This window comes from Agrobacterium sp. ST15.13.013 (assembly GCF_027956525.1).
In the GTDB taxonomy this organism is placed as follows: Bacteria; Pseudomonadota; Alphaproteobacteria; order Rhizobiales; family Rhizobiaceae; genus Agrobacterium; species Agrobacterium salinitolerans.
Map to the genome: position 1 here is coordinate 111331 of NZ_JAQKGP010000001.1, position 56183 is coordinate 167513.

Consider the following 56183-nt stretch of genomic DNA (forward strand, 5'->3'; position numbering starts at 1 on the left):
AGCGAAAAATCCAGCGTTGAATGCAGCAGGACGAGCAGCAGTGCGGCAAGGCCGAGATGAGAGGCATAACGATAATTTCTGCGTTTCAGCGCCCCGCGAATGAAAATCACCAGTTGGATGAGCACAAACAAAGCGAGATAAAACGGGAAGGCTGCACCGAGTGTCAGCAATCCCTCGGCGTAGACATTGTGGGCATGGGTGACGACGGCGTCCACCCCGCATCGCGCCACATGATAGGGCGCATAGATTTCCGTAAAGCTCGCCAGACCTGATCCTTGTGGCCAGTTGTCGGCGATGACGCGTGCGATGCCCGGCATGTAGCAAAAGCGCATATCGTCTTCCAAACGCATTTCCATGCGAAGCGCCACCCGGTTGGCGAAAAGCGCGAAGAGGGCGATGGCGACGGCAATCAGCAGCGCGGCACGACGTCTCGTCCCGCGCTGCCTGCGCCGGCTGGAGGCCCCATTGCGCCCGGTTCTGGCCGGAGAGTTGAACACAATCAGCAGGATCAGTAAAATCAGCGCTGCGAGGCTTGAGCCGATCCCCGCACGCGATCCCGTCAACATCAATGCGATGAAACAAAAGCCTGCGAGGACACCGAGAAATGCGGCCCTGCGGATGAGCTGTTTTTGCTCCACCGGCACGGTCAGGCGATTTGCCACGAGCGCCTTTACCCTGACCCAATCCGGAGCGAGGAGGCTTTTATGTAACAATGCGGCGAGCGTGATAAGGATGAGGCCGAAAAAGGTCGCGGCGGTATTGCGATTGACAAAAAGGCCGGTGAGGCTGCCGAGATAGAAACGCTTATGGATGAAGCCGAGAGCTTCGGGGAAAAGCACGAATTGCACGATGGAAAACAGCGCGAGCCAGCCACCGGCGATTGCGAACCATCGTAGCGTCTTCGCCGCGCGCTCGTCGCTATCGAAAATCACGAGGCCCGTCATGAAGACGCCGAAGGGCAGGGCGGCGCTCATGAGGCCGATCCGGTCATCCGCCGGTGTCAGGGAGATTGTGGCGGCTGGCGCATTCTGCATGAACATGGCGGCGATGGACCATGCCGGGTTGGGGCGCGCGATGCCAGGCATGGAGGAGGCTTGCAACAGCACCTGAACGATAAGCGCTCCCAATAAAAGACAGGCCGCCGTAAGTACTTTGCCTGCACCGCTCTTTGGCGGCCCGAACAGCAGGATTGCCGGCGCCAGCAGGAGATAGATCGCCATCGTGACAACGATGCGACTTTCGATTTCCGTTGCGCCGCGGTTGAGAAGCGCCAACAGAAATATTGCCCAGAACGCGATTATTGCGACCGGCCGGACATAGTCCCGAACCGCCACCGGTGGGGTCTGCAAGGAGGGGAGCGGTTCTGATCGGGATTCGGTGAGCGACATATCTTTGGGCTTTGTCGGAATTGTTTGTGGTAGCTATGCCGCGAATATCGACGAGGCTCAGCCGCTTCATCGTTTCAGATCATGACGGCGGCGCGGGGCGTCTTGTGTCCGCTGGTACTGGCTTTGGACAAACCTCCGCCAGGGTCCATCGCAGGATTTCCCCCTGTTTGCCGCAGACGACGGCCGTATCCGCCTCGCGGGCCGCCTTGGCCTCGGGCAAGGTGTTCTTCGGAAATTGCCGCCACATCACGAAACGCCCACGGATCAGATTGGCATCGGCAGGCCCGTAGAGCTGGGAGAAGTTCATCAGCACGGTGACTTCCATGGGTGAGGCGTTGCGCAGCGAGCGAACCATGGCAAGACGCAGCCAGACATCGCCATTTGCGGGAAAACAAAAGAGCGAATGGCGAATAAAGGTCTCGGCAAAACCGAGACGCGCCGCGCCGGAATCGGATGCCGGATCGACGCCATTCGCATCGAGATCGGCCAGAACGAGCCTTAGACCGGCTTTGACGATATCCGAACGGCAGATTTTTTCGGTGACGATGGGCTGAAGTTCAGGGATTGTTTCCGCAAGGAGATCAGGCGCAAGGCCATTATTGTCGTCGGCGATCCGCGCCAATGCGACAATATCGGAAAAACGCCGGCTTTGCGAAAAGGCCTGGGCGGCGACGGACAGGACAAAGATGGAAATGACGAGAACCGGTACGACCGCGAGGGCTTTCCGCAGGCGGTTCACGCCGTTACGCCTGATCATGGTAATATCGTGTATAGCGCGAATGATAATATTCGCTTGAACCATAGGCGCGGTAAAGCTTCAGCTTTTCGGTGTCCACCTTGTTGAGGATGACCCCGAGGCACTTCTTGCGGATATGAACCTCATTCTCCACCGTGTTCCGCACCGCCCGGCGGGCGGTTCTGCCCCATTCCGTGACGAAGATGAAACCGTCGATCCGGCCCGCCATGGCGCGGGCGTCGACCACCGGCCCGAGCGGCGGCAGGTCGACGATGATATAGTCGAAAGCCGTGCTCGCTTCGGCCAGCAGCTTGTGCATTTGCGCCGAGGTCAGCAGTTCGGAAGAATGAGGGACACGCTGTTTGACCACCGTGGGCAGGAAAGCGAGACGCGTCTTTTCGTCATGAAGCAGCACGTCCTGCACGCTGCGGCCTTCCAGCAGGACTTCGAGCAGGCCCTCACTCGCGTGACGCGCCATGGCGCGCGTTGCGCCGGGATTGCGAATGTCGGCGTCCAGCAAGAGGACCCGCGCACCCTGCCCGGCGAGCAGCTGCGCAAGGTTGATGGAGATCGTGGATTTCCCTTCGCTCGGTAAGGCCGAGACGACGCCGACAATCCGGGCCCCGCTTTTGGCGGGAACGCCGAGATCGATGGCAAGCCTGGTGCTGCGCAGGGTTTCGGCGAAAGAGGAGAGCGGATGGTCGACCGCATAGCGCGCAACGCTGGTGGGGCGCGTCAGGGCCGGATGGCCGCCTTCCTGATCTTCTATTATGGCGTTGTTGTTCTGGATGAGCGGGGTATTGCCGAGGAATTCCAGCCCAAGAACATCACGGACCTGTTCCCCGGTGCGGAAAAAACGATCCCGGAATTCGCGGAACACGGCAATGCCGCCGCCTGCTGCGGCGCCCATGATCATGAACAGCGCCAAAATCATGGTTTTGTTCGGCTTGCTCGGGATTCTGGGCGGCATCGCCTTGGAAATCACCCGCGCCTCCGTCACGGGGAAGGATTGCTGCTGCATCGCTTCCTGATATCGCTGCAGGAAGGTCTGGTACATGTTCTTGTAGGTTTCGGCTTCACGCTGCAATTCGCGCAGCTGAACCTGTGTCTCGCTGGCGGAGTTGCTGATGTCGGTCGCCTTGGCGACACTTTCGGCGAGCGACTTTTCCCTCGCTTCCGAGACTTCCAGATCGCTTTTGTAACTTTGCGCGATGCGGCTGATTTCCTGGAACATCAGCCGGCGGTATTCCTGCATTTCATTGCGCAGACGTACCGCCTGAATGTGGTTGCTGCCGAGCCTGCTGGTAATTTCCGCCTCAGTCTTGGAGGCTTCGAGATATTTTTTGCGCAGATCGTTGGCGACCGAGCTGTCGAGAATATCGGTAACGACCGCATCGACATCGTCGGTGGCGAGAATATGTTCGATGCGTTGCACCCGCGCCCGCGCCCTGGCCGTTTCCGACTGCGCCAGGATCAGCGCGCTGTTGGATTCCGCCAGCTGCTGATCGGAGAGCAGGCCGTTAACGCCGGTCGAGATCAGATTATGTTCGGCGCGAAACTTCTGCACGGCCAGATCGGTTTCGAGCGCCCGCTGGCGCAGCTCCGCAATACGGTCGGACAACCAGTCGCTGGCGCGTCTCGTCGCCTCGTATTTGGAATTCAGCTTGTCCAGCAGATAGGCCGAGGCCACGGCATTGACGATCTGCGCGGCGAGAACCGGCGATGTCGAATTATAGGTGAGTTCCAGCGCGTAGGTCCGGCCGATGCGCTTGACACTGAGGCCGTTGAGCAGCTGGTCCGACAGCGCTCTCTTTAGGGTTCCATCGTCAACCACCGCCTCTTTTTTCTTCGCTGGCGAGAACCATTGGGAAACATTGACGAGTGAGCGGATGGTGCCGAATATCGAGCCTAGAAGTGATGCGCGTGTTGCCCTGAATTCCTGGTTTTCGGTGAGGTTGAGACTATCGACGACGGCAAGCCCGATGGTTTCCGATTGCAGAACCTCGACCTGGCTGAGAATGGAAGCTTCATCCTCTATGACGCCGCCAATCGTCGAAAGCTGTTCGACAATCTGGCTGTTATTGCGGTCGATCAGCAGCGTCGCCGTCGCCGAATAGATCGGAACGGCCGTTGCCGCAAAAGCGAGGCCGATTGCCCCGGCGACTGCGACCGCGGCAAGCACGATGCGCCATTGTCGGCGGATCATTGCAAGAACGGCGTCGATATCGATAAACTCGGACGTCAGCCCGCCTTTATCGTAGTCAGCCATCGTCAGGGGATCGTGCCTTTGCAACAACTGTCAGCCTCGCTATTTTCGGCGGGCGCAACGCCCGCCAAGTCACGGTTGCATCACAGAACTGGCGGCAGCCTTCCCCGCGGGAAAGGCGACAAAGCCAAACTCAAACGGGACTTGTGCTGACAGGCGTGGTGGTGCTGCCGGTCGAGAAGAAATTGTTGATCGTGGTGAAAAAGGACGTGCCGGTGCTGCCTGTCGTTCCGCCACTACCGCCGCCGCCGACAGGTGCGCTTCCGCCGCCCGCCTGTGCGGTGCCATCTGCGGTGCCTGCCGTTCCCGAACCGCCGATGCTGTTGGTGCTTGCCGGCGAGGAACCGGCTCCGCCGATCGGCGATGCCGTCGCCGCGGTAGCCGCAGGGGCGGCCGGACCGGCAGCCGTTCCTTGGATATTCTCGCTAAAGGCGATCAGAAGATCGGCGGGCACGTTTGCGCCCTTTGTCTGCAACTGAATGGCGGCTGCCAGTATCGTATTGCCGTTCCTCATTGCGGTAGCATGGGCAAGCGCCAAGCCTTCGCCGACGACTTCGGAGAAGTCCTTGTTACCGACCTTTTGGGCCAGTGCGACGATGGTGGGCAGCTGGCCGGAGTCACTCAGGATGAGGCCGGAAAGCTGTTCGGAGAACTGCGCTGCGCTGGTGGACACGGCGATGATCGGAAACCCGCTCGTCACTTTTCCGGTTACATCGGCCGTTGCCGCATCCGTGCTGGAGGCGATGGTGATCAGATCACTGATCATCCCCTGCGTCGGAGACTGCTTGAACAGTTCCGCCGTAGCAATCGAAACCGTGTCCGGATTGCTGGTGTTGACGCGGTTCAGAAATGCGGCGGTGGTTTCATCGGCGGCCTTGACGGGCCCGCCTGTTGCCCCGCTCTCAACGGAGGGCGTCTGCTGCGGTGCAGTTTCCACGTTCTGTGCGTTGGCGACAACGGAAAACAGACCCATGTTGGCGATGAACATCGCACCAACGAGCATCGAGCCGTTACGAATGCGGGGCATCCAACTCTCCAAATCTTTTAAAATACGACTTTAAATACATCCAATGCCAGGCAAGTTTACCCAACATCTAAAATTTCCTTCTAAATCGCACAGCCCAAGCAAAGGATCAAGCACTAAATAAACTTGCTGCGGAAACCCTCAGCTATTGTTAACAGCCGCCCTTGCCTTGTTTCGGTTTGTTCATGACACGGCGACTTTCCGTGGTGACGTTATCAGCCGGTCACGCAGCCAGATATTGGCCGGCGTCTCGACAAGGACGTGAAAGACATGGGCTATGGCGACGGTGCTGACGACGATGACGAGATAAACGAGGTTGCCCCATTCGGGCGGGAACGTCACGCCGCCGAGCGCGATCTTGAAACCCCGGAAGATAAAGGGGTGCAGCAGGTAAAGCGCATAGGATGAATCGCCGAGTTTCGCCAGCGGCTGGGCGACACGGGGCAGGGAGATGTTTCTGGTCAAGGTCGCCGCCGACATCAGCAAAATCGCGCCGCCGCCGAAAACCAGCAGCCGCGAAAACGAATAACAGCCCGGATCGCACTTGAACCCTATCCTGTTCAGATCGGTGAGCATCCAGATCGCCATGCCGCACAGGGCCGTTGCAAGTCCGAGCAGGGGCGGCAGGCGAACGCCTCGCAGGAAGAGGACCGCGATGAACATGCCGGCGACAAATTCGAGAATGATCGGCTGGAACCAGAAGCTGAACGGCAGGCCGAGATCGAATGCGGAGCCGATCATGACGGCGGCAAACAACACGCCGGCTGTCGTGAAAACTGCGCGCTCCAGCGGCAGGAAGATGAACGCTGCGAAAACGATGTAAAAGAACATCTCGTAATTCAGCGTCCAGCCGAGATCGATCAGCGGAAACGGATAGGCGTCGCCATAACCCATGCTGTCATAGGGAATAAACAGGTAGGAGGTGAGGATCGACTGTAGTGGCGGAAAGGCCTTTGCGCTGATAATGGTCACGCTGGCGGCCATGGCGAGCCGCAGGGTCAGCACAAACCAGTAAAGCGGGACGATGCGGAGGAACCGGCGCAGCAGAAATGCGGAACGACCGCCCGTCGCGGCAAAATAGGGCCGGGATGCATAAACGATGACGAAGCCGGAAATGACAAAAAACAGGTCGACACCGCCTCCCAGCCTCAGCAGATGCAATGGAAAAAGTGTGAATGGCCAGTTCACGTCCGCGTGCAGCGCAACGACCATGGTTGCCGCAACGGCGCGCATTAGCTGAAGGACATCGAGACGCTGCGCGCCGGCAGCGGGCGCTTTCTTAAAATTTTTCATCATCGTCAATCTATAAAAATAAAGATATATTTAGTATTATATCGCACCCGATTTTGCGGGGCGGAAGTCCAGTATTCAAGCAGGCTATCATGCAATAGCGCGACGCGATACACACAATTTTGCGATGCGGCATTTCCTCCGCATCAGTCAGAAAACTTCCAGAACCGTAAGCTGGTCGCTGACGGAAAGCCGGTATTGCCCGCTTTCCTGCGTAATTGTCTGCTGGCTCACGGAGCCGTCATCGCGGAAACGGTGTGCGATAACGTGACTATGCTGGCCGGCCACCGAAAATGTGGCAACCCGTTCGGCGGGCGGGTTTTCGATGCGGGCTGGCCACTGCCAGCCGGAAATTCCAAGCCAGACAGGCACGAGCAGAGCACCGTCCGGTCTTGTAAGGTGCAGGGCCAACCTTTGGGAATCGTCGGTAAGGAAATCGAGCTGTCGTTCCGCCGGTCCGGTCTGCCGTTCCGCCCTGCAAAGGGAAAGAAGGATGCGAACGGCCTCGTAAGCGGGGGTGCGGCTTAAATCATGGCGCAGCAGGCCGAAGGAGGATTCCGGGTTTGTCTCATCGGCGGCGAAGCTTGAAACCATTTCATAGATGTAGGACCGGCGGATGCCGCTGATGAAACACCAGAGCAGCATGCGCGGCATATAGCGCGCCTTGATGCCTTCGGTGACGGGGAAATGAAATGTCCTGGTCTGCAGAGAGGTATGGTAACCCATTTCCGTGGCGAGCACCGGCCTGCCGGCCGCTATATGCGCCGAAGCGGCGACGGATTTAGAGAGCGCCCCCGGACCGGTGGTTTCGGGATGCTCCATCCCGGCATAAGGGTGGATATTGCCGTAATCGCAGGCATTTTTCAGGTCCTGCGCCAGCGCTCTGTTCGACAGGACATAACTTGGCGCCGCGACGGGCACCGTACTCAGGCGCGGAACCGAGCGGATGGTGTCGTGCAGCGCCGCCTGATGCTCCGCCGAAATGCGCGGAGCATTTTGCGGGTCCTTCGTCAGGTTGGGCTCATTGCTGCCTTCGAAAATATCGATACCCGCATCGCACCAATCGTAAAAATCCATGAGCCTGTCGAGCGGCGTGGAAACGTAAGGGTTGAGATTGTCGTAACAGATGACGGTGAGGCGAACGCCAGCCGCCACGATCCGTCGCAGCCGCCGAAAGACGGGGCTGTCGCGACTGTCTCTTGCGGCGATGAGCCCGTCGTCACGCAGATGCCGGACGCCCAGCGCTTCGAGCTCGGGCACGATCCGGTCGAACCGTTCCGGATAGACGCCCGTGGGGCGGGTGAAGTGACCGCACACCCCGACACTGTCGAGAAAGGCTTCGGTACTGGCCGAAGCAAGTCTCTGCGCCCTTGCCGAAGTAGCGCTAAGACCCGAGGCGGCGACCAATGCAAGGGGTGCTGCTGAAAGCAGGTTGCGCCGCGTCAGGCCACCCATCGTGGCTGGCGTTCTTCCATTCATCTGCGCCTCCGTGAGAAACGATAAGACAGACGCCGTCACATGGGCGTCGCCGTTTGAATGGCGGTCACGGTTGCCCGGTCTCGATATCAAAATGGTCCGGAAATCTTGGCATTTGCGGCCGCCCAAAATCCATCTCTTTGAAATAAAATGATATTATGAATTTCAGTTAAATCATTGCCTGCAACGCAACCGATTGCCGATTGCCTGCACTTTAAAGTGGCTAAACCGTAACACGAGGCCGGTTCTTTTCGCAACACCGCATGGCTTTTGCCGCGCCGCAAAAAAAATCACTTGAAATAGCGTCGATTCCCGTGCTTTTTGAAAAGTAGATTTTGGTAATTCATATTTTCAAACATTAGTTCTGCTCCGGCTCTTTATATTTTTGCAGATGTCTCACTGGTCTCCTGGAATGAAGGGAGACAAACGAGCCCGGGATGGACGCCATAGATTTTCGATGAAGGAAAACAGAGCGTATCCGCATGAGAATTCTCCATCTTAGCAGCCTTTATCCGCCGCATATCGTTGGTGGATGCGAGCGTTCGGTCGAACATCTCGCCGAGGAACTCGTCTCCATGGGACATACGGTCGGCGCCGCCTGTATCGAGCGGCAGGCCGAACCGAAAACCATGCGCAACGGCGTCTCCGTCTACCGCATGTTCCATAATAACGATTTCTGGCTTGAGGACTGGCCGCAATATTCGCCGCAGCAGCGGCGCATGCAGAAGCTCAAGCAGCAGTGGAATTTCGACGTCGAAAAACAGTTCGAGGCCGTCCTCGACGATTTCAGGCCTGACGTTCTCAACACCCATTCGCTGCTGGATGTGACGACGCTGGTGTGGCGGGCGGCGCATAAGCGCGGCATTCCGATCGTTCACACGATCTGCGAATATGATCTCCTGTGCGGCAATGCCGCCATGTTCAAGGGCGGCAAGCCCTGCGAGCACATCCATCTCGGCTGTCAGGCGGTGAATTTCACCAAGAAATTCACCCAGCGTTATATCAGCGCTGTCGCAAGCGTCGGCACTGAAATCCTCAAGACGCATGTCAATCACGGGCTTTTCCGTCACATCCCGGAAAACCTGCGCCGCGTTATCTTCTATTCCTGCACGGTTCCGGAGGGCGATCCGGTCGCCCGCCGGCAGATCGACCGCACTGGCCGGCCGCTGACCTTCGGTTATATCGGCCGTATCAATACGGAAAAAGGCGTCGGCAACATGGTCGATGCCTTCAGGGAAATCGGTCACGGGAACTGGCGCTGTCTGGTCGCCGGCCATGCGATGGACGATTCGATCGAGCGTTTCACGGCTCAGGCCGGCGATCTGCCGATCGAATTCGTCGGCTGGGCGAAACCGAAGGAGTTTCTCGAAGAGATCGATGTGCTCATCGTCCCTTCCTTCTGGGCCGAGCCTTCGCCACGCACGATCTACGAGGCTTATGCCATGGGCGTGCCGGTCATCGGCGCAGCCTCCGGCGGCATTCCAGAGCTGATCGGCGAGACCAACCATGACTGGCTGTTCGAACCGGGCAACGCCACCGACCTTGCCGCCCGTATCCGCCGCGTGCTGACGCTCTCGCGCGAAGAATTGCCGACGGAGGCGGATTTCGGAAACATCGTCGAGGAATCCACCTCGCGTCGGGTCGGCGAAAATTATGTGAAACTCTATGAGGACGTCCTGACGAGCAGCAGGCAAAGCCGAACCCTGCGTGCATCTTAACCGGCAACGGACCCGGTCCGTTGCCGCGGTTTTCTTTGAAGGAGAGGGCATATGGCGGGAAGCAATAAGGGCAGCCTCCGCTTTCACGGCCTGGGCGTCGACTGTTTTGCGGCGGTTGCGCATGGTGCGTCGACTCGGCCGGGTTTACGGATGGTGGATTGATGGCCGAAGCTACGTCGATAGGCAGCGCCGCCGTTACGGGTGTCTTCTGGTCCATCGTCCAGAACTGGGGCGGTAAGCTTTTCACCTCCATTCTCTTCATCGTTCTGGCCCGTTTCCTCAGCCCTACCGATTATGGCATGGTCGCCACCGCCGGGCTGGTGCTGATGTTGATCCAGATGGTGTCGGAGTTCGGATTCGCGGACGCGATCGTGCAGAAACGCAACCTGGAACCCGGCGACGTCAATCTGCCCTTTTATGCCTCGGTCACGGTCGCAACGCTGCTGGCTATCGCCGTCTGCGTGTTTTCACCGGAACTGGAACGCTGGTTCGAGGTCGAAGGGCTGGCGCCGGTCATCGTGGCGATCTGCATATTGCTGCCGCTGAACACGGCTTCGCTGTTTCAGGAGGTGAATTATCGCCGTGCTTTGGCTTTCAAACCGCTGGCAATCAGAACCTTCATCTCGAACATCGTCGGCGGTGGCGTGGCGATTGTTTTCGCGATCACGGGCATGGGCGTCTGGAGCCTCGTCGTTCAAACCTATGTCGCCACCCTCGTCACGCTGATCTGGCTCTGGCGAAAGCCGCATTGGCTGCCGGGCACCGCTCTCAATCCCGGCACCTTCGTCGAACTGCTTCGCTTCGGTTCGTCGGCGCTCGGGCTTCGCATTGTCGATTTCGCGGCCACGCGCCTGATCGATTTCATGATCCTGGGACGTTATGGCGTGGCCGTCTTCGGACTCTACACCGTTGGCAGCAGGCTCTATCAACTTATGATGCAATTGCTTCAGTCGGCACTTTATGACGTCTCGCTAACGGTGCTTTCGCGCGTCTCGCACGAGCGCGACCGCATGGCGGAACTTTACAAGCGGTTGATCGCAATATCCGCTATCGTCTCGACACCAGCCTTCGTGCTTTTTGCGGCATTGACGCCGGAGATTTGCCGCGTTTTGTTTGGTGCGCAGTGGCACGGGGCAGATGAGATCGCGAGACCCCTGCTGCTGCTCGGCGCTTTACAATGTGTGCAATTTCAAAACGGCCCATTTCTCTCCGCACGCGGCCGCCCGAACAAGGTATTGATTGCCGGCGCCGCCAAATCGATTGCCACAATTCTGATGATTGTCTTCATACCGACCGACGGTATCGATGAACTCGTCACTGTTTACGTATTTGGTCAACTTGCTTCAACGCCCTTTACGTTCTTTTATGTTTCGCGTGAATTGGGCGTGTCGCTCCAAAAAATAATGTCTCTGCTTCTGCCGAGTTTTGCCGCCAGCGGTCTTTGCTTTATCATCGTTCAATGGATGCGTCCTCAGATTGCCGCCCTCAGTTTAGGCGATTTCATGTCCGCAATACTGCTCGGTTCCATTTTTACATTTACTTATATTTTGCTCATAGCGCTGGTTGCCCGGACGCAGGCGCGGTCGGCCCTTGTTTTCGTCACGAGCAAGGTACTCCCACGGAAGGAAGTGAATGCGTAAGCTCATAAAAAAAATCATTCCCGCACCGCTGCATCGTGAATGGGTGAAGTACAATGAGAGCCGCAATCAGGATGTTGCTATTCGTCACTTCTTTCACACGCTGCAGGAGCAAAAGCGACGTATAAAAAACCTCGCCGCTGGGGATCATATAAGTCGGGTTCTGATTGTCGCGTGCGATCCCTATTCCGTTTTTGGCTCTATCGGCGACGATGCCATGATCACCGCGACAGTCCAGCATGCTCGTGCAAGAAATCCTGATGTCGAAGTCGATATACTGGTCGAAGGTACAGGTGCTTCGGATTTGGTTCGTCAGAGGGGATTTAATCCCGTCGATCTCTTTGGCGAAATTGATTTTTCCGGAGCACTTCTTAACCACTTTGAAGCGCGGCGATACGATTGCGTCGTGGTGGTTGGGGCAGATGTGATGGATGGATATTATCATCCACTAGTCAGCGCAAAACTCCTGGCAAGTGCTGATTTGGCTGCGGCCGCCGGGATAAAAAATGTCATCCTTGGTTTCAGCTTCAACCAAGCGCCTCATCCCGCTCTGGCTATGTTTTATAGCGCCCTTCATCCCAATGTCTCAATTAATGTACGCGATCCGGTTTCCCTCAACCGCCTGCAATCATTCGCCAGGACAAACGCGGTACTGGTTGCCGATTCGGCGTTTAGCCTTGTTGCCTCAGAACCGGATGAAGACACAGTCTCCTGGATCAAACGGAAACGTAATGAGGGATACAGGGTGATGGGCTTCAACCTGCATCCCATGTTGTTCAAAAATGCTGACAGCAGCCAGGTCGACACCATCATAAAGCGTGGAGCCGAGGCATTGCACTTTGTGGCGGATGCACGGCCGGTCTGCTGGCTGCTTATGCCGCATGATTACCGGGATGGTTTCGGTGACGAATTTTGCCTTCAGGCGATTGCCGGGCAGGTTCCAGATTCACTGTCAGATCGGGTTCGATATCTGAACGGCAGGTGGTCCGCGTCCGTTCTCAAGGGCATTGCGGCGCAACTGGATGGAATTGTCAGTGGGCGCATGCATCTCGCCATAGCAGGGCTGGGTAAAGGCGTTCCGGTCATATGTATCGCCTATCAAGGGAAATTCGAAGGGCTATACCAGCATTTCGCTCTATCTTCGTCGGAACTGCTCGCTCCCTCCGCCTTCTATAGCGATGACGGCATCAGGAACGCTTTGATGGAGTTCGTCGACAATGCTGATGACCTTCGCGAGCAGGTCCAGCGGAAATTGCCTGATGTTCTCGGCCTATCAAAAAACAATTTTCAGATTTTCGAGTCCTTTCCAAAACAGAATCAATCGGTCTCATGAAAGTTGCTTTCGTCTCAGCCATTCCCGCCGTTCCCGCGTCCGAGGGCAATCGCAGCCGGATTCTCCAGTTGACGCGCGCCGTTCGCAGCCTGGGACATGAGGTGCATTTCGTTTATGTTGATACCCCGATTGCCGCCGATTTCGATCCGGCCGTGCATGAAGCAGAATTCAGCTCCGGGCGCCTGCATTTCGTATCACGGCAGCGGAGCCGTTTTAAAACAAGGCTTATCGGGGATTGGGGGCTCGAAGCTGAAGTGATCGCGTTTCGAGCCGTCCGAAAGGTCCACCGCCTTCTCGGTCGCGACAGCGGTTTTTATAATCACCTAGACGAGTTCTATTACCCGGAAATCGGCCGGCAGGTTCGGGATATTCAGCGCCGGCTTGGCATTGATGCCGTCATTGTCGAATATGCCTTTCATTCGCGGGCGTTCCTGGGGTTGCCGAAGGGGGTGCTGCGCATTCTCGACACCCATGATTCCTTCGCCGACCGACACAAGGCTTTCGTCAATACCGCGAACAAATATGGATACTGGTTTTCCGTTCCACCGAAAATGGAAAGCAAGGCTTTCCGCCGTGCGGACGTCGTTGTCGCCATTCAGGAGGAAGAGGAGCGGACGTTCAGGCAGCGGCAGGGGGCAGAGCCGCCGGTTGTTGCGACCGTCAGCCATACTCTCGATCTCGGTGGAAGAGTGGAAGACCTCAGTTCGAGCGACTTCCTGTTTCTTGGTTCCAGCAATGACGCCAACATCATTTCCCTGACGGGCTTCATTGACAACGTCCTGCCGATCGTCAGGGCGACACGGCCGGATATTCGCCTGGTCGTGGCTGGCAGCATATGCGGCAAGATCGGGGATAGGGACGGTGTTGTCAAACTTGGCCGTGTGGACAGCCTGAAGGAAGCTTTCACCCGTGCGCCACTCTCGATCAATCCCATCACGCTTGGAACGGGCATCAACATAAAATTGCTCGACGCTCTCGCCGCAGGTGTTCCCACGATCAGCACCCGGACAGGCGCGAGGGGACTTTCGGAACGATACCGGCGCGGCGTGGTCATTGTTGGCGATGGCGATCATCAGGCTTTTGCCGACGCAATCCTGCAATTGGCCGCGAGCCAGGATCAGCGGCAGGAACTTGGAAACAAAGCCTTCGAGGACGCGATTGAGTGGAACCGCCGGCAAATGACGGTGCTGAATAATATTCTGACCGGCAGGAAGCCTGAATAAGGTATGAGTTTTCCGCTGGATGCCGTCTCCCGCCGAGGGGACCGATAATCCGTGATGTCCGTCGCTGCGCCCGTCAAAGGGTTGTTCTTGGTGGGCGGATCGATGTATTCAGGGGCCGGATCGTCACTTGAACCCGCTGGTATATGGAAACGTCGCTTTATCTGCCCGTCAAAGGCTTTCTTGAAAAGGCTGGTTACACCGTCAAGGGTGAAGTTGGTGGTTGTGACCTTGTGGGTCTGAGCGACGACGACCCGGCTGTTGTCGTGATCTGTGAGCTGAAACTGAGCTTTAATCTGGAACTTATCCTGCAGGCTGTCGATCGGGCGGCTATCGCAGATGAGGTCTGGATCGCGGCGCGGGTCTCGGCCAAGGGCAGGGGCCGTGAGGCTGACAAACGTTACCGGGATCTCTGCCGCAGGCTCGGGATCGGCATGCTCGGTATTTCCGATGCCGGCGATGTCAGCATTCTCGTCGGCTCCGTGACCCCCATGCCGCGCACCAATCCGAAACGGCGCTCCCGGCTGATGCGCGAACACCAGAGGCGGCGTGGCGATCCGGCAGTGGGTGGCAGCACACGCGCGCCGATCATGACCGCCTATCGCCAGCAGGCACTCGGCTGCGCAGAGGCGCTGGCATCAGGCCCCTTGCGCGTACGCCAGATCAGGTCCAGCGTCCCGGATGCCGGCAAAATCCTGCTCGCGAATGTCTATGGCTGGTTCGAACGGCTCGATCGGGGAGTCTATGGCCTGACCGAGGCGGGGCAGGAAGCCCTGCAGCGATGGCCGCAACCGGCAACCTGACACGAAACGGCTCGTCCCATAAACCGGAAGCCCTTCTCGGCCTTCCGGGTCCTGTTGAATGGCAGCCGCTATTCCGCCGTTGCCTGAATGTCGACCTTGTCGAGCAGAAGCATCGAATTGTCAGAAGCGGCAACGAGATCCAGAAGGCCGAGGCCATTTGCACCTGTCGATTTGACCGTGACCGTCAGGGTTCCCGGTGTGCTGATGAAGCGGCCGAGCGCCTCCACCGCATTTTGCAGTTTAGGCTGTTCAGCCGCGACCTGTTGCAGCAGGGCATTTGCCACCAATGTCAGGGTGGCGCGAATCTCTGCCTCGCTCATGTGGTTTTCCAAAGAATAAAGCTTGATCGCCTTGGCCATCAAACCTTCGTCCTCGATCGTGAGTTTCACCTCGCGGCCGGCAAGCCCGAAGAGCGCAGCCTGGGCGCGACCGATGTCGAAGGAGAAGAATTCTTCCGTAAACCCGCTCGCGAGACCGGAGAAATTGACGCTGCCAATATCCTTGCCGCTGAAGGAGATTTCCCGGATCATCAGATTGTTGTTCGGTTCGTCCCAACCCGCGGAAAGGCCATAAGACAGGGCGAGCGACTCGATGCCCAGCTTGCGCGCTTCAACAAGAACCTCCTCCGACGAGTCCGCCGGGATGGGAAGAGTCAGATCGTCCTGCCGGATCGTAATGTCGGTCGGAATGCCGTTGAAGGGTTTTCTCAGCCCCATTTCGAAATTCTTGAGTGTGAACTTGACGCGCTCCGGCGTGCCTTTCGTTTCCTCGTTTGCCTCCTCGTCCGATTTTTCGGGCGCGGCCACATCGACATTGATGCCGCCAACACGGATCGTTCCGAGTTCCGGTATCAGACGGTTGAACGGAAAGGTCTCGATCTCCGTATCATCGAGCCCGGCGAGCTCGGAAATTGCCTTGATCGACGAACTCCAGTCAAAGCCCTTGAGGCTTGCCTCATCGACCTTGATCGAGTTGTCGCCATTTTCGATCGACATGCCGTTCATGCCGAGATCGAGTTTGCGGCTGTCCATCTGCATGTCGATACGATTGATGGTGGCCTTAACCCTCTTGCCAGCTGCGCCCTCGCTTTCGTCGGGCGCATCCACCTTCATCGCTTTTGCCCAACAGCCGCCGCCGCCCGGTCCGGCGGATGGTATGGGTCGCCCCGATGCGTCGCCTCCACCACCGCCCCATCCCGGTCCGAAGGATGCCGGTCCCGGTGAAGACGGACCACGCGGCCGTATGCCGCCTCCGCCGCCATCAAAAGACGCGCATTTCCGCCTCGAGCAGGGCGATAGCAAGATCAACGAGGAGTCCGATAGGAGACCGGAAGCGGCGTAACAGCGCCGCTTCACGCCCTCTCACGGCGTCCTCATGCGCGTGTCAGAGCAGCAACGTTGCAAGCGACGCCAGCAAGGCCGGCGTCATGACGAGGGCGCCCAGTTTGAGGAAGTCCAGCGCGCGCACATGCAGGCCTTCCCGCCGGAGTGCTGACAGCCAAAGGATGGTTGCGAGCGAGCCCGTGACCGACAGGTTCGGTCCCAGATCGACCCCGATCAGAACAGCGGCAGTGACATTGTCCGGCACCTGTGCAGCCTGAACGGCACTTGCGGCGAAAAGACCAGCCGGTAGGTTGTTGACGAGGTTGGAAAAAAGCGCGACGGCGACGCCGCCGATCCCAATGGCCTGTGCCTGCGAATGTTCACTCAGCGCCTTCAATTGCTCGGCGACCACGGCGGTGATGCCCGTATGGCTAACGGCTTCGACGATGACGAACAGGCCCGCAACGAGCGGCAGCACACCCCAGCTCACATCCTTGATGATCTCCACCGGGTTCTGCCGCACGATGGCAAGAACGAGGATAGTCGTGATTACGCCAGCGAGGAACGTCGGAAGGCCGAGATCCATGTGGAATGCAGAGGCTGACAGCAGCACGGCGGCGGTTGCCAGCAGGCCGACGCCCGCCAGTTTCGCCGGCAGGCTGAGGGTCGGGCGTTCCACCCGATCCGCGACGGTGTCTTCCGCGAGAACACGGCGCTGCGACCAGTAAAGCGCAAGAAAGGTGACAAGAATTGCCGCAATCGACGGAAGCAGGAACGTGTCCAGCCAGCGGGACAGCGGCGGCATCTCGCCGCCGGCAAAAATGACGAGGTTGGCAGGGTTGGAGATCGGCAGCACGAAACTCGCCGCATTGGCAATGAAGGCGCAGATATAAAGGTAAGGAAGCGGATTCTTGACCCTGGCGGCACGGCAGGCCGCATAAACGGCAGGCGTCAGGACGACGGCGGTGGCGTCGTTGGAGAGAAGCGCGGTCACGACGACGCCGATCAGGTAGATCAGCACGAAGAGGCGCCGCGCCGACCCTCTTGCGTAAGAGATCGCAACGGCGGCGACCCAGTCGAACAGACCTTCACGCCGGGCAAGCTCAGACAGCAACATCATGCCGGTCAGGAACAGGTAAACGTCGAGACCCTTGATCACCCCTGACCAGACTTCCGCAGGAGTCAAAATGCCCAGCGCGAGGATCAGCAGCGCTCCTGCGACGGCCCATACGGCCTCGGGCCACCGGAACGGCCTGATAACCACCCCTGCCGCAGCAGCGACCGCAATGGCCGACGTATAATACGCAGCGCTCATGTGTTTCCTTGATGCTGGTTGTTGAGGTTGATCAGGTGGTGGGTTGCGTCTGGTTATTTCAGTGTTGTCTTCGCGTTCGGGAAGCCCGGCGGGAACAAAAGGGATTACCGGCATTCTATACAATGTCGGAAGCGGGCTGACCACAAGTCTGCCGACAATTACCTCAGTGAGGAGGCCAGTCCTGTTTCGTGCTTGAAGCTTTGCCGTGCATTTCCGACGCTTGCAATCGGCGAGGAGACCATGCTTGTTCACTGTTCAAGCCGCATCTACGCGTTTTCCAGCGCGCGTAAATGCCGGAATACCGCCCGCCCGCCGACGCACTGCATCGAGGAGTAAGGCATGAAGAAGCTTATCAACGATCCATCCACCGTTGTCCGGGACATGCTGGAGGGCGTCGTGGCGCTCAGCCCGCAAACCACTCTGCTTCTGGATGGGAACGTGATCATTCGATCCGGGCTGCCCGAGTCGGAGAAGCGCAGGGTGGCGGTGCTTTCGGGCGGCGGCAGCGGACATGAGCCTGCCCATGCCGGTTATGTCGGCGTGCTGGCCATCGTCAAGAACTATACCGGCGACCGGCTGAATTTCGGCTTGGCGGCGGAGCTGGCGAGGGCCGAAGGAATCCCTGTCGAGATCGTTGTCGTCGCCGACGACGTTGCCTTGAAGGATACGGTTCCCGTCGATCGCCGCCGCGGGATTGCGGGAACGGTGCTCGTCCACAAGCTCGCCGGGGCCGCAGCGGAAAAGGGGCTTGCTCTTGAAGAGGTGACCCGCATCGCCCGGGAAGCCGCCCAAGCTCTCTTTGATGGGTGTCTCGCTGGGCTCCTGCACGCCGCCGGCTGTCGGCAAGCCGGGCTTCGTGCTGGGTAAGACCGAGATTGAAGTCGGGCTCGGAATCCATGGTGAGCAGGGCGTGCAGCGGATGCCCATCGCCTCGGCTGACGCGCTCGTGAAGCTGGTGATCGAAACGATCGAGGCCGACGGCAAGCTCGCCGGCGGCGATCGCGTCGCGCTGCTGGTCAATGGCCTAGGGGCAACGCCACCGATGGAACTCGCTATCGTGGGCACGGTCGGCGGTCGTGCTGCTGGAGGCGAAAGGTGTCGTCGTGGAACGCGCCTGGGCCGGCGCCTTCCTTCGGCCCTAGATATGCCGGGTTTTTCGTTGTCGGTCTTGCAAGTCGACGATGCAGCGCTGCAAAGGCGACAGCCTCGATGAAGCCACGGCTCGGGCGCGCAAGTTACCTCGGTGAGTGGGTGGTCGGTCATCCCGATAGGGGCGCGGTCGCCGTCGGTATCTGGCTCGAAGCTATTGATGGTGCGTGAGGATCGGCCTTATCCCCGGTTAACTGATGTGGCGGTGGAGATGACTGTCCGCCGCCCGCTCCGTAAAGCGGGGATGGCCATCGCTGACACAGAGACTTACCGGCGGCCTGAAGCCGGAGTGGATTTTTCGAAGGTTGCCAGAATGTCTGTGAGCAGCTTCCGGCTCCTGGAAAGTCCGTTCATCTGTTCTTCAACCCTGCCGATCTGCATCCGCAGCTTCGATTTCAATTCGTCGCATGGCTGGAAGGCTTGCCGCTGATCAAGGGAGCAGGGCAGGAACTCCCTGACATTGGCGAGGGTCATGCCGGCATTGCCGAGCAGAAGGATGCGCTCGACGGTATCGACGTCGGCGACACTGTAGTCCCGATATCCGGCCTTCGTGCGGCCGGGCGTGAGAAGGCCTTCGGCCTCGTAATAGCGGAGCATTCTAATGCTCACACCTGTTTTCAGGGAGAGTTCGCCGATCTTCATTTCCAGCCCTTGACTCTGACAGCACTGTCAGACTGTAGGGAAGACGCTCCAAGATGTAAACACGCTTCAGGAGCTTGAAAATGACTGGAAAATCCCGCTTTCGTACCGAACTCGATGGCCGGACGGCGACCGCACAAGACTTATCACCTCTGGCCTTCGCAGGTTTTGCGCATTTCACCGCCATGCAGGTGCGGGACGGCGCCGCGCGCGGGCTGGATTTGCATCTCGCCCGACTGAAATCGGCGTCGCAAGAGTTTTTCGGCAGAGCCCTGCCGGATGATCTGGTGCGCGACCGGTTGCGGACAGCGATCCATGCAGGCCCGCCGGCCCTGTCGCTGACGGCTACCCTGTTTTCGCGCAGTGGGGAATTCACTCGGACGGGAGCAGAGAACGACCCCGCCATTCTCGTTCGCACAACGCCTGCCTTTGATGATCCGAAACAATCCCTGCGTCTGGCACTCGTCAACCATGAACGCCCCTTCGCAACGATCAAACATGTGGGTGAAGCATCAAAAACCTATTTCCTTCGCAAGGCCGTCGAGGGTGGATATGACGATGCGGCCTTTGTTGACGCGCGGGGATATCTGAGCGAAGCAACCATCTGGAATCTGGCCTTTTGGGATGGCGAGGCGGTGGTCTGGCCAAGGGCCGCCTTCCTTGCTGGTATCACGATGAGCATCATTCGCCGCCAGCTCGACGCGCTCGGCATCGCTCAGCGCGAGCAACTGATCCGTCCCGCCGATCTCGGCGATATCAAGGGCGCGGTCGTGATGAATTCCCTGACACCTGGCATTCCGGTTGAAGCTCTGGGGCCGCATCGCGTGCCCGTGGCGCCTTCTTTCGTGAAAATGCTCCACCAGGCCCATGACCGAGAGCCGCTGGTGAAAATCTGACCGAGGCTTAGCCGATCAGGTGCAGGCCCGCATCCGAGAGCCTGAGAATGGTGAGCCTGCCCGTGGTGTAAGCGCCGGTGTCGATGCCGATGCGCTGCGGGCCGGTCTCCGGTTGCTCCACCGGTGTGTGTCCATGGACGACGAGGAGGTCCAGCCCGGCTCCCTGTGAGAGGAAAGGCTCACGGATCCAGAGCATGTCCTCATCGGTCTGCGCATCAAGCGGCAATCCCGGTCTCAAGCCGGCATGCACGAAGATATAGGAGCCGATGCGGGCATAGACGGGCAGGCTGGATAAAAGCTGGCGATGCGGCTGCGGGATCGCGCCTAGCAGCGCATCCCTGAAAGGCTGTAGCCTGAGACGGCCTTTATTCATGAAATAGTCGATATCGACCCCGTAGGACAGAAGTGTCTGGCGGCCGCCGAAGTCCAGCCAGTGCATATTCTGCTGCGGATTTTCGAGAAAATCATGGAAGAGCTGCTCATGGTTGCCGCAAAGCGCAATACGGCGCAGCGGCGCGGGCGGGGGCTGCAGCAAATGTTCGAGAACGCCACGGGAGTCCCGTCCGCGATCGACATAGTCACCGAGGAGAACGACCAGCGCGGGTGCGGGCTCGGGTCCCAGATCGGCGAGGATTTTCCGCTCCGCCTGCAAAAGCAGATCGAGGCAGCCGTGCACGTCGCCAATGGCGTAAATAGGGAAGGTGGCCGGCTTGTCGCCAAGGTCTATTCTACGCCGCCTCCGGTCGTCGCGGGGGGCTGGTTGCTTACGACCGCGAATCCAGTTGAATACCTTGGGCATAGCTGCCGATACTGTCTCTGCCGCACAAGGTCAAGGGCGTTGGAAACGGCTGTCGCATCCTGCGTCAAAGCCCGTGTCGAAGCCCCCACGAATGAAGCCCACGAGTGCAGGACTGACGGTCTAGAGTTTCAGCCAGATGCGCGGGTTCTCATGCGACTGGATCTTGATCCATTTCAGATCGACGGCTTTCCAAGGCTTGACGACATTGGTGCGGTTATCAAGCACCAGATCGCCCTGGCTGGTGCTGACGACCAGGACGGCATGGCCAATGCCATCCGTCGTGCGCGCCGTTGCGATGCGCAACGCGCCTGAGGGCCAGCCGGCGCGCAGGAGGCGTTGCCGCTTGGTCACCGCGAAATCTTCACAGTCGCCGCTTGCCGGGTTCAGTTTCCAGTCGTCTTCGCCGTCCTGTTCGCTGGCATAGATTATCGACGTGTTGATCTCGGCGTTGATGCGCTGGAGTTCCGCGCGCTTCTGTTTGCTCAGTTCCACCATATCGCGGTCGCCGATCCGGAGGCACTGGTCGGCGGCGCTCTCGCAGAATTTCGCAAAGGCAATGGGCGCGATGGTCGGGCGGCTCGTGGTCATGAACTGGCCAGGCCGCGATGCGCCGGGTTTCTGGGTGAGGCCGCCGAGCTGGACGGCCGATGCCGTTGTCGCAATACTTGCCGCCACGCTGGCAGCGACGGCAAAGATCTTTGCCAGACGGATTGTTTTCTTCGCCATGTCCTTGCCCCTGCACAATTGTCGTCTCTTATGCCTGGCACCATAGCGACCCATTCTTGCGGGCCGTTTAAGTCGATAGATTGCATTTTAACGAAATCTAATTTTGTTGCAGCGTGCTAGAAACAGTCGGAAAATTGGGCTCGCGCTCACCTGCAGCGGGTTCTACCCTCGGTGTCGATGATACAGGTTTGCTGCGGGACAGCGCGCCTGAGTTCACGCCGTGTATCGGGGGAGGCGCGGTTTACCGGCGGCCGGTCGTAATTTCGGTAAATTTCGAAATTGCGCCCGCCGATCGTTCCCTGCGCTCCGCCGCGGCCATCCGGCGTCACTTCGTAATTCTGGTACTGCTGGGCATGGGCGCACGCGAAGAGACCGATCACGGCGACGAGCACGCCGGCCGCGAGGCTGCCCCGCAATGCTGCCGCTTGCCGCCTGCCCAACCTCATGACCGTTCCTCCATTGACGAAATGACGGACGCCGCCGCACATTTGCCATGCCGGGCGCGCATTGATGTTCCATTGGTCCGTCGGGGGTAATCATATCACCGATAGTGCGTCCGGTGTGAGAAGGATTTGTGTCTGGCAAAGGCCCGAATCGCCTCCCTGCCGCATCGGCCCGCGGTGTCCCTGGCCAGGAGGCTCCACCGTGCCGCTTGATCGTCAGGAATGCGAAAAACGCCATTTCAGGGCTCAAAAATTAAGCTCTTCGCCGCTGCATTTATAGGCTTCACAATCCTGTAACAACGGACCTAATATACAAGTGCAGATGCCGAATCGCTCAGGAGAAGCCCTTGACGATTGCAGTTTCACCACAGGCCCTGCCGGCGCTCGTTCTGAACGCAGACTACAGGCCACTGAGTTATTATCCCTTGTCGTTATGGTCCTGGCAGGACGCGATCAAGGCCGTCTTTCTAGACCGTGTGAACATCATTGCAGAATATGATCATGCGGTGTCGTCCCCCAGCTTTTCCATGCGGCTGCCGAGCGTCGTCAGCCTCAAGACCTATGTGCAGCCCACCCGCAACCCCGCTTTTACACGCTTCAATGTTTTCCTTCGGGACAAGTTCGAATGCCAGTATTGCGGCACGCGGGACGAATTGACCTTCGACCACGTCATTCCCCGCGCGCATGGCGGTGAAACGACGTGGCACAATGTCGTGGCGGCGTGCTCTCCCTGCAACCTTAAAAAAGGCAGCAAGCTTCCCAAGCAGGCGGGCATGTTCCCGGCGCAGAAGCCTTTCCAGCCCACGGTTCAGGATTTGCACAATAACGGGCGGCTGTTCCCGCCCAATTATCTGCACGAAAGCTGGATGGACTATCTTTACTGGGATACCGAGCTGCAGCCCTGATCTTTTAAGGACTGCAACGCGGTTTTCCGTTTACCGGCTTTTACGGCTCGCGCCAAAAAAGGCGACTGCCGCAAGTGCAACGCTTGCGATGACATTCCAGCCCGCAAAAGAAAGGCCGAGCACCCGCAAGGCGGCGTCGTTGCAGGAAGGCGCCTTGATGGCGTTCAGATTACCCAGCAAATCGCCGGCATTGGTGGTGATGGAAGGCGCCCCGGTGGCGCAGGTGATCGGTCCTTCCCAGAAACCCCATTCCACACCGGCGTGATAAACGCCGAGCCCGGCGCCGATCAGCATCGCCACACCGATAAGGGCAAGCAGCAACCGGGTGATCTGAACCGGCAATTTGAAGATGCTGGTCGCAATGGCCAAGATACCCAGCGGAATGGCGTAATAATAGGGATCGCGCTGCAGCAGGCACAGGGCGCAGGGCGTATAACCGCCAATATGCTGAAAACCGAGGGCGGAGCCGACGGTGAAGATCATTCCCGCCGTGACGCCGAGAGCGGCGAGCGTGCGGCTGTTGTCGGCGGTGGTCGCATTGGCCATGTTGTTTTCCTCGAACTTCGAAAAGAAGCAGATATCCCGGACGGGCTTTCAAAAAGGCGGGCGTGATGGCGAAATTAAGTCGCCGGTTTCCACGGTGTAACGGGATTCGTCTAATCCAGTCCGCTGCGTCTGGCAAATGAAAGCCCGGCACTATTGGCGGGATGAACAAGCAAAGTTTTGTGAGGGTTGCGATCGCGGCTGTCATGACAGCGCCTTTTCAAGGGCTTCGTAAAGCGATCGAGGTCCGCGTCGTTACACAAAGCGGGCGCGCACCGCAGCCGCCCACCTCCGGGGGCTGAAACACAGGGCCGACCGTAAGTCTTCGGCGAAGCGTCTATGCCGTGAGGAGGCCGGCCTCGCTCTCCTGCGGATGGTGAATGTGTGCCATGATGTGCTGGCTCATATCGGCATAGATGCCATTGTTTTCGACGATGCCCTTCACCCTGTAACGGTCCATCACGACGATGCGATCCGCCAGTGCCACCATTTCCGGCATGTCGCTGGTAATGATGAGAATGGCGGTGCCGCTATCTGCCAGCTCGCGCAGCAGATCATGCAGATAGGCCTTGGTCTTGATGTCGATACCAACGGAGGGTTCATCGACGATCAGCAGTTTGACATCGGCGGCGAGCCATTTGGCGACACTGATTTTTTGCTGGTTGCCGCCCGATAGATTGCCGACCGTCTGGCTGAGGCTTGGGGTCTTTACTTCGAGCTTTTTAAGGAAAGGCGTCACCGCCGCGCGGATGCGCCCATCCGAAAGCACGCCGAACGCATTCGCGAGCTTGCGCCAGATGGGAACGCCCGCATTGGCAAGAACGGAGTGCTGGAGAATGAGGCCATCGCCCTTGCGGTCTTCGCTGACATAACCGACGCCATAGTCGTGGATCGCTTCGGCAACGGAGCGGATGCGTGCCGACCGGCCCGAAAGACGCAAGTCGCCGGCCGTGACCGCGAACTTACCCATGATCGATTTTGCAAGTTCGGTGCGACCGGCGCCGACCAGCCCGTAAAGGCCGACGATCTCGCCCTTGCGCACGGACAGGCTGACATCGCGGTGACCGATCGCAGTCGATACGTCTTCAAGTTCCAGCACCATCGGATTGTGTTCGACCGTACGTGTGCGCCAGCCGCCGCCGCTTTCGGCGCGTCCGATCATCAGTCGCACGAGATCCTGACGTCCAAGCCCTTCCATCGAACGGCTTTCGCAGGCGTTTTCACCATCCCGCAGCACCGTCACCCGGTCGCAGATGTCGAGAACCTCCTCCAGCTTGTGGCTGACGAAGACAAGGCTCGCACCATCGTCGCGCAGGCGGCGCAGAATGCGGAAGAGATTGTCCGTCTCGCTCGGCGTCAACGAGGTCGTCGGTTCATCGAGGAGCAGTACACGGCTTTGCAGTGAAAGCGCCTTGGCGATTTCCACGAGCTGCATCTGCGCGACGGAAAGCTCCGATACCGGCGTTGCCGGATCGGTTTCCAGATTGAGCGCCTCAAGCCAGCGGCGCGCATCGCGGTTCAGCGCGGCGTAGTCGATAGGTTTGAGATAATGCGCGCCGAGCTTTTCCATGTGGATATTTTCGGCAATCGAGAAGCGCGGAATGAGGTTACGTTCCTGATGGACGACACCGATGCCGCGGGCAATCGCCTCGCGCGGATTACCGAAGCGCACTTCCTGCCCATCGATGAGAATCTGGCCGCTGCTTTGATGATGGACGCCGGTGATGACCTTGATCAGGGTGGACTTCCCGGCACCATTTTCACCGAGCAGGGCATGGATCGAGCCAGATTGCAGCGAAAGATTGACGCCCTTGAGAGCTCTGACGCCGGGAAAGACTTTTTCGACGTTTCGCGCCTGAAAAACGGGTTGTTTGTCCATGATGTCAGGCCTTCCCTGTCTTTTTGCCGAGATGCGTTTCGCGCAGGCGGTTGATGCCGACGGCGGCGAGGATCAGTGCGCCCAGCACCACCTGCACGAGGAACGGATCGATGGAGAACAACACCAGTGCCTGGGTGATGATGGCGACGATGACGACGCCGAGCAGGGTCGCCCCGACGCTGACATGCCCGCCGGCCAGCACGGCGCCGCCGATAACGGGGGCGGCAAAGGACAGGATGAGCCAGTCATCGCCGATGGAAGGCTGGCCGATCTGCAGACGTGAAACGAGCAGAATGCCCGCTACCGATGCCAGAAGGCCGGAAATACCATGCGCCACGATCACCGTCATGCGCACCGAAATGCCGGAAAGCTCCGCCGCATGGCTGTTGCCGCCGATGGCAAGGATGAAGCGGCCTATCGGCTGGCGTCGCAGCATGAACCACAGGGCGAATGCGATGACGATGGTCGGGACTGCGAGCCACGGAATAGGCCCGGCAATGAGGGCCGAACCGAAGTCTTTCACCGACTCGGGTATGCCATAGAAAGGCTCCGCCCGCGTAATGCCGAGGTTGATGCCCTTGTAGATCGACAGGGTCGCCAGCGTTATGACGAAGGCGGAAATGCCGGTGATGGCAATCAGCAGGCCGTTGAGCATGCCGCAGACAATACCGATCAGCACGGCGGCGATGGCAGCCACCGGTGCCGGAAGCCCCCAGACCTGCATCACCCCCGCAAAGGAAATTGCCGCAAGGCCGCCGATCGCACCCACGGAAAGGTTCATCTGGCCGATGGCGATGATGATCATCTGTGAAAAGGCGATGAGCGCATTGACCGAAATGGCCAGAAGCAGGATCTGGATGTTGAAGGAAGACAGGAAGTTGGGGCTGAAGCCACGGATCAGCACAATTGCCAGCACCGTGACCAGCAGGGGGCCGAACCAGTCGGTTCTGGCAAGGCGTAGAAGGGTGTTGTCGGTTGTCATCGTCCAGTCCTCAAGCCAGATTGCGCCGGGCGAGATAGCTTCGCCGCGCCTTGTCCATCAAAACCGCCAGCAACAGCAGCAGGCCGAGAAATGTCTGGACCCAGAATTCACCGAGCTGGAGCAGCAGCAGGCCGCTGGTCAGCATGGTGACCAAAAGTGCGCCGAGACAGGTGCCGAGAACCGAAACCTTGCCGCCCTGCAACAGCGTGCCACCGAGGACAGGCCCCAGGAAGGCTGGCAACAGCCAGTCCTGCCCGAGTTGGCCGGCCATGGAAGGAATGGCGGCGCCCGTGCGCGTCACCAGCATCAGGGCAGCAAGTGCGGCAAGCAGGCCCGACAGCATGTGACACGCAATAAAGATGCGGTCGACGCGGATGCCGGAAAGTTCCGCCGCTTCCGGGCGTGCGCCTGCCGCCAGCATTTCGCGGCCAAGAACGGTGCGCCGGTAGAGAAAGGACAGGGCGAGGGCCGTTGCGAGCGTGACGAGAAGCAGCGGCGAGAAATAGGTCGCGAGCTTCATCTTTCCGAAGGCTGCGAAGATCGGCGGCAGGCCACGATAGGCCTCGGCCCGCGTCAGGAAGATCATCACCCCGAAAAAGATGCTCATGGTGGCGAGTGTGATGATGAAGCTGTGCAGCCCCGTGCGGATGACGGTCCAGCCGTTGATGAAGCCGAGCGCTGCGCCTGTGGCGAGGCCGCCGATGAGCGCGAGCGGCCAGGGCACGCTAAGCACCTCGATGAGATAACCGCAGGCCATGGCCGCCGAGACGCCGATCGCGCCAACGGCAAGATTGAGGCCGCCGGTCACGATCACCGCCATCATCGACAGGCCGATCATGATGTTGATTGCGGCACTGCGTCCGAGCGTGAACAGGTTGAAAGGCGAAAGGAAGCCGCTGGCTGCCACGCCAAAAATGATGGCGAAAACGACGATCAGCAGAATGAGGCCGAATTCATTGGTGAGGAAAAAACGGCTTTGCGAAATGCGCGAGCCCATGCGGTCCTCTGTCTCCTGCACGCCTTTTGTAAGCAAACTATCGTTCACGGTCATGAAAATGTTCCGGTATTTGTTTGGCCCGCAGACCTCGGCGGTCCGCCTTGACGTTGCGCCGCCGCCGGAAGGCGGGCTTTCGGCGGTGCGGGATTGCCGGGCGTGATCGCGGCCCGCCCGGCAGGTGTTAAAAAGCCTGATTATTTGCAGCTCAGATACGTCGCATCGAAGTTCGCAAGCAGCTTTTTGGTCTCGGCGCGCATGGCATCGACATAGTTATCGACCTTGCTGGCATCGACATAGGCGGTGCCGGAATCGATGAACTTGGTCGTCAGTGCGTTGGACTTGAACGGCGCGTCCGCCTTCACCTTGCAGCCGGACTGCAATTTGCTCAAAGCGAAGGAGCCGACATAACCCTGGCCATAAGGGTTCTGCAGCATCGTACCATCAACGAAACCATCCTTGATCGCTTTCAGCACCACTTCGTCGTGGTCGATGCCGACCATGTGGATGCGTTTGTCGCCGATCTTGCGCAGCGCGTTGGAAGCAACGACCGCCGGAACCCAGGCCGTGGTGACGATGCCATCCACTTCCGAGGCATGGGCGGCGAGGTAAGCGTTGATCTTTTCCTCGGCCGGTTCCGGCGCGTCGATATCGGCGATGACCTGAACGACCTCGGCGCCGCCTTCGTCAGCCGCCTTCTTCACGGCATCGATACGAAGCTGGGTGTTGGGGTCAACAAGGAAGCCGGTGAAATGGGCGATGCGTTTTTTGCCCGTTCCCATTGCCTTGATGAGTTCCTTGGTGCCGAGATAGGCCGAATTGCCGGTATCGGTGCCGAGGCAGAAGGCCGCAGGCGAAGGGTCCTTGAAGCAGCCGGCGCCGGCAATCACGTTTGCGCCGTTGCCGGTCAGTTCCTCGGCTGTGGAGACCGCGCCGACGGGATCGCCGGGGAAAATCAGGAAGCCGTTATACCCTTGGCTCAGAAGGCTTTCTAGAAGCTGGTTCTGCTGTGCCAGTTCCCATTTCTGCGGCACCTTATAGTCGGCGCCCGCCAGACCGAAGTCCTTGGCGGCGTCCTTGCCGGCCTGCTCCCAGGCAGAGAAATAAGGGTGCGGACCGCCTGGAACGAGGGCGACCTTGCTGGCGTCCGCCGCCTGCGCAACACCGCAGGCTCCAGCGCCGATGATTGCGGCAGCGACGAGGCTGCGCATGAAATGCGTCATGTTTTTCTCCTCCATGAAACGGCCTGTTTCTTTAAAAAAAGCGACTGGAACCTCCCTTAATCGCTTTTTCTCCCAACAGCCGACTTGCGTAAGCACCATGGACACTAGTATACTTGTATCCAAGTTGCAATCAGATTTTCACGGCGGCCTTTCAAAAGGGGAGCGTTCATGACGAAAAACACCAATGCCGGCTTTGCCGGACGCGGCGGCCATCAGGAGGCCTCAGGCCCTGGAATCGAAAGCGTGGAGCTTGTGGTCAACCGCTATGGATCCGTGGCCGATCAGGTTCATGCGGCCCTGCGTCAGGCCATTGTCGAAGTGCGGCTGGCGCCCGGTGCGCCAATCAGCGAGAACTCCATCTGCCGTCAGTTTTCCGTGTCGCGCACGCCGGTGCGCGCCGCCATCCAGCGCCTGTCTGAAGAGGGGCTTGTGGATGTCTATCCCCAGCTCGGCAGCTTCGTCGCACCGATCAGGCTCGGTGAAATCCAGGACAGCCATTTTATCCGCCGTTCGCTGGAAGTGGCGCTGCTGCGCGAAGTTGCGCCGAAATGGACGAAAGAGATGAGCCGGACGATGCGCGACGTCATCGCCGAGCAGGAAAGGGTCATCGCCGCCAACGACGCCAACGGCTTTTTCCATGCCGACGAGGCGTTTCATCGGCTGCTCGGCACATTCTCCGGCCGCGAGGGCGTCTGGCAGGCAATCCTTGCCGCCAAAGTGACGCTGTCGCGGTTCCATCGCTACTGGGCGAAACCGGAGCGCCTGCCCGCCGTGATCGAGGAGCACCTGGCGGTCGTCGACGCCCTCGACCAGGGCGATGCCCACGCCGCGGAAAAAGCGCTGGTGACGCATCTGGATATGGTTTTCGTGATCTACGAACAGCTGCCCGAAGAAGAGCGCAAGCATTTGTCCATCTGATAGTGGGCGTGGAGGAGACGGAATGGAACTGAAACACAAGACCGCGCTCGTGACGGGCGCGTGCGGCGGCATCGGCCGCGCCGTGGTCGCGGCGCTGGTGGCGCAAGGGGCAAGGGTACTCGCCTTCGATCGCGATATCGAGGCTGTTACAGCGCTCGCGGAGGGGTTTGGCAACGCCTGTGATCCCATTGCGGTCGATCTCGGTGATGCGGCGGCACTACAGGCCGTCATGAAAGATGTCGCCAATCGTTTCGAGGTCATCGATATTCTCGTCAACAATGCCGGCGTACTGTCGCCGCACAAACTGGCCGCGACCACGCTTGACGAATGGCACAAGCTGATGGCCGTCAATCTTGATGCCGCCCTGCTACTGACGCAGGCCGTCGTTCCCGCCATGAAGGAAAACCGCTGGGGGCGACTGATCAACATTTCCTCTTACGCCTGGAAATCCGGCGGACTGACGGCGGGCACGGCCTATTCGGTGTCAAAATCGGCGATGGTCGGCCTCACCTATTCCTCCGCCCGCGAACTTGCGCCCTTCGGCGTCACGGCCAACGCGGTGGCGCCGGCCTATGTGGTTTCGCCGATGATCATGGAGCAATTGTCCGAGGAAGACCGCCAGCGCCAGCTCGCAGCCATTCCCGTCGGGCGGTTCTGCCAGCCGGAAGAGGTGGCCCATACCGTACGTTTCCTTGCCTCGCCGCTGTCCGGCTTCATGACAGGCACCGTCGTCGACATGAATGGCGGCCTGCAATTCGGCTGAGATACGGAGACAACAAACGTGACCAATCGTCTTTCTTCCCTTGCACTGCCCCATCTTCCGCAAGACGTGCTCGTGCAAGCTTATGACCGCAAAGCGGTCACACCGGGCATCGTGCATCTCGGCGTCGGCGCCTTTCACCGCGCCCATCAGGCCGTGTTCATCGATGATTGTCTCGCGCGTGGCGAGACCGGCTGGGGCATTGTTGCTGCATCGCTGCGCAGCCCCGATACGCGCGATGCCATCGCGCCACAGGACAATCTCTATACATTCTGCCTGCGTGACGGTGAGAACGAGACGCTGCGGATTGTCGGTTCCATCCTCGAGACCATCGTCGCCCCTGAGGAACCGGAGCGGCTGCTGCAAGCCATGACCGATCCGCGTATCAGGATCGTCACTTTGACGGTGACGGAAAAGGGTTACCTCGCCGATTTGTCGGCAGGCGCGCTTCTTCGTGACCATCCCGATGTCGTTCATGATCTGGCGCATCCACAAAAGCCGCGCTCCCCGCTCGGTTTTCTGCTGGAAGCAACAAGACGCCGGCGGGCCGCGGGGGCTGTGCCGCTGACTTTGCTCTCCTGCGACAATCTTCCGTCCAACGGACGCATCCTGCACCGTCTTCTGGTGGAGATGGCTGGTATCACCGACAAGGATCTCGCTGCGTTCATCGCAGAAAATCTTTCCTGCCCCTGCGTCATGGTGGACCGCATCGTGCCCGCCACCACGGCTACCGACCGTGAGCATGTGACGGCGCGTCTCGGCTGTGAGGATGCCTGGCCGGTGATTGCGGAACCTTATTTCCGTTGGGTGATCGAGGATCGCTTTCCGCACGGTCGCCCTGGCATCGAGCTGTCAGGTGCCGAAATCGTTGACGAGGTCGAGCCCTATGAGCATATGAAGCTCAGGATGCTGAATGGCGCTCACACCGCCATGGCCGCAATCGGTCAATGCAGCGGGCTTGAGACGATCGCCGATATCTATGCCGATGCGCGTGTCCGCGGTTACATCGACCGCTACTGGCGGGAGGTCGGGTCGACATTGAGCCCGGCCGTCAGCGGACCGGACTATGTTGCCGGTCTGCGCCAGCGTTTCGCCAACCCCGCCCTTCGTCATCGCGCCGCCCAGATCGCCTCTGACGCTTCACAGAAAGTGCCGCAACGCATTCTCGCGCCGCTTGCGGAACTGCGTGCCGCAGGCGCGCCGAATACAGCCACTCTTTTTGCGGTTGCGATGTGGATACGGTCCTGCGCAGCGCTGAACGAGAAGGGAGAGGCAATTATCATGGCCGATCCGGCCTTTGCGGAGTGGGGTGCGCCTACCGGGAGCGGCGAGGAGCCGGACGCGGTCATCGACAGGTTTTTAACATTCCGTCGCGTCTTCGGGCCTGAATGGCAGGCGGACGAGGCGTTCGTCACGGCGCTTCGGGCCGCCCACCGCGACATCGTCCAATACGGCGCTCTCGGCGCCATCGAACGGCATTTTTCGGAGGAATAGACTATGAAGGAAACCTGGCGGTGGTTCGGTGAATCGGACCCCATCACCTTGGAGCATGTGCGGCAGACGGGCGCCAGCGGCGTTGTCACGGCGCTGCACCAGATTCCCGACGGCACGGCTTGGCCAGCCGAAGAGATCGCCAAACGCAAGGGGATGATCGAGGCGGCCGGTCTGGAATGGAGTGTCTGCGAATCCATTCCCATGGAACAGTCCGTCAAGCGTGGTGATGCCGATGCCCCGAAGGCGATTGCGCGCTGGAAGGATACGCTCGCCCGTCTCGGCCGCGCTGGCGTTCCCGTCGTTTGCTACAATTTCATGCCTGTCGTGGACTGGACGCGCACGAACCTACGCTGGCAGGCACGTAATACCGGATTGGCGCTGCGCTTCGAAATGGCGGATTTCGTCGCTTATGACGTCTTCATCCTGAAGCGTGTTCGTGCGGCGGAAAATTACGATCCTGCGCTGGTTGCACGGGCCGAAGAGCGTTTTGCGCACATGAGCGAAGAGGAGCAGTTGCTTCTAGAGCGAAACATCATAGCAGGGCTGCCAGGCGGCGCGCTGGTGCAGACGCGCCAGTCCATCGCCGCGCTGATTGCGTCGTTCGATGGTATCGACAGCACGACCATGCAGGGCAATCTTCTCGCCTTTCTGCGGGAAGTCGTGCCGGTTGCGGAAGAGGTGGGCGTGCATCTCGGCATCCACCCTGATGATCCTCCATTCTCGCTGTTCGGCCTGCCGCGCGTGGTCTCGACACCTGCCGATATCCGCACCATCCTCTCGGCCGTTGAAAGCCCGAACAACGGCATTACCCTTTGCACCGGCTCCTACGGCGCGCGCAGTGACAACGACCTCGTGGCAATGGCACAGGAGTTCGCGTCCCGCGTCAATTTCGCCCATCTTCGGAATGTGACCGTTGAAGCGGATGGTTCCTTCTTTGAGGACGATCATCTTGATGGCGGAACCGACATGATCGGCGTCATCGAGGCATTGTTGCGCGAGGAGCTGGCCGCCGCCAAGGCTGGCCGCCGCACCAATATTCCAATGCGACCTGACCACGGCCATCTGCTGGGTGATGACATCACCAAAAAGACCAACCCCGGCTATTCCTATATCGGCCGCATGAAGGGTCTCGGCGAACTCCGTGGTGTCATCCGCACCGTCGAGCGCCAGCTTCGCCGCGAGGAGGGGGCCGCATGAAAACCCGCAAACTTGGCCGCACGGCGCTGTCGCTGAGCGAGCTTTCTTTCGGCGCTGCCGGTATCGGCAATCTCTACCGCCGCGTCAGCCGCGAGGATGCCATAGCGACGCTGCAAGCCGCCTGGGACGCCGGTATCCGTTATTTCGATACCGCACCCTATTACGGGCAGGGCCTTTCCGAACGACGCGTCGGGGATTTTCTTCAGGGCAAACCACGCGACGAATTCGTGCTGTCCACCAAGGTTGGGCGGATCCTGAAGCCGGCTGAAGCGGGCGTGACACCGGATTACGGTTTTGTCGATGCGCTGCCTTTCGTGGTGGAATACGACTACAGCTATGACGGCATCATGCGCTCACATGAGCAGAGCCTTGCCCGGCTTGGTCTCGGTTCGGTGGATATTCTCTATGTCCACGATCTGGAGGAGACCACGCTTGGAGAGGAAGCCTATCGCCATCATTTCGGAATGTTCACCGAAAGCGGCATCGAGGCGCTGCACGAGTTGAAGGCGAAAAGCCTGATCGGCGCGTTCGGCCTTGGCGTGAACGAGGTTCCGGCCTGTCTGAACCTCATGGAGATAGACGAGATCGATTGCATCCTTCTGGCGGGCCGTCATACGTTGCTCGACCGGTCGGCGGCGGCGCGGCTGCTTGGGCGTTGCGCGGAAACCGGCACCGCGCTTGTGATCGGTGGTGTCTTCAACTCGGGCATTCTTGCAACCGGTGCTAGGCCGGGCGCGACCTTCAATTACAATGAAGCTGCGCCTGAAGTCATGGAGCGGGTGCGCGCCATGGAAGATCACGCCGCCAGCTACGGCGTCGCGCTCGCGGCGGCCGCTTTGCATTTTCCGCTGCAAAACGCCGATGTCGCCAGCGTGCTGATCGGCACGGCGAAACCGGACAGCCTCCAGCGCAATCTATCCATTTTCGAAACGGCCGTGCCGGACGCCGCCTGGGCGGGTTTTGACGCGCTCGCTCTTGAAGATTGACGGGCACGACAGGGAGAAGGACGCCATGGACCTCATTGATACCCACCAGCATCTGATCTTGCGGGGCAAACTCGGTTATGCCTGGACGCGCGGCGAGCCGAGCCTTGCGGGAAGCTTCACCCGGGCGGACTATGCAGCTCTTGTCGAGGGCAGCGGTGTCGTCGGCACGATCTTCATGGAAACCGGGGTCGATGACAGTGATTATAGGGCGGAAGCCCGGCTTGTGGCCGGCATGGTTGGGGAAGGGACCTTGCCGATGTTCGGCCAGATCGCCAGCTGCCGGCCGGAAACGGATCAGGGGTTCGACGCCTGGCTGGAGGAATGCCGCCACCTCAAAGTGGTCGGGTTCCGGCGTATCCTCCAGGTCATGCCCGACGATACCAGCCGTGCGGAAAACTATCGCCGAAATGTGCGCAAGATCGGCAAGGCCGGGTGGCCGGTCGATCTGTGTTTTCATTCCCGTCAGCTGGCCATTGCCGCCGAACTTGTCCGGGCCTGCCCCAATGTCCGCTTCATGCTCGACCATTGCGGCACGCCTGATATCGCCGGAAACGATTTTTCCGCCTGGAGCGAGCGCATGGCCGATCTGGCCCGCCTGCCCAATCTCTCCGTCAAGCTTTCGGGTGTCACCGCCTATTGTGCGCCGGGGCAAACGACGCTGGAAAACGTGAGACCTTACGTGGAAACCGTATTGACGCTGTTCGGCCCCCAAAGAATGGTCTGGGGCGGCGACTGGCCGGTGGTCGATCTCGGTTCCGGCCTGCCGGAGTGGATTGCCATGACGAGAGCGCTTCTGTCGGCGCTTTCACCGGATGAGCAGGCAGCGATCGGCCATGGCAATGCCAGACGTTTTTATCTGGCGGCGTAGCATGATCCTTGACCGGATATGGTCTCGTTCATGCCGATAAATTCGCGCAAATCGTAAGAGGTGGTGCGGGTGGTCGGGGTCGAACCGACACTCCTTTCGGAACCGGATTTTGAGTCCGGCGCGTCTACCAATTCCACCACACCCGCATTTCGATGCCGATTGTGTTTCAGGTCACTGAGGCAATGCCACGGCGTCTATCACGGGCGAGACCGTGCGTGCAAGCCCAAAAGCAGGAAATTTGCCTTTACGAAAGGCTATCCCAGTGCGCGGTGGCGTAGGGCGAAAATCACGAGCCGACATTTAAAAAATCGGCGAAATTGCTGCGGCGCAGGCATTTCAATCAGTCGCGCCTGTTTCAAAACAATACACCTGGGGTTGAATTATTCGGATAATTTTAGATATCTCTAATAAAATAGCATATACGCAATTACTAATTGAAACTATGATGCCGATGTGGAGTTTCCACGCGGGGCGGGAGTAGCCAACTCATAGGGAGGAAATTATGAGGGCTCTTTCTCGCAATTTGTTACTGTCTGCCTGCTTGATCCTACCGGTCAACGCCCATGCGCTGGATATCGGGATCGGCGGAGAGAACGGGGTGAATGCTAGCGTGGGTAGCAATGATAGCGGTGGTCTCGGTGTCGGTGCTTCCGTTGGCGGCAGTGGCGGGGTTAATGCCGGTGCTGATATCGGCGGCCGCAGCGGCGGCGGGCTGGGTGCGGATGTCAACGCTTCGGTCGGTGGCAGCAATGGGGTCAATGCGGATGTCAACGCATCCGTCGGCGGTTCCAGCGGGGTCAATGCCGGCGTGAATGCCTCCGTTGGCGGTTCCAACGGTGTCAACGCAAATGTCGGAGCCAATGTGGGCGGATCAAGCGGGCTCGGTGTCGATGTCGGGCTGGGCATTGGCGGCTCAGGTTCGTCGAGTAACCCTGGCAATCCGGGGAACCCGGGAAATCCTGGCAATATCGGAAATCCGAACAATCCCGGCCGGCCGATGACGCCTCGCGCCATGCGTCAGGTCATCCAGTCCTATAACGACATGTCGCGCACGGAGCAGATAAAGCTTGCCCGCCGGTGCGTCGATATTCTGGGTGGCGGATACGATGCCGCTTTGACGCAATTGTGCAAGATGATCAGGACGGCCTCGCGCTAAGACGGGTCCCATCCGCGTCCTGAAATCCGAAGGGCGCTGCCAGCGCCCTTCGGATCAATTGCCCTTGCGTCCGAAGGACAGGATTTTCTGCCGCAGGCTGCGGGCGAGGTTGCGGGTATTGCGGTACATGTCCACCTGGGTGGAAACCTGCCGCACGTCCCGGTCGCTATTCTGGGCAAGCCCGACAACCAGCGTGCCCATTTCCTGCCGTTCCTGCCAGAAGCGGCTCATGATCGGATGATCGGGCACGGCGCAGCTGTCGCTGCGCAGAATATTGGCGTCATCCAGATGCCAGTCGGTCAGTCTCTGCACCAGCAGCTTGCCGGGAGAAAATTGCGCATAGTTTTCGTCGAAAGCGGTCTTCCACGTATAGGCTTCGCCGGCTGCGATGAAGACGACCATGGAAGCAATCGCGCTGCCGTTGAGATCGATGGTGTGGATACGCACCGCATCCGCTTCGGCCAGATTGGTGATCGCCTCGCGGGCGAAGGCGGCGCGATAACGGTCGTTGACCAGCGCGGTGCGCTTGCGGCCTTTCCAGCCGCTCGCCTCCAGCGCCAGAAACTCCTCCATGCGGTAACGCACGTCCGCTGGCTGCCGGGTAACGGTATAGGAGAGGGCCCCAAATTTTTCGAGCTGACGCCATTGCCTGTTCATTTCGCGCAAATGGTGCGGCGCAAGGGCGTTTCGCAGATACGCCTTGCCGTCAAGAAGGCTTTCCAGCATCGGCCGGTAATAATTGCCCGTCGTCGTCACCGGCAGGTTGCGGCTGAGCGCGATGGCTTTGAACATTCGGGCAAACGGCCCTTCCAGCCGGACATCCGGCAGAACCAGAACATTCGGCAGACGCATGTTGCTGTCGGACAGCGCATCGAAAAGATTGTCGAGGGTTTCGGCAGCACCTTCGGTGTCGACCAGCGGCGTGCCGAGCGGCCCGAATGGATTGGCCCAGACGCGAATGATGGAGGGACCGATGGAAAAACCCGGCTTTTCCACGGTAAAGGGCATCAGGAAGCGCATGCGGCTTCTGGCGCCGTTCTCGTCGCGAATGAGGGCGAAGCGCACGGACTTGTCTTCGATGCGCGGCATGGCGGGTGCGAGAAGCCGCCCGGTGAAGAAGACATTCGCCTCCATCACGCGGTTGGACAGGAAGTCGAGTTCTTCCTGCATGTCATAACCGAGCTGACCCGGATAGATACAGAATTCCCGGCCATCGCGGCCCACGCGTCGGCTGCTGTCGGCCACGGGACGGTCACGCTCCGCAGACGCCATCAGCGCCGCGATGCGCGGATCCTGAAAATCCGGATTCTTTGGATCGCTGGACATGCTTATCGTTACACCGCCTTCCCAGTGTTTTGACCCGCCCGGGGATCGTTGAAGGCAAAAAGGACGATCCCGAGTGTGCGGCGAATGGCAATATGCAATAGCACAGCTTCTATGCACATGGCTATCGCCACCGCTGCCGCGGCCCCTGCCAGACCATAGACCGGAATGAGCGCCATGTTGAGTGCAATGTTGCAACCAAAGATGATAATATAAAGCGCGACGCACAATTTTTGTTTGCCGGCCATGTTCAGCAATGTTTCTCCCGGGCCGATCAGCGCCTTGGCGAGGAAGCCTGCGAAAAGGAAGAACATCAACTCATAGCCCTGAACGAAGCCGGGGCCGAACAGCGACAGCAGGAACGGGCCGGCCAGAAGCACCACGCTGCCGACGGCGAGCGACGGCCAGAAAGCCCAGCGCGCGGCCTGGCTGGCGAAACCGGCAAGCCCCTGCCTGTCATTGGCCGACATCAGGGCGGCCAGGCGCGGGGCGGCGGCCGCCTGCACCGAGAAAAACACAAATTGCATCAGCACGATGGTCTTGGCCGCGGCAAAATAAATGCCGACCTGATCCGGCGGCAGGTAAAGGCCGACGATCACCACATCGGAATTGGTCATCAAAAATCCGATGCCGTCGATCAGGAACATCGGGAAGGCGAAGCTTATCCAACGGCGGAAATGCACCCTGCGGGCCGTGCTGCGGAAATGCCGGTTGAGCCGGCGGTTCATGAAGACGAAATGGAAAAGCGTGGTGACATAGGTGGCAAGAAGCGCCGTGAGCATGGCTGTCGTTGCGGTTTTTCCCGCGCCAAGACCGATTGCCGCCAGCATGAACAGCAGGATAAGCACCGGGCGAACGATGTAGGTGGGGCTGAGAGCGGAGACCGCCCAGCCATTTGCGCGCGCCGTGCCGTTCAGCACATCGCCCAACGCAACCATGGGCAGGGTGAAAAGCGCCAGCGACATGGGAATGAGATAGTAGGAAGCGATGCGCTCGCCGAAGAAATACAGGAAAACGAAGCCGAAGATCGCAAGCGCGCTGGCCGAAAGCATGGCGAAGACACGCGCCGTCGAGGTCAGTCCCATGATCTTGTCGTGGGCGTCCTCCAGACGATAGCCGGGTAAAAAGCGTATGACCGTGGTGTGAAAACCGAGACAGGAAAGATTGCCGAACAGGATCACCAGTACCCAGACAAATGCGAACAGGCCGTATTCGAATTCGCCCATCAGGCGGGCAAGAATGATCTGGGAAATGAAGGCGATGCCGGCGCTGACGATGCGCACCGCAAACGCAACGAGCGCCATACGCTGCGCACGGGAGAGTTCATCTCCGCCGGAAAGAAGAACGGCGACTTTCGTTACCAGCGGCGAAAGCTTCGCGCGCAGGTCTGCGGGTAGGGCTTTTTCCGCCGTGTTGAGGATAGCCATGATCCACACGCCATCATTTCCAGTTGAATAGGCAGGCCGATCATACCCGCTCCATCCTTAACGAAGGGTTTGGGACGCGCCGGCCCGTGTGCCAATATCGTCCATCACGCGTGGCCTGCGGATGCCGTTGAACAGGAAAAGGGCGAGCGGGCTGCAACGTATCGCCTGATGCAGCATATAGGCCGCCGCCGTGGTGGCCGCGACGATGATGGTGAATTCCAGGATGGGCGGCAGCGCAATGAGGATGAACAGCGTTCCGAAGGCGTAGATGAGCGGATGGTGAAACAGGTAGATAGTGAAGGATGCATCCGTCATGCCTCTGGCAATCCGGTTCGGCCTGTCGAAATAGCGGCAGGCGAGGTCGATCAACAGACGGCTTGTCGCCACCGCTGCAACTGCCGACACCAGCACCAGCAGCGCCGAATTCGAAAAGGGATGTTGCAGGCGCAAGGTCACCGCCGTCGCGATGGCGCCCGCCGCGACGACGCCGGTGGGAAGACCCGTCTGGCGAAAGCGGTGAAAGAGGGCGCGGTCACGCTGCAGAAGCGCGCCGATGAGGAAAAATGGCAGGTAACGCGCATAGGGGTCGGAGGCGCGTTCATAAAGAAGAAAAAGGGGGCTTCCGCTCTTTGCCGCAAGCAGGCCGGATCCGTAGATCGTCAATTCCCATAAAACAGGCAGGATGCACAGCGCCGCAAAAAACAGGGCGGCATGCCGCTGGCGCAGGCTGCCGAACCAGTGTCTGATATGTGCCAATGGCGGACGTTCCGCGAGAAACAGCAGGCCGGCAAGCAGGATCGAATAGAAGATAAGGGCCGGCAGGAACCAAAGATGCATGATCCATTCTTCGCTCGGACGCAGCAGGCCGGGTAGGCTTTCAAGCAGCCGGTCGGCCGGGATGTCGCCTTTGGCGACGCCGGCCAGTTGCAGCAGGAAAAGCTGTGATGGCCCGAGCAGAAGGACCGCCACGACAAAGGGCACGCCGAGACGCAGGAAACGTTGCCTCAGCCAGCGCATCTTGCCCTTCTTGCCGATGACCATGGTGGAGAAGTAGCCGGCAACCAGAAAGAATGACGGCATACGGAAGGTGACGAGCGCAGCACCCAGCGCGCTCAGAAGCGGGCTGGTGTCGAAATCCTTGATGTCCCATGGCAGAGCATGGCTGTAGAGAAGGGAGGCGTGATAAGGGATGCCGAGCAGCATGAGGAGGGCCCTTAGCGGGTCCCAGTAATGCTCGTAATCTGATTTGCCCGGTTGCATTTTCCCCTCGCGCCGTAAGCGCGATCCCGTTTGATCAGCAATGACCAGCACGACTATTGGTGGAAAACGCTAACAAATCCTTCACGCCCCGGAGGGTGTGGGCGGAGCCTTTTTCCTGGGCAGGAGATCGAGAACCAGGGTACAGCCTAAGATGATGATGCCGGCGCCGAAAAGCTGGGGAAGCGAAAGCGGTTCATCCAGCACCAGTGCGCCGATGAGAACCGCCACGACGGTCACGGCGAATTCCACGCTGATCGCCCTGGTTGCACCGATCGAGGAGACAAGCCTGAAATAGGTGATGTAGGTAAGTCCGCTCATGACAACCGCCTGTATGAGCAGATAACCGTAATCGATGAAGCGCGGCGCTCCAGGCAGGGGCACGGCCAGAAGAAGCGGTAAAGTCATCAGCCCGCCCGTGAGGAAGGAGCCGATGGTGATTTCCCACGAACCCACGCCCTTGAGATGGCGGCTGGCATAGTTGCTGCCATAGGCGGCGCAGATGCAGGCGGCAACGCAGGCGGCGCAGCCGATGAAGAAGCTGGTTGTGACGGGAACCGCGGGAAAGCCGACGAGCAGGATAATGCCGCCGAAACCGATGACGAGACCGGCAAAGCCCCGCTGCGTCAGACGCTCAAGACCCCATAGCTGTGAGATGAGCATTGAAAAGAGCGGGATGGTGGCCACCAATATGGCCGCCATGGCGGTACCGACCAGCGGCGTCGCATAGGAAAGGCCGATCAACTGTCCCGCGACGGTTGTTGCGCCGACAACGGCAAAGGCGCGCCAGCTGGCGGAAAATGCAAGCTTTCGGCGGGCCGTAATCGCGATCAGAAACAGGGCGACGGCGGTGACAAGCGAGCGAAGCGTAACCGCGCCGATCCAGCCGAAGGCCTCCACGACATGCAAAAGCAGCAGGAAAGACATTCCCCACGCGAGTGCGAGAAAAACATAAGACGCAAAGTCGCGAGGAGCCATGAAAGCGTTTTCCGAAAGACGATGAGGCTCCCATATTGGAAATTGCCGATATCCGTCAACAGCGATCAAGTGGCACAACGAAAATCGCCCGCAACTGAAGATGCGGGCGATTTCGTTTGACTGTCGGGAACTGCTTCAGGCCTGTTCGTAAACGCCGTGGCAGTGCTTGTATTTCTTGCCGGAGCCACAGGGGCACATTTCGTTGCGGCCGATACGGCCCCAGGTGGCCGGGTTTTCCGGATCGCGATCCCCCGCCGGCACGAAAGCGGCCTGCGCGTTCTGTGCCATTTCATCTTCACCTGTGAGAGGGTCGAGATGATGCGCCGTCATTTCCGGCAGCTCGGGCTGCTGCGGTTCCTGCTGCACGAGTTCAACGCGCATCAGCTGGGCGGTGACGGCCTCGCGCAGATTGGCGAGCAGGGCCTGGAACAGTTCGAAGGCTTCCGCCTTGTATTCCTGCAGCGGGTCGCGCTGTGCATAACCGCGGAAGCCGACGACAGAGCGCAGATGGTCGAGATTGACGATATGTTCGCGCCACAGATGGTCGATCGTCTGGAGAATGACCGAGCGTTCCACATAGGTCATGATCTCGGGGCCGAAACGTTCCGCGCGCTCGGCGGCGTATTTGTCGGCGGCCTCGGTGACGCGCTGGAGAATATCGTCCTCGGCGATGCCTTCTTCCTTCGCCCATTCCTCCACCGGCAGGTCGAGATTGAGGAAATGCGCGACACCGGCCTTCAGGCCTGCAATATCCCACTGTTCGGCATAGGCATTTTCCGGAATATGCTTGGTGACGAGCGTTTCGATCACTTCGTGGCGCATATCGGCTGCGGTTTCGCCGATATTGTCTGCTTCCATCAGTTCGAGACGCTGCTCGAAGATCACCTTTCGCTGGTCGTTCAGCACATCGTCATATTTCAGAAGGTTCTTGCGGGTCTCGAAGTTGCGGGCCTCGACCTTCTTCTGGGCGCGTTCCAGCGCCTTGTTGATCCACGGATGGACGATTGCCTCGCCTTCCTTGAGGCCGAGCTTCTGCAGCATCGAGTCCATGCGCTCGGAACCGAAGATGCGCATCAGGTCATCCTGAAGCGACAGGTAGAATTTCGAGCGACCCGGGTCGCCCTGACGGCCGGAACGGCCACGCAGCTGGTTGTCGATACGGCGGCTTTCGTGACGCTCGGTGGCGATGACGTAAAGACCGCCGGCGGCCAGCGCCTTTTCCTTCAGCACCTTGATTTCGGCGCGGATAGCCTCTTCCTTCGCGTCACGCTCAGGGCTGGACTCCATGCCTTCCAGCTCGCGCTCGAGGCGCATGTCGACGTTGCCGCCGAGCTGGATGTCGGTACCGCGACCAGCCATGTTGGTGGCGATGGTAACTGCGCCCGGAACGCCGGCCTGCGAAACGATATAGGCTTCCTGCTCGTGGTAACGGGCGTTCAGAACCTGGAAATCGGTAAAGCCGGACTGACGCAGCATATGGGCCAGAAGCTCGGATTTCTCGATCGACGTCGTACCCACCAGAACCGGTTGACCGCGCTCATGCGCCGCCTTGATCTCGGTGATGATTGCCTGGAACTTCTCCTCGCCGGTGCGATAGACCTCGTCGTCCTCGTCGATACGCTGGATCGGCAGGTTGGTCGGCACTTCGATGACGTCGAGACCGTAGATATTGCCGAATTCTTCCGCTTCCGTCGATGCCGTACCGGTCATGCCGGCGAGCTTGGAGTACATACGGAAATAGTTCTGGAAGGTGACGGAAGACAGCGTCTGGTTTTCCGGCTGAATCTGCACCTTTTCCTTGGCTTCGAGAGCCTGATGCTGACCTTCGGAATAACGGCGGCCCGGCATCATACGGCCGGTGAACTCGTCGATGATGACGATTTCGTCGTTACGGACGATATAGTCCTTGTCGCGGGTGAAGAGCTTGTGCGCCTTCAGCGCATTGTTGATGTGATGGACGATGGCGACGTTTTCGACGTCGTAAAGCGATTCGCCCTTCAGCAGGCCCGCCTGCCGCAGCAGGTTCTCGAGCTTTTCGGTGCCGTCTTCGGAGAAGTTGGCCGAGCGCTGCTTTTCATCGATTTCGTAATCTTCCGGCGTCAACAGCGGAATGAAGGCGTCGATGGTGTTGTAAAGGTCGGAACGGTCGTCCAGCGGGCCGGAAATGATGAGCGGCGTGCGCGCCTCGTCGACCAGGATCGAGTCGACTTCGTCGACGATCGCGTAGTTGTGGCCGCGCTGAACCATCTGGGCGCGGTCATACTTCATGTTGTCGCGCAGATAGTCGAAGCCAAGTTCGTTATTCGTGGCGTAGGTGATGTCGCAGGCATAGGCCTCGCGGCGCTGGTCGTCGTCCAGCCCGTGGACGATGACGCCGGTCGTCAGGCCGAGGAAACCGTAGAGCCTGCTCATCGTGGCCGCGTCGCGCTTGGCGAGATAGTCGTTGACGGTGACGACATGCACGCCCTTGCCGGCGAGCGCGTTGAGATAGACCGCAAGGGTCGCCACCAGCGTCTTGCCTTCACCGGTCTTCATTTCGGCGATAGCGCCTCCATGCAAAATCATGCCGCCGGTCAGCTGCACGTCGAAGGGGCGCATATGCAGAACGCGGCGCGATGCTTCGCGGGCAACGGCGAAAGCCGGGATCAGCAGGTCGTCCAGCGTCTTGCCATCGGCAAGCTGCTGGCGGAATTCCGCCGTCTTGGCCGCCAGCGCTTCATCGGAGAGCGCCTTGGTGGCCTCTTCCAGCGCATTGATGGCTGCGATCTTACTTTTATAGGAGCGGACGCGGCGGTCATTTGCCGAACCGAACAACTTGCGGGCTATTCCGCCGAGACTGACCATATTACTGGCCCTTTCTGAAATTCCGTTTTGCCGGGCGCTTTTCTCCGTCACGCCGATTTCAGCATAAATGACGGACTTCGCCCTTCAACGTATCTGGACGCGAGGTTGCGTGACAGATAAGAGGGGGGGCAAATGATGTCAACGGTTCTGCCCGTTACAGAATGGCCACAATCCGGTGTTTGGAAGTTTTTTCAGAGCCGGAAACCATGTCTGGAGCCGGCATTGTCCCCGAAAGGTTCAAAATGTTGCGCTATAATAAAATTGCGGCTGCGGTGATTGTGGCCACGCTCGGCCTCCAGCTTCCGGCTTTTGCACAGGAAGACAAGGTTGTCGCCAAGGTCGGCGATCTGGAAATCCACCAGTCCGAACTCGACCTCGCCATGAGCAATCTCGACCCGCAGCTCGCGCAGCTTCCCGATGAGCAGAAGAAGGTTGCAGCCTTGTCCGGTGCCATCGACGTCAAGCTTCTGGTGAAGAACGCCAGCGCCGAAGGGCTGGAAAAGACCGAAGATTTCAAGAAGCGCATGGAATTCATCCAGGACCGTGAGCTTCACAACGCCTATTTCCGCAAGCACGTGGTCGACGCCGTCACCAATGACGAAGTAAAGGCCCGCTACGACAAGGAAGTCGCAGCCCTGCCGCAGGAAGAGGAAATCAAGGCCGCGCACATTCTCGTCGCCAGCGAGGACGACGCCAAGGACATCATCAAACAGCTTGATTCGGGCAAGGATTTCGCCGCGCTCGCGAAGGAAAAGTCGACCGATTCCAACAAGGATGACGGCGGCGATCTCGGCTGGTTCGGCAAGGGCCGCATGGTGCCGGAATTCGAAGAGGCCGCTTTCGGCCTCGAAAAGGGCGCCTACACCAAGGTTCCGGTGAAGACCCAGTTCGGCTTCCACGTCATCAAGCTTGAAGACAAGCGTATCGCGCCGCCGCCGGCTTTCGAGCAGGTCGAGCCGCAGGTTCGTCAGCTTGTCATGCGTGACAAGTACGTTGCACTCATCGAGAAGGCAAAGGCTGACCAGAAGATCGAAATCATGGATGAGACGCTGAAAAAGGGCTACGACGAAGCCACGAAGGAACAGCAGGCTCAGCCGCAGCAGTAAAGACAAATGTTACGGGGCGGCTATGGGCCGCCCCGTTTCATCTCAGGCATTCCAGACCCCTTTTCCAGAATTTCAGGCGCTTCCCATGTCCGTTGCCGTTTCCCCGCTCGCTCCGAAATCCTATCCCGACATGCCGGCGCTGCGCGGCGTTCGCATGGCGACGGCCGCCGCCGGCATCAAGTACAAGAACCGCACGGATGTTCTGTTGATGGTGTTCGACAAGCCTGCAAGTGTTGCCGGCGTCTTCACCAAATCGAAGTGCCCCTCCGCCCCGGTCGATTTCTGCCGCGCCAATCTCGGCGGCGGCGTGGCGCGCGCCGTGGTGGTCAATTCCGGCAATGCCAATGCCTTTACCGGCCTCAAGGGCAAGGCCGCGACCGAATTGACGGCGAAATCCGCCGCCGCCGCCGTCGGCTGTGCTGAAGGCGAGGTCTTTCTCGCATCGACGGGCGTGATCGGCGAGCCGCTGGATGCGACGAAATTTGCCGGCGTTCTCGGTGACATGAATGTCAGGGCGGAAGCCGATTTCTGGCAGGAAGCCGCCAAGGCGATCATGACGACCGACACCTATCCCAAGGTCGCGACCCGCACCGCCGAGATCGGCGGCGTGATCGTCACGATCAACGGCATTTCCAAGGGTGCCGGCATGATTGCACCCGATATGGCGACAATGCTCTCCTTCGTGGTGACGGATGCGGATATCGAGCCCGCCGCCCTGCAGTCGCTGCTCTCTGCCGGTGTCGGCCCGACCTTCAATTCCGTGACGGTTGATAGCGATACCTCCACCTCCGATACGCTGATGCTGTTCGCCACGGGTGCAGCAGCGGAAGACGGCCAGGTTAAGGTGACGAGCGCCGATGACGAGCGCCTGTCCTCGTTCCGCACGGCGCTTAACGATCTCCTGAAGGATCTCGCGTTGCAGGTGGTTCGCGACGGCGAAGGCGCACGCAAGATGGTGGAAGTCACTGTAACAGGCGCGGAAAACGATGCCGCCGCCAAGAAGATCGCTCTTTCTATCGCCAATTCGCCGCTGGTGAAGACCGCGGTTGCCGGCGAAGACGCCAATTGGGGCCGCGTCGTCATGGCTGTCGGCAAGTCCGGTGAGATGGCAGACCGCGACCGTCTCGCCATCTGGTTCGGCGGCGTGCGCGTGGCCGTCAACGGCGAGCGCGACCCGGATTATTCGGAGGCGGAAACCAGCGCGGTGATGCGTCTCGAAGACATTCCAGTGAAGGTGGATATCGGTCTCGGTCAGGGAACGGCCACCGTCTGGACCTGTGACCTGACGAAAGAATATGTTGCGATCAACGGCGACTATCGGAGCTGACCGTTGGAGCCGAAGAGAATGCAGGACAATAAAGCCGTCAATCTGCCGCTGGTTCGCCGTCTGGAAGCCGTCAGCTTCCGGGCATGGCCTGCGTCGTCAGTGATTTATGACGGCAGCTGGCAAATTCGCCTGACGGGTTCACACCCCTCCAAACGCATTAACTGCGTGGTGCCGCTCGATCCGTCCGATTACGGAAACAGCGCGCTGCGGCTGGAAAAGGCGCGCAAGCGTTTCGAGGATTTCGGCCGGCCGCTGGTGGTACGCGAAACGACACTGATGCCGCGGCAACTCGTGGATTTTCTGTCTGCTGATGGCTGGTCCGTCTTCGAAGAGGTCATGGTTATGACGGCCGATCTCTCCAGCATGGAGCTGCCGGAAACGCTGGTCAGCCTGCCGAGCCACGATATCGGCCGGTTTGTCGAAGCCAGCATCAAGGTCAGCGATGGCGATCCGGCGCTGCGCCCGGCAATCGCTGAAATCGTCAGTTCCATCAAGCCGATGCTCGGCCTTTTCATCAACGAGGAAGTGGAGGGTAACCCGCTCGCCACCATGATCTGCGTGCAGGATAACGATCTTGCCGGCGTCATCTCGCTTGATGTCGAAAAGTCGCAACGTAAAAAGGGGCTGGGCACGCAGGTTCTGTCGTCGGCACTGCGCTGGGCCAGAATAAGCGGCGCAAAAACCGCCTGGCTGCAGGTCGTCTCCACCAATGCGCCTGCCATCGCCCTTTATCAAAAATTCGGCTTCTCCGAGGCTTATCGTTATCGCTACTGGCGCAGGGGTTCAGGTGAATGAGCGAGGCGGGAAAAAAAATCCTGCTGGTCGCCGCCTGCGCACTTCTCGATCAGGACGGCCGCATTCTTCTGGCGCAGCGTCCCGAAGGCAAGTCGCTTGCGGGCTTATGGGAATTTCCAGGCGGCAAGGTGGAGCATGGCGAGACGCCAGAGGAAACCCTTGTCCGTGAACTGGACGAGGAACTGGGTATCAAAACCAAGGTCGCCTGCCTCGCGCCGCTGACATTTGCCAGCCATACCTACGAGACCTTTCACCTCCTGATGCCGCTTTATGTGTGCCGTCGCTATGAAGGCATCGCCCATGGCCGGGAAGGGCAGGCGATTAAATGGGTCAAACCCCAGGCATTGCGCGATTATCCCATGCCGCCGGCCGATGAGCCGCTCATCCCCTTCCTCCAGGATTTGCTGTAGAACCGAGGGGTCACTACGGCCCTCCTGCCTTATCCCGTCACAGCTTCGTGAAAACACCTCTCTTCCAGTGCTTTACCGTGCCAAAACGGGGCTTCGTTAAGAGATCGTTCAGCACCCTCTGGCAGATTGTTAAGCTAAAGAAGCGGTAAACTGCGCGAGACGAGGTTGGTCATGAACGAGGATTTCTGGAAGACGGTGGAAGGTCGTCACTCTTATCCTGACAAGTCCCGTCGCACCGGCGTGCTCAATGTGGCGCTGCTTTTCGGCACGGCGGTTATCGCGCTCTCGCTGATCGTCACTCCCATGCTTGCCGGAAAATCCTCCACAAGGGTGGCGCAGTTTCCTGACAATTACGACATGATCAGCACGGGCTCCATCAAGAAGACCGATGTGGGCAAGACCTATTCCATCCGCCGCAGCATCACCCAGCCGATGCCGGAAACGCCCTGCGTGGTCATGGGTTATAGCAACGAGAGCGGTTGCTGATCGTTTACCATCAACGGTAACGGATTCCTCACATCGCCGGCCTAATATAAAGCTGATTTCAACAGGGTGGACGCCGGTTGTCGCAACGCGCCGGATGGCGGATGGGGAATATCCTGTGCTGCATTTTCTTATCAATCTATGCAAAAACGAAAACGGTGCGACAGCGGTGGAGTACGGCCTGATTGTCGGGGTGATTTCCGCTGCCCTGATCGTTGGCGCAGGCAGCATCAGCAGCAACATCAATGACGTGTTTCAGTTCATCGCAGACACTTTGGCCGAGTAGAAACCTTTTGGCTGATCGCTCAGGACAGCTTCACCTCTGTTGTCTTCAAGGCATCGGCAAGCCGCACCTTGGCGGAACCGGGTTTAAGCGGTTTCTGCTGGCTTTCATGCGGCGCCCAGCCTGATACGTAAATAACCGAAAATGTCGCCCTTATCCGTCCGTCAGGATCGGAATATCGCTCGGCGTAAAGCTCTGCCGCGCGCAGAAAAAAAGCGCGGTTGAGCGGCTTTCTGCTGCGGCTTGCCAGTGGGTTGGCCATGCCCATGGCGCGCAGGTCGCGCATCAGCGGGAAAATTGAATCGTAACGCACCGTATAGCTTTCCGCATCGGTCACGGGGAGCGCAAACCCGGCGCGCTGCAAAAGCGCGCCGACGTCTCGTACATCGGCGAAAGGAATGACACGTGGGCTGGCACCTCCGGTCAATTCGGCCTCTGCGGTCAGCAGCACGTCGCGCAGTTCCTGCAGGGTGCCGCTGCCTGGAATGGCGCCGAGAAACAGGCCGTCCGGTTTTAATGCCCGCCGGATCTGGATCAGCGCGCCGGGCGTATCGTTGGTCAGGTGCAGGGCAAGCGGTGAAACGATGAGGTTCGCGGAGGCCTCCTCAAGCGGCAGATGCTCCATGGAAGCGGCCTCGGGAATATTCGCATCCGTCGCGAAAGAGCTCTCGGTTTCGATACGGCGAATGGTATCCACCTTGCCGGTCTCAGCCAGGCGTCGCGCCGTGACGCCGGTTCCGCCGTGAAGTTCGATCGCGGTCTCGAACTGGCGCTCGACGATGGCAAGCCTGTCGGCCAGCTCTTCGGCTGCCATATCGAGAAGAAACAGGGCCTTGTCGTCGCGCCTGGCCCACGCCCGGTGACGGTTTTGTTCGATCAGGGCCTGGTCAAAGAGAATATCCATCGTCTTGCCTGCTCGGCCTCAAGCGCCTTTGAGATCGGCGGGCCGTATCGTTGGTCTCATGCCGCTTGGGGCATCGTTTTCCCGGTGTCGGAAGGAAACTATCGCTCTCGCAAAGGCACCCGTTCGGCGGTAAAGTCAACCTCATGGGTGCTGGTGAAAGTCTGTTTTCGGGTTTGCTGTCGAAGTCTGCGGCCGCGCCGGCGGCGGCGGGAGACATGTGGCGTGCGGTCTTTCGTATGGTCTATCCGCCAACCTGCGCGGGCTGCACCCGCATGACCGGCGGCGAGGGCGCCTTATGTGCGGATTGCTGGCGGGATGTGGCCTTTATCGATCGTCCTTTTTGCGAGGTTCTGGGCATTCCCTTCGCGCGGGATCACGGAGACGGTTTCGTGAGCGCGCAGGCGATTGCCGAACCGCCGCCTTTTGACCGGCTGCGCGCCGTCGCAAGCCATGAGGGAACCGCCCGCAAACTCGTGCACCGGCTGAAATATCAGGACCGGACCGATCTCGCCCGCCTGATGGCGCTGTGGATGCTAAGGGCAAGCGACGGAACGGTGGATGCCTGCGATTGCATCGTGCCGGTTCCATTGCATCGCAGCCGTTTCCTGCGCCGCCGCTTCAATCAATCCGCCGAGCTGGCCCGGCATCTGGCCAGGGTCGCCGGCAAGCCCTTGGCTGCCGGCACGCTGCTGCGTGTGAAGCCGACGGAGCGGCAGGTTGGGCTTTCCGCACTTGCCCGGCGCGACAATGTGCGCGGCGCTTTCTCGCTTGCGCCCGGCCGTGAAGGTGATTTCCATGGCAAGCGCGTGGTGCTGGTGGACGACGTCTATACCACCGGCGCGACGGTGGGTGCGGCAAGCCGCGCCCTGCGCAAGGCCGGTGCCGCGGATGTGACGGTTTTGACCTTTGCAATGGCCATTTCCGGGCCTATATGAAACCTGAATGACGACTTTATCGTGCGTTTTACCGCACGTTTGCGAGGGCTTCGAGAACATGGCACCGGTGACGATCTATACGCGGGATTTTTGTGGTTATTGCGCGCGCGCCAAGGCGCTGCTGGACAGCAAGGGCGTGGATTACGCCGAATATAACGCCACGACGACACCGGAATACCGGCAGGAAATGATCGAGAAATCCGGCGGAACGACCTTCCCGCAAATCTTCATCAACGGCCAGCATGTCGGCGGCTGTGACGATCTGCACGCGCTGGAGCGCGCCGGTAAACTGGACGCGCTGCTGGCCGCCTGATCGGCCGCGATTCTCGCGGGTATGGAGGATGTGATGAGTTTCAAGGCTGCCGCCATTCAGATGCGCTCCGGCGTCGATCCGGCAAGAAACGCCGCCGATATGGAACGGCTTGTGCGTGCGGCCGCGGCCGAGGGCGCTGTTTATGTGCAGACCCCGGAAATGACGGGTGCGATTCAGAAGGACAGGCAGGCGCTGCGTGCGCAATTGCGAGATGACGATGGCGATATCATCGTTGCGACGGCCGCCCGTCTCGCCGGTGAGCTCGGCATTCATGTCCATGTCGGCTCGACCGCGATTGCCCGGCCGGATGGGAAGATTGCCAATCGCGGTTTTCTCTTCGCGCCGGATGGTTCGCGCATTTGCAGCTATGACAAAATCCACATGTTCGATGTCGATCTCGACAATGGTGAAAGCTGGCGTGAAAGCGCCGCTTATCAACCCGGCGAAGTCGCGCGTATCGCCGAACTTCCGCTGGGGAAATTCGGCTTCGCAATCTGCTACGATGTCCGTTTCCCGCAGCTTTTTCGCGCTGAAGCGCTGGCCGGTGCAGAAGTTCTGACGGTTCCGGCGGCTTTCACCAGGCAGACGGGGGAAGCCCATTGGGAAATCCTGTTGCGCGCCCGCGCCATCGAAAATGGCGCTTTCGTCATCGCCGCCGCGCAGGCTGGCGTGCATGAGGACGGGCGCGAGACCTTCGGCCACTCCATCATCATTGACCCATGGGGCAAGATTCTGGCCATTGCCGGCGGCGCTGGCGAAGAGATCATCTTCGCCGAGATCGATACGTCGATGGTGGCTGCCGCGCGTGGCAAAATTCCCAATCTGCGCAATGCCCGCGAGTTCGGACTGGACACTGTCATTCCCTTGAAACCTGCTGGAGGTGAAGCGGCGTGATCCGTTATGCGCTGGCCTGTGAAAAGGGCCATGAGTTCGAGGGCTGGTTTGCCGGTAGCGACGATTTCGACAATCAGTTGCAGCGCGGTTTCCTGTCCTGCCCGGTCTGCAATTCCGTGCAGGTATCAAAACTACTGATGGCGCCTTCGGTCTCTACCGCCCGCAAGAAAGACGAACGCCAGACGCTCGCCATGGATACGGCCAGAAAAGAGGCGATGGCGAAAATCCGCGAGGCTGTCGCCAATATCCGCGCCAGTGCCGAGGATGTCGGCGATAAATTTCCGGAAGAAGCCCGCAAGATCCACTATGGCGAAGCGGATGAGCGCGGCATCATCGGCAATGCCTCTGCGCAGGAAGCCAGGGCCCTGCTGGATGAGGGTATCGAGATCGCGCCGCTGCCGGTCTTGCCTGATGACGTGAATTGAATTTCTTTAGAACGACATCACTCAGATCGCGCCCGGCGTTAGCCTTGCGCCGGTCTTTTCGCCAGCATCATGTAGTTGACGTCCATATCCGGTGAGAGATTCCAGCGATCCTGCAGCACGTTGTAAAAGACGCCGGTGCGGTGGATGATATCCATGCCGCTCGCCACCAGCGGCCGCTCGAGTTCTTCCGGGCGGACCAGCTTTTCATACTGGTGTGTGCCGCGCGGCAGCCAACGCAGAACGTTTTCGGCGGCGAAGATTGCTAATGCGCGGGCTTTGAGCGTGCGGTTGATGGTGGCCGCGAACATCAGGCCGCCGGGCCGTACCATTTTCGCGCAGGTGGTGACGAAAAGATCGACATTGGCCACATGCTCGACCACCTCCATGTTGAGGATGACGTCGAAGGTTTCGCCGGCTTCCTGCAACTGTTCGGCGGTCATGGCGCGGTAGTCAACGCTTACCCCGCTTTCGCGGGCGTGGGTGGAAGCGATGCCGATATTCTTTTCCGAGGGATCGGCGCCCACCACATCCGCGCCCATGCGCGCAACCGGTTCAGAGAGAAGGCCGCCGCCGCAGCCAATGTCTAATATGCGCAGCCCTTCCAGCGGGCGGTGCACCTTCGGGTCGCGGCCGAAATTGTCGCAGATGCGGTTGCGGATATATTCGAGCCGAACCGGATTGAACTTGTGGAGCGGGCGGAACTTGCCGGTCGGGCTCCACCATTCCGCAGCCATCGCAGAGAAGCGATCCACTTCGCTCTGGTCGACGGTCGTCTGTGCGGTTTCGCTCATGGTTCTGCTCCATATTGCTGTTGCATTGAAGTCGGATGATTGCCCTCCGAAGTCAAGACCGGTCGTCCATTCCGGCGGCGATTTATCGGGCGCTCATTGCCGCAGGTGGAACTGATTGGATGCCTTATTTGTTTCATGCTGCGTTCATGCAGCTGCGCGTATTTTCCGATCGTGGCAGTATGCGGAACGCGTACTCGTCCGTCGAACACGGTGGATGCCGACAAGGGCAAAGCGGGCCTTTGCTTGAGGAGAAAGAAGTGAAGAAAAAACTGTTAGGCGCAATTGCGCTGTTGGCCATGCTCGCCGCGCCGGCTCTTGCCGAGGCTGCGACGCGCGGTTTCGCCACTGCGAATGTGAATATGCGCTCCGGCCCGAGCACGGCCTACCCGGCCGTCGTGGTGATCCCGAATGGGGCGCCGCTCACCGTCCACGGCTGCCTTTCCGATACGCCGTGGTGCGATGTCTCGTTTGTGGGCGGTCGCGGCTGGGTGGCCGGTCGTTACATTGCCACGACCTACAGGCAGAACCGGGTCTATGTCGAGCCGCGTTATTACCGCGATCTCGGGGTGCCGGTGATCACCTTCGAGGTCGGCCGTTATTGGGACCGCTATTATCGTGACCGCGACTTTTACCGCGAGCGCGACCGCTGGCGCCGTCCGCCGCCGTCAGGTGGTTACTGGAACGCCACGCCGCCCCGCGCCGACTGGAATCGTCCACGTTCGCGTGACGAGTGGCGTGATAGCCGCCGCGACGACTGGCGTGACGGGCGTCGTGATGAATCGCGCGACAATCGGCGCGATGAACGGCGTGATCCGCGACAAGGCGGGCCGAACGACGGCCGCTGGGAGCGTCGTCATGGGGAATGGAACGAAGGTAATCGCGCACCTGAGCCGCCGCGTGGAGATGCTGGCAGTAGCCAGAACAACGAAGATCGTGATCGCATTCTCCGCCTGAAACGGGATCTTGGGATAGGTCAGTAAGCGTTTTCGGCCATTGTAAAGCAACGGGCCTTAAGTGCTGCATCGTCGAACTTCAGTCGACATCCAAAATCATAGGCCCGGCGAGATTTCGTCGGGCCTATTCCATTGAATAGTTGATTGGATTTACTGAAGCGGCGTTATTTTGCAGCGGCAGCCTTGCGGGCGCGAGTCTTGGGTTTTGCAGGGGCTTCCGCATCCGGTCCGGATTCTGCCGCAGCGGCCTTGGGAGCGGCCTTCTTGCGCGTGGCGGGTTTCGTCGCTTCCGATGTCTTCAGCAGCGAAAATTCATGTTTGGCCTGTTCCCAATGGTGCGCATCGCGCCCATGCGGGTGGCCTTCCTTTTCCCAGAGTGTATATGCCCGTTTACTGATCCATTCATGTTCCGAAACCTGCATGCTCGTCTCCCGTTGCTGTTGACAGCGCCTATGAGAAGGCGACATTCCGCTGTGGTCCGGCACACGCTCGACAGGAGGCAATGCCGGCATTTCCAGAACCCATTACATGCCATGATTTTCCGGGCGTCAAGCAAACATGCTGCATTGCGAAAACGGATTTCCGGCATTTTCTATCTATTGACGCGGTTTGAGCGAAAGACGTTCCCGCAGGATAAGATCAACATTGCGCGATCGCGCCAAGGCCGCCAAGATGGCGGGATGAATGGGCAGCGGAGGAGACGACCTTGGAACGGAGAGCGGAAGCGGATGCACAGGTCATCATCGAAAAACGGGGAGGGGCCGGCATCATTCGCCTCAATCGCCCGAAGGCCATCAACAGCCTGACATTGCCGATGGTGCGCGACCTGTTTCAGGCGCTTCAGCGTTTCGAGGACGATCCCGATGTTTCCTGCGTGGTACTGACGGGAGAGGGCGACAGGGGGCTTTGCGCCGGGGGCGATGTGCGCATCATTCACGATCTCGGCAAGGCGGGCGACCCGCAGGTGCTTGATTTCTGGCGGGAAGAATTTCCGCTTAATTATCGCATCGCTCGCTTCGCCAAGCCCTATATCGCCCTTATGGACGGTATCGTCATGGGCGGCGGCGTCGGCATTTCAGCCCATGGCAGCCACCGCATCGTCACCGAACGCACAAAACTCGCCATGCCGGAAACCGGAATCGGGTACTTTCCTGACGTCGGCGGCTCCTGGCTACTGCCACGCGCACCGGGCGAATGCGGCACCTGGCTGGGAATGACGGGCAACGCCGTCACTGCCGCCGATGCCATCTATGCCGGTTTTGCCGATTATAGTGTTCCTTCGGACCGTCTCGACGGTCTGGTCCAAGACCTGTCCAAGGCCGCAGATGTGGACAGCATCGAGGCGGCGATCATGGCGCACGCAGTCGAGGCCGATGAAGGCGTTTTATCCATCAATCGGGATATCATCGACGCGACATTCCGTTTCGACACGGTCGAGGAGATTTTCGCCGCCCTTTCGGCGCGTGCGGATGCGTTTTCGCGCGAGACCCTCGAGGTCCTGCAAAAACGCTCGCCCACCAGTCTGAAACTGACCCTGAAGCTGCTGCGTCTCGGCCGCGAAAGCGCGAGCCTCATCGAATGCCTGGAGCGGGAATTCGCCGCCGGCACGGAAATATTGCGCCAGCATGATTTTTACGAGGGCGTGCGCGCGGCGCTGGTCGACAAGGACCGTAATCCCCTCTGGCAGCCGGCGCGGCTGGATGAGGTGCGGGAGGAGGACATTGCGCCTTATTTTGTCGCGCATTCCGGCAATCTGTTTCCCGATCATCGTCTTTAAACCGACGCAAAAGAAATCCGGCTTCTTGACGTATATGAAATGATCGCCTCTGAAGTCGATGCTTTTTGGGCTAAATTTCCAGTGAGTGCACCCGGAAAGCATGACTGTTTCTCGCCCCTGTTGCCTTCGCCCGCTATGTTGAGCGTCATTCGAATTGCCGGGGGTATTCATGAAACGTCTTCTCATCATCGGTAGCGCTATTGCTGCTCTCTTGGCAGGTGCGGCGCAGGCGCAATCGCCGACGACCATCCTCAACGCGTCCTATGATATTGCTCGCGAAATTTTTGCGGCTGAGAATGAGGCGTTCATCAAGCAGCATCCGGGCGTAACTGTCGACCAGTCGCATGCCGGCACCTCCAAGCAGGCCCGCGCCATCGTCGAGGGGCTGGAGGCAGACGTTGTCACTTTCAACCAGGTGACCGACGTCGATTTTCTGGTGAAGCAGGGCTTTGTTTCCGCCGACTGGAAGAAGGATTTCCCGAACGATGCGTCGCCGTTCTATTCCTTCCCGTCCTTCCTCGTGCGCGCCGGCAATCCCAAGGGCATAAAGGACTGGGACGACCTTGCCCGCGACGACGTAAAGATCGTTTTCCCCAACCCCAAGACTTCGGGCAACGCCCGTTACACCTATCTCGCCGCCACAGCTTACGCCAAGGAGAAGTTTAATGGCGACGACGCGAAGGTTCAGGCATTCGTCAAGAAAATCTTCGACAATACGCCGGTGTTCGACACCGGAGGCCGCGCCGCCACCACCACCTTCGTTGAGCGTGAAATCGGTGACGTGCTGATCACCTTCGAGGCAGAAACCCGCGGCATCGCCAAGCAATATGGTGCAGACAAGGTGGAAGGCGTCGTGCCCTCCGTGAGCCTGCT

Annotated in this window: 54 protein-coding genes, 1 tRNA gene and 1 pseudogene (2 of these 56 only partly in view); 30 read left to right on the top strand and 26 right to left on the bottom strand. The window is 59.5% G+C overall.

The window, feature by feature from the left end:
• From PL597_RS00580 to PL597_RS00605, 6 genes are all read right to left on the bottom strand, one after another.
• Positions 1–1388, bottom strand: partial view of an O-antigen ligase family protein gene (locus PL597_RS00580; protein WP_271364384.1) — the 5' portion only. 184 nt of this gene lie to the left of the window's left edge; 1388 of the gene's 1572 nt are visible here — the first part of the coding sequence; its start codon is at positions 1386–1388; the stop codon falls past the left edge of the window.
• Positions 1389–1467: 79 nt separating this feature from the next.
• A complete protein-coding gene (locus PL597_RS00585) occupies positions 1468–2145 on the bottom strand; it encodes a hypothetical protein (RefSeq protein ID WP_271364385.1) in 678 nt (225 codons plus the stop codon).
• Entirely contained in the window at positions 2132–4393 is a 2262-nt protein-coding gene (locus PL597_RS00590) for a polysaccharide biosynthesis tyrosine autokinase (protein WP_271364386.1), read from the bottom strand. The genes PL597_RS00585 and PL597_RS00590 overlap by 14 nt, the downstream gene beginning before the upstream one ends.
• Before the next feature lie 130 nt (positions 4394–4523).
• On the bottom strand, positions 4524–5417 hold the full coding sequence (locus PL597_RS00595; RefSeq protein WP_271364387.1) for a hypothetical protein: 894 nt from the start codon (positions 5415–5417) through the stop codon (positions 4524–4526).
• Between the two features lie 180 nt (positions 5418–5597).
• Complete coding sequence (locus PL597_RS00600) at positions 5598–6710, bottom strand: acyltransferase family protein (protein WP_271364388.1); 1113 nt, start codon at positions 6708–6710, stop codon at positions 5598–5600.
• A 144-nt stretch (positions 6711–6854) separates the two neighbouring features.
• Positions 6855–8183 carry a hypothetical protein gene (locus PL597_RS00605; protein WP_271364389.1) on the bottom strand — a complete coding sequence of 443 codons (1329 nt, stop codon included), beginning with the start codon at positions 8181–8183 and terminating at the stop codon, positions 6855–6857.
• Positions 8184–8662: 479 nt separating this feature from the next.
• Between PL597_RS00605 and PL597_RS00610 the strand changes: the two genes are divergently transcribed.
• From PL597_RS00610 to PL597_RS00630, 5 genes are all read left to right on the top strand, one after another.
• The gene (locus PL597_RS00610; RefSeq protein ID WP_271364390.1) at positions 8663–9898 is read left to right on the top strand and encodes a glycosyltransferase family 4 protein; all 1236 of its coding nucleotides are present in this window, start codon (positions 8663–8665) and stop codon (positions 9896–9898) included.
• A gap of 161 nt (positions 9899–10059) precedes the next feature.
• Positions 10060–11538, top strand: a complete 1479-nt coding sequence (locus PL597_RS00615) for a lipopolysaccharide biosynthesis protein (protein WP_271364391.1) — start codon at positions 10060–10062, stop codon at positions 11536–11538.
• Positions 11531–12868, top strand: coding sequence for a polysaccharide pyruvyl transferase family protein (locus tag PL597_RS00620; RefSeq protein ID WP_142912049.1), 1338 nt, complete (start codon positions 11531–11533; stop codon positions 12866–12868). Before PL597_RS00615 ends, PL597_RS00620 begins: the two co-directional genes overlap by 8 nt.
• Positions 12865–14091 carry a glycosyltransferase family 4 protein gene (locus PL597_RS00625; RefSeq protein ID WP_271364392.1) on the top strand — a complete coding sequence of 409 codons (1227 nt, stop codon included), beginning with the start codon at positions 12865–12867 and terminating at the stop codon, positions 14089–14091. Before PL597_RS00620 ends, PL597_RS00625 begins: the two co-directional genes overlap by 4 nt.
• A gap of 143 nt (positions 14092–14234) precedes the next feature.
• Positions 14235–14891, top strand: coding sequence for a DUF2161 domain-containing phosphodiesterase (locus PL597_RS00630; protein ID WP_269823465.1), 657 nt, complete (start codon positions 14235–14237; stop codon positions 14889–14891).
• 68 nt (positions 14892–14959) lie between these two features.
• Here PL597_RS00630 and PL597_RS00635 read toward each other — a convergent pair.
• Both PL597_RS00635 and PL597_RS00640 read right to left on the bottom strand, forming a co-directional pair.
• Positions 14960–16000, bottom strand: a pseudogene (locus PL597_RS00635) (hypothetical protein); the annotation flags it as partial.
• A 274-nt stretch (positions 16001–16274) separates the two neighbouring features.
• Entirely contained in the window at positions 16275–17528 is a 1254-nt protein-coding gene (locus tag PL597_RS00640; RefSeq protein WP_269823468.1) for an arsenic transporter, read from the bottom strand.
• 339 nt (positions 17529–17867) lie between these two features.
• Between PL597_RS00640 and PL597_RS00645 the strand changes: the two genes are divergently transcribed.
• From PL597_RS00645 to PL597_RS00655, 3 genes are read left to right on the top strand one after another with little or no spacing between them, the layout of a single operon-like run.
• The gene (locus tag PL597_RS00645; RefSeq protein ID WP_271364394.1) at positions 17868–18395 is read left to right on the top strand and encodes a dihydroxyacetone kinase subunit DhaK; all 528 of its coding nucleotides are present in this window, start codon (positions 17868–17870) and stop codon (positions 18393–18395) included.
• Entirely contained in the window at positions 18385–18741 is a 357-nt protein-coding gene (locus tag PL597_RS00650) for a dihydroxyacetone kinase subunit DhaK (RefSeq protein WP_269823470.1), read from the top strand. The genes PL597_RS00645 and PL597_RS00650 overlap by 11 nt, the downstream gene beginning before the upstream one ends.
• The gene (locus tag PL597_RS00655) at positions 18738–18848 is read left to right on the top strand and encodes a DAK2 domain-containing protein (RefSeq protein ID WP_191216705.1); all 111 of its coding nucleotides are present in this window, start codon (positions 18738–18740) and stop codon (positions 18846–18848) included. The genes PL597_RS00650 and PL597_RS00655 overlap by 4 nt, the downstream gene beginning before the upstream one ends.
• 96 nt (positions 18849–18944) lie before the next feature.
• On the opposite strand, the gene PL597_RS00660 is transcribed toward PL597_RS00655, so the two are convergent.
• Positions 18945–19319 carry a MerR family transcriptional regulator gene (locus tag PL597_RS00660; RefSeq protein ID WP_077985170.1) on the bottom strand — a complete coding sequence of 125 codons (375 nt, stop codon included), beginning with the start codon at positions 19317–19319 and terminating at the stop codon, positions 18945–18947.
• 80 nt (positions 19320–19399) lie between these two features.
• On the opposite strand from PL597_RS00660, the gene PL597_RS00665 reads away from it, so the two are divergent.
• Positions 19400–20212: an aminotransferase class IV family protein gene (locus tag PL597_RS00665; RefSeq protein ID WP_271364395.1), complete on the top strand. Its 813-nt coding sequence runs from the start codon at positions 19400–19402 to the stop codon at positions 20210–20212.
• A 7-nt stretch (positions 20213–20219) separates the two neighbouring features.
• Here PL597_RS00665 and PL597_RS00670 read toward each other — a convergent pair whose 3' ends face one another.
• The 3 genes from PL597_RS00670 to PL597_RS00680 all read right to left on the bottom strand — a co-directional run bounded on the left by PL597_RS00670 (position 20220) and on the right by PL597_RS00680 (position 22183).
• On the bottom strand, positions 20220–21011 hold the full coding sequence (locus PL597_RS00670) for a metallophosphoesterase family protein (protein WP_269823471.1): 792 nt from the start codon (positions 21009–21011) through the stop codon (positions 20220–20222).
• Between the two features lie 120 nt (positions 21012–21131).
• On the bottom strand, positions 21132–21737 hold the full coding sequence (locus PL597_RS00675; RefSeq protein ID WP_137411487.1) for a transglutaminase-like cysteine peptidase: 606 nt from the start codon (positions 21735–21737) through the stop codon (positions 21132–21134).
• 146 nt (positions 21738–21883) lie between these two features.
• Positions 21884–22183: a hypothetical protein gene (locus PL597_RS00680; RefSeq protein WP_077985324.1), complete on the bottom strand. Its 300-nt coding sequence runs from the start codon at positions 22181–22183 to the stop codon at positions 21884–21886.
• Positions 22184–22527: 344 nt separating this feature from the next.
• Here PL597_RS00680 and PL597_RS00685 point away from each other — a divergent pair, with 344 nt between their 5' ends.
• Positions 22528–23085 (top strand): HNH endonuclease, encoded by a 558-nt coding sequence (locus tag PL597_RS00685; RefSeq protein WP_003585610.1) that lies wholly within the window; start codon positions 22528–22530, stop codon positions 23083–23085.
• 30 nt (positions 23086–23115) lie between these two features.
• On the opposite strand, the gene PL597_RS00690 is transcribed toward PL597_RS00685, so the two are convergent.
• From PL597_RS00690 to PL597_RS00710, 5 genes are all read right to left on the bottom strand, one after another.
• Positions 23116–23631, bottom strand: a complete 516-nt coding sequence (locus PL597_RS00690; RefSeq protein ID WP_035264342.1) for a disulfide bond formation protein B — start codon at positions 23629–23631, stop codon at positions 23116–23118.
• Positions 23632–23965: 334 nt separating this feature from the next.
• Positions 23966–25507 carry a sugar ABC transporter ATP-binding protein gene (locus tag PL597_RS00695; protein WP_271364396.1) on the bottom strand — a complete coding sequence of 514 codons (1542 nt, stop codon included), beginning with the start codon at positions 25505–25507 and terminating at the stop codon, positions 23966–23968.
• A gap of 4 nt (positions 25508–25511) precedes the next feature.
• Entirely contained in the window at positions 25512–26489 is a 978-nt protein-coding gene (locus PL597_RS00700; RefSeq protein ID WP_269834665.1) for an ABC transporter permease, read from the bottom strand.
• Between the two features lie 10 nt (positions 26490–26499).
• Positions 26500–27540, bottom strand: coding sequence for an ABC transporter permease (locus PL597_RS00705; protein WP_271364397.1), 1041 nt, complete (start codon positions 27538–27540; stop codon positions 26500–26502).
• Positions 27541–27680: 140 nt separating this feature from the next.
• Complete coding sequence (locus tag PL597_RS00710) at positions 27681–28721, bottom strand: sugar ABC transporter substrate-binding protein (protein ID WP_333781937.1); 1041 nt, start codon at positions 28719–28721, stop codon at positions 27681–27683.
• A 153-nt stretch (positions 28722–28874) separates the two neighbouring features.
• Here PL597_RS00710 and PL597_RS00715 point away from each other — a divergent pair, with 153 nt between their 5' ends.
• From PL597_RS00715 to PL597_RS00740, 6 genes are read left to right on the top strand one after another with little or no spacing between them, the layout of a single operon-like run.
• A complete protein-coding gene (locus PL597_RS00715; protein ID WP_271364399.1) occupies positions 28875–29624 on the top strand; it encodes a GntR family transcriptional regulator in 750 nt (249 codons plus the stop codon).
• Between the two features lie 22 nt (positions 29625–29646).
• On the top strand, positions 29647–30387 hold the full coding sequence (locus PL597_RS00720; RefSeq protein WP_077985161.1) for an SDR family NAD(P)-dependent oxidoreductase: 741 nt from the start codon (positions 29647–29649) through the stop codon (positions 30385–30387).
• A gap of 18 nt (positions 30388–30405) precedes the next feature.
• On the top strand, positions 30406–31878 hold the full coding sequence (locus tag PL597_RS00725; protein WP_269826408.1) for a mannitol dehydrogenase family protein: 1473 nt from the start codon (positions 30406–30408) through the stop codon (positions 31876–31878).
• A 3-nt stretch (positions 31879–31881) separates the two neighbouring features.
• On the top strand, positions 31882–33075 hold the full coding sequence (gene uxuA / locus PL597_RS00730) for a mannonate dehydratase (RefSeq protein ID WP_269826409.1): 1194 nt from the start codon (positions 31882–31884) through the stop codon (positions 33073–33075).
• On the top strand, positions 33072–34061 hold the full coding sequence (locus PL597_RS00735) for an aldo/keto reductase (RefSeq protein ID WP_269826410.1): 990 nt from the start codon (positions 33072–33074) through the stop codon (positions 34059–34061). The genes uxuA and PL597_RS00735 overlap by 4 nt, the downstream gene beginning before the upstream one ends.
• Positions 34062–34086: 25 nt before the next feature.
• The gene (locus tag PL597_RS00740) at positions 34087–34929 is read left to right on the top strand and encodes an amidohydrolase family protein (protein ID WP_142912033.1); all 843 of its coding nucleotides are present in this window, start codon (positions 34087–34089) and stop codon (positions 34927–34929) included.
• Positions 34930–34990: 61 nt separating this feature from the next.
• Here the strand turns inward: PL597_RS00740 and PL597_RS00745 are convergent.
• Positions 34991–35075: transfer RNA gene (locus tag PL597_RS00745), tRNA-Leu, on the bottom strand.
• Positions 35076–35431: 356 nt separating this feature from the next.
• On the opposite strand from PL597_RS00745, the gene uppQ reads away from it, so the two are divergent.
• Positions 35432–36085 carry a polysaccharide biosynthesis GNAT family N-acetyltransferase UppQ gene (gene uppQ / locus PL597_RS00750; protein WP_142912032.1) on the top strand — a complete coding sequence of 218 codons (654 nt, stop codon included), beginning with the start codon at positions 35432–35434 and terminating at the stop codon, positions 36083–36085.
• A gap of 54 nt (positions 36086–36139) precedes the next feature.
• On the opposite strand, the gene PL597_RS00755 is transcribed toward uppQ, so the two are convergent.
• The 5 genes from PL597_RS00755 to secA form a co-directional block, all read right to left on the bottom strand.
• Complete coding sequence (locus PL597_RS00755) at positions 36140–37411, bottom strand: GNAT family N-acetyltransferase (RefSeq protein ID WP_142912031.1); 1272 nt, start codon at positions 37409–37411, stop codon at positions 36140–36142.
• A gap of 8 nt (positions 37412–37419) precedes the next feature.
• Positions 37420–38835 carry a Wzx-type polysaccharide biosynthesis protein UppV gene (gene uppV / locus PL597_RS00760; protein ID WP_077985156.1) on the bottom strand — a complete coding sequence of 472 codons (1416 nt, stop codon included), beginning with the start codon at positions 38833–38835 and terminating at the stop codon, positions 37420–37422.
• 57 nt (positions 38836–38892) lie between these two features.
• Positions 38893–40095, bottom strand: a complete 1203-nt coding sequence (gene mdoC, locus PL597_RS00765) for a glucans biosynthesis protein MdoC (RefSeq protein ID WP_271364400.1) — start codon at positions 40093–40095, stop codon at positions 38893–38895.
• 81 nt (positions 40096–40176) lie between these two features.
• A complete protein-coding gene (locus PL597_RS00770; protein ID WP_271364401.1) occupies positions 40177–41070 on the bottom strand; it encodes a DMT family transporter in 894 nt (297 codons plus the stop codon).
• A gap of 135 nt (positions 41071–41205) precedes the next feature.
• Complete coding sequence (gene secA / locus PL597_RS00775) at positions 41206–43914, bottom strand: preprotein translocase subunit SecA (RefSeq protein ID WP_271364402.1); 2709 nt, start codon at positions 43912–43914, stop codon at positions 41206–41208.
• A gap of 242 nt (positions 43915–44156) precedes the next feature.
• Between secA and PL597_RS00780 the strand changes: the two genes are divergently transcribed.
• The 6 genes from PL597_RS00780 to PL597_RS00805 all read left to right on the top strand — a co-directional run bounded on the left by PL597_RS00780 (position 44157) and on the right by PL597_RS00805 (position 48321).
• Complete coding sequence (locus PL597_RS00780; RefSeq protein WP_077985321.1) at positions 44157–45020, top strand: peptidylprolyl isomerase; 864 nt, start codon at positions 44157–44159, stop codon at positions 45018–45020.
• Between the two features lie 85 nt (positions 45021–45105).
• Positions 45106–46347, top strand: a complete 1242-nt coding sequence (gene argJ, locus PL597_RS00785; protein WP_142912027.1) for a bifunctional glutamate N-acetyltransferase/amino-acid acetyltransferase ArgJ — start codon at positions 45106–45108, stop codon at positions 46345–46347.
• 18 nt (positions 46348–46365) lie between these two features.
• Positions 46366–47142 carry a GNAT family N-acetyltransferase gene (locus tag PL597_RS00790; protein ID WP_271364403.1) on the top strand — a complete coding sequence of 259 codons (777 nt, stop codon included), beginning with the start codon at positions 46366–46368 and terminating at the stop codon, positions 47140–47142.
• On the top strand, positions 47139–47552 hold the full coding sequence (gene mutT / locus PL597_RS00795) for an 8-oxo-dGTP diphosphatase MutT (RefSeq protein WP_003522547.1): 414 nt from the start codon (positions 47139–47141) through the stop codon (positions 47550–47552). Before PL597_RS00790 ends, mutT begins: the two co-directional genes overlap by 4 nt.
• 171 nt (positions 47553–47723) lie before the next feature.
• Complete coding sequence (locus tag PL597_RS00800; protein WP_077985150.1) at positions 47724–48038, top strand: hypothetical protein; 315 nt, start codon at positions 47724–47726, stop codon at positions 48036–48038.
• A 94-nt stretch (positions 48039–48132) separates the two neighbouring features.
• Positions 48133–48321, top strand: a complete 189-nt coding sequence (locus PL597_RS00805) for a Flp family type IVb pilin (RefSeq protein WP_077985149.1) — start codon at positions 48133–48135, stop codon at positions 48319–48321.
• A gap of 19 nt (positions 48322–48340) precedes the next feature.
• On the opposite strand, the gene PL597_RS00810 is transcribed toward PL597_RS00805, so the two are convergent.
• Entirely contained in the window at positions 48341–49222 is an 882-nt protein-coding gene (locus PL597_RS00810; RefSeq protein WP_142912025.1) for a methyltransferase domain-containing protein, read from the bottom strand.
• Between the two features lie 143 nt (positions 49223–49365).
• Between PL597_RS00810 and PL597_RS00815 the strand changes: the two genes are divergently transcribed.
• The 4 genes from PL597_RS00815 to PL597_RS00830 are packed head-to-tail and all read left to right on the top strand — an operon-like array spanning position 49366 to position 51789.
• Complete coding sequence (locus PL597_RS00815) at positions 49366–50157, top strand: ComF family protein (RefSeq protein ID WP_269826414.1); 792 nt, start codon at positions 49366–49368, stop codon at positions 50155–50157.
• Between the two features lie 58 nt (positions 50158–50215).
• A complete protein-coding gene (gene grxC / locus PL597_RS00820; RefSeq protein ID WP_003522552.1) occupies positions 50216–50470 on the top strand; it encodes a glutaredoxin 3 in 255 nt (84 codons plus the stop codon).
• 33 nt (positions 50471–50503) lie between these two features.
• The gene (locus PL597_RS00825; protein ID WP_269826415.1) at positions 50504–51364 is read left to right on the top strand and encodes a carbon-nitrogen hydrolase family protein; all 861 of its coding nucleotides are present in this window, start codon (positions 50504–50506) and stop codon (positions 51362–51364) included.
• On the top strand, positions 51361–51789 hold the full coding sequence (locus tag PL597_RS00830; RefSeq protein ID WP_077985146.1) for a DUF1178 family protein: 429 nt from the start codon (positions 51361–51363) through the stop codon (positions 51787–51789). Before PL597_RS00825 ends, PL597_RS00830 begins: the two co-directional genes overlap by 4 nt.
• Positions 51790–51827: 38 nt before the next feature.
• Here the strand turns inward: PL597_RS00830 and ubiG are convergent, their stop codons facing one another.
• The gene (gene ubiG / locus PL597_RS00835) at positions 51828–52580 is read right to left on the bottom strand and encodes a bifunctional 2-polyprenyl-6-hydroxyphenol methylase/3-demethylubiquinol 3-O-methyltransferase UbiG (RefSeq protein WP_271364404.1); all 753 of its coding nucleotides are present in this window, start codon (positions 52578–52580) and stop codon (positions 51828–51830) included.
• Positions 52581–52837: 257 nt separating this feature from the next.
• On the opposite strand from ubiG, the gene PL597_RS00840 reads away from it, so the two are divergent.
• Entirely contained in the window at positions 52838–53560 is a 723-nt protein-coding gene (locus PL597_RS00840; RefSeq protein ID WP_271364405.1) for an SH3 domain-containing protein, read from the top strand.
• A 137-nt stretch (positions 53561–53697) separates the two neighbouring features.
• Here the strand turns inward: PL597_RS00840 and PL597_RS00845 are convergent, their stop codons facing one another.
• Positions 53698–53955: a DUF2934 domain-containing protein gene (locus PL597_RS00845; RefSeq protein WP_191216685.1), complete on the bottom strand. Its 258-nt coding sequence runs from the start codon at positions 53953–53955 to the stop codon at positions 53698–53700.
• Positions 53956–54239: 284 nt separating this feature from the next.
• Here PL597_RS00845 and PL597_RS00850 point away from each other — a divergent pair, with 284 nt between their 5' ends.
• Together PL597_RS00850 and cysP are read left to right on the top strand one after the other, a co-directional pair.
• Positions 54240–55310 carry an enoyl-CoA hydratase/isomerase family protein gene (locus PL597_RS00850; RefSeq protein ID WP_271364406.1) on the top strand — a complete coding sequence of 357 codons (1071 nt, stop codon included), beginning with the start codon at positions 54240–54242 and terminating at the stop codon, positions 55308–55310.
• 169 nt (positions 55311–55479) lie between these two features.
• Positions 55480–56183: the 5' portion of a thiosulfate ABC transporter substrate-binding protein CysP gene (cysP, locus tag PL597_RS00855; protein ID WP_142912019.1), read on the top strand. It continues 283 nt past the right edge of the window; the window shows 704 of its 987 coding nt (coding positions 1–704); it begins with the start codon at positions 55480–55482; its stop codon lies off the right edge, out of view.

What these genes read in the sequence shown, in the direction of transcription:
- PL597_RS00810 (WP_142912025.1), bottom strand. Translation starts at nt 49,222, where the DNA reads ATGGATATTCTCTTTGACCAGGCCCTGATCGAACAAAACCGTCACCGG.
- PL597_RS00845 (WP_191216685.1), bottom strand. Translation starts at nt 53,955, where the DNA reads ATGCAGGTTTCGGAACATGAATGGATCAGTAAACGGGCATATACACTC.
- secA (WP_271364402.1), bottom strand. Translation starts at nt 43,914, where the DNA reads ATGGTCAGTCTCGGCGGAATAGCCCGCAAGTTGTTCGGTTCGGCAAAT.
- mutT (WP_003522547.1), top strand. Translation starts at nt 47,139, where the DNA reads ATGAGCGAGGCGGGAAAAAAAATCCTGCTGGTCGCCGCCTGCGCACTT.
- PL597_RS00720 (WP_077985161.1), top strand. Translation starts at nt 29,647, where the DNA reads ATGGAACTGAAACACAAGACCGCGCTCGTGACGGGCGCGTGCGGCGGC.
- PL597_RS00740 (WP_142912033.1), top strand. Translation starts at nt 34,087, where the DNA reads ATGGACCTCATTGATACCCACCAGCATCTGATCTTGCGGGGCAAACTC.
- PL597_RS00770 (WP_271364401.1), bottom strand. Translation starts at nt 41,070, where the DNA reads ATGGCTCCTCGCGACTTTGCGTCTTATGTTTTTCTCGCACTCGCGTGG.
- PL597_RS00670 (WP_269823471.1), bottom strand. Translation starts at nt 21,011, where the DNA reads ATGCCCAAGGTATTCAACTGGATTCGCGGTCGTAAGCAACCAGCCCCC.
- PL597_RS00605 (WP_271364389.1), bottom strand. Translation starts at nt 8,183, where the DNA reads ATGAATGGAAGAACGCCAGCCACGATGGGTGGCCTGACGCGGCGCAAC.
- uppQ (WP_142912032.1), top strand. Translation starts at nt 35,432, where the DNA reads ATGAGGGCTCTTTCTCGCAATTTGTTACTGTCTGCCTGCTTGATCCTA.
- PL597_RS00640 (WP_269823468.1), bottom strand. Translation starts at nt 17,528, where the DNA reads ATGAGCGCTGCGTATTATACGTCGGCCATTGCGGTCGCTGCTGCGGCA.
- PL597_RS00675 (WP_137411487.1), bottom strand. Translation starts at nt 21,737, where the DNA reads ATGGCGAAGAAAACAATCCGTCTGGCAAAGATCTTTGCCGTCGCTGCC.
- PL597_RS00815 (WP_269826414.1), top strand. Translation starts at nt 49,366, where the DNA reads ATGGGTGCTGGTGAAAGTCTGTTTTCGGGTTTGCTGTCGAAGTCTGCG.
- PL597_RS00715 (WP_271364399.1), top strand. Translation starts at nt 28,875, where the DNA reads ATGACGAAAAACACCAATGCCGGCTTTGCCGGACGCGGCGGCCATCAG.
- PL597_RS00700 (WP_269834665.1), bottom strand. Translation starts at nt 26,489, where the DNA reads ATGACAACCGACAACACCCTTCTACGCCTTGCCAGAACCGACTGGTTC.
- PL597_RS00695 (WP_271364396.1), bottom strand. Translation starts at nt 25,507, where the DNA reads ATGGACAAACAACCCGTTTTTCAGGCGCGAAACGTCGAAAAAGTCTTT.
- PL597_RS00595 (WP_271364387.1), bottom strand. Translation starts at nt 5,417, where the DNA reads ATGCCCCGCATTCGTAACGGCTCGATGCTCGTTGGTGCGATGTTCATC.
- PL597_RS00660 (WP_077985170.1), bottom strand. Translation starts at nt 19,319, where the DNA reads ATGAAGATCGGCGAACTCTCCCTGAAAACAGGTGTGAGCATTAGAATG.
- PL597_RS00655 (WP_191216705.1), top strand. Translation starts at nt 18,738, where the DNA reads ATGAAGCCACGGCTCGGGCGCGCAAGTTACCTCGGTGAGTGGGTGGTC.
- PL597_RS00705 (WP_271364397.1), bottom strand. Translation starts at nt 27,540, where the DNA reads ATGACCGTGAACGATAGTTTGCTTACAAAAGGCGTGCAGGAGACAGAG.
- mdoC (WP_271364400.1), bottom strand. Translation starts at nt 40,095, where the DNA reads ATGCAACCGGGCAAATCAGATTACGAGCATTACTGGGACCCGCTAAGG.
- PL597_RS00825 (WP_269826415.1), top strand. Translation starts at nt 50,504, where the DNA reads ATGAGTTTCAAGGCTGCCGCCATTCAGATGCGCTCCGGCGTCGATCCG.
- PL597_RS00735 (WP_269826410.1), top strand. Translation starts at nt 33,072, where the DNA reads ATGAAAACCCGCAAACTTGGCCGCACGGCGCTGTCGCTGAGCGAGCTT.
- PL597_RS00805 (WP_077985149.1), top strand. Translation starts at nt 48,133, where the DNA reads ATGGCGGATGGGGAATATCCTGTGCTGCATTTTCTTATCAATCTATGC.
- PL597_RS00620 (WP_142912049.1), top strand. Translation starts at nt 11,531, where the DNA reads ATGCGTAAGCTCATAAAAAAAATCATTCCCGCACCGCTGCATCGTGAA.
- PL597_RS00645 (WP_271364394.1), top strand. Translation starts at nt 17,868, where the DNA reads ATGAAGAAGCTTATCAACGATCCATCCACCGTTGTCCGGGACATGCTG.
- PL597_RS00680 (WP_077985324.1), bottom strand. Translation starts at nt 22,183, where the DNA reads ATGAGGTTGGGCAGGCGGCAAGCGGCAGCATTGCGGGGCAGCCTCGCG.
- PL597_RS00590 (WP_271364386.1), bottom strand. Translation starts at nt 4,393, where the DNA reads ATGGCTGACTACGATAAAGGCGGGCTGACGTCCGAGTTTATCGATATC.
- argJ (WP_142912027.1), top strand. Translation starts at nt 45,106, where the DNA reads ATGTCCGTTGCCGTTTCCCCGCTCGCTCCGAAATCCTATCCCGACATG.
- uxuA (WP_269826409.1), top strand. Translation starts at nt 31,882, where the DNA reads ATGAAGGAAACCTGGCGGTGGTTCGGTGAATCGGACCCCATCACCTTG.
- PL597_RS00610 (WP_271364390.1), top strand. Translation starts at nt 8,663, where the DNA reads ATGAGAATTCTCCATCTTAGCAGCCTTTATCCGCCGCATATCGTTGGT.
- PL597_RS00790 (WP_271364403.1), top strand. Translation starts at nt 46,366, where the DNA reads ATGCAGGACAATAAAGCCGTCAATCTGCCGCTGGTTCGCCGTCTGGAA.
- ubiG (WP_271364404.1), bottom strand. Translation starts at nt 52,580, where the DNA reads ATGAGCGAAACCGCACAGACGACCGTCGACCAGAGCGAAGTGGATCGC.
- PL597_RS00600 (WP_271364388.1), bottom strand. Translation starts at nt 6,710, where the DNA reads ATGATGAAAAATTTTAAGAAAGCGCCCGCTGCCGGCGCGCAGCGTCTC.
- PL597_RS00690 (WP_035264342.1), bottom strand. Translation starts at nt 23,631, where the DNA reads ATGGCCAATGCGACCACCGCCGACAACAGCCGCACGCTCGCCGCTCTC.
- PL597_RS00665 (WP_271364395.1), top strand. Translation starts at nt 19,400, where the DNA reads ATGACTGGAAAATCCCGCTTTCGTACCGAACTCGATGGCCGGACGGCG.
- PL597_RS00755 (WP_142912031.1), bottom strand. Translation starts at nt 37,411, where the DNA reads ATGTCCAGCGATCCAAAGAATCCGGATTTTCAGGATCCGCGCATCGCG.
- uppV (WP_077985156.1), bottom strand. Translation starts at nt 38,835, where the DNA reads ATGGCTATCCTCAACACGGCGGAAAAAGCCCTACCCGCAGACCTGCGC.
- PL597_RS00625 (WP_271364392.1), top strand. Translation starts at nt 12,865, where the DNA reads ATGAAAGTTGCTTTCGTCTCAGCCATTCCCGCCGTTCCCGCGTCCGAG.
- PL597_RS00800 (WP_077985150.1), top strand. Translation starts at nt 47,724, where the DNA reads ATGAACGAGGATTTCTGGAAGACGGTGGAAGGTCGTCACTCTTATCCT.
- PL597_RS00780 (WP_077985321.1), top strand. Translation starts at nt 44,157, where the DNA reads ATGTTGCGCTATAATAAAATTGCGGCTGCGGTGATTGTGGCCACGCTC.
- PL597_RS00585 (WP_271364385.1), bottom strand. Translation starts at nt 2,145, where the DNA reads ATGATCAGGCGTAACGGCGTGAACCGCCTGCGGAAAGCCCTCGCGGTC.
- PL597_RS00710 (WP_333781937.1), bottom strand. Translation starts at nt 28,721, where the DNA reads ATGGAGGAGAAAAACATGACGCATTTCATGCGCAGCCTCGTCGCTGCC.
- PL597_RS00615 (WP_271364391.1), top strand. Translation starts at nt 10,060, where the DNA reads ATGGCCGAAGCTACGTCGATAGGCAGCGCCGCCGTTACGGGTGTCTTC.
- PL597_RS00630 (WP_269823465.1), top strand. Translation starts at nt 14,235, where the DNA reads ATGGAAACGTCGCTTTATCTGCCCGTCAAAGGCTTTCTTGAAAAGGCT.
- grxC (WP_003522552.1), top strand. Translation starts at nt 50,216, where the DNA reads ATGGCACCGGTGACGATCTATACGCGGGATTTTTGTGGTTATTGCGCG.